The following is a 56,066-nucleotide window of genomic DNA, read 5'->3' as shown; positions in this document are numbered from 1 at the left end:
ACCAGCCTGCGCAACGCGGCCCGCCGAGGGGCCTCGATCATCTCGTTCAATCCGTTCCGCGAGCGGGCGCTGGAGCGCTTCCAGGCGCCGCAGAGCCCGGTTGAGATGATCACGCTGTCGTCGACGACGATCAGCTCGAAGCTTTTCCAGGTGCGTGTCGGTGGCGACGTCGCCGTCCTCAAGGGGATCATGAAGCTCCTCGTCGAAGCGGACGAGGCTGCCCGTGCGGCCGAGCAGCCCGAGATCCTGGACTGGGATTTCATTCGCGGGCACACCGCCGGCATCGAAGCGCTGATCGGCGATCTCAAGCGAACGCAATGGCCCGACATCGAACGCCAGTCCGGCCTAACGCGCGAGGACCTGGAATATGCCGCCGGCGCCTATATGAAGGCGGAGCGCGCCATCCTTGTCTACGGCATGGGCATTACCCAGCACCAGCGTGGTGCGCACAACGTGCAGCAGATCGCCAACCTTGCGCTCTTGCGCGGCAATGTAGGACGCGACGGCGCCGGCGTTTGTCCGGTTCGCGGTCATTCCAACGTGCAGGGCGACCGAACCGTGGGGATCACGGAGATCCCCAAGGCGGATTTTCTCGAGCGCCTCGAGCACCGCTTCGGCTTCAAACCGCCGAGCGCGCCGGGACACAACGTCGTGACGGCGTTGGAGGCGATGATCCGCGGTGAGGTGAAGGTCTTTTTCGCGATGGGCGGCAACTTTGCCGCGGCCATACCCGACTGGCAGGCGACGCAGGCCGCGCTGCGCAAACTCGATCTGACCGTCCACGTCTCCACCAAGCTCAACCGCAGCCATCTGATCCATGGCCGCGCCGCCCTGATCCTGCCGTGCCTCGGGCGAACCGAGATCGACATTCAGGAATCGGGGCCGCAGTCGATCACGGTCGAGGATTCGATGTCGATGGTCCACGCCTCGGGCGGTCGCAACAAGCCGGCATCGGAGCATCTTCTCAGCGAGGTCGCGATCATCGCAGGCCTCGCCAAGGCGACGCTCGGCGAGCGCACGGTGGTCGATTGGGACGGCTTTGTGGGCGACTACGATCGCATCCGGGATGCGATCGAGGCCGTCTTCCCTATCTTCGAGAGCTACAATGCCCGTATCCGCATTCCCGGCGGCTTCCATCTGACCTCGACCGCGCGGGAGCGCATCTGGGCAACGCCGTCCGGCAAGGCCAATTTCCTGGTGTTTGACGGCTGCGGCGAGGACCCACCGCAGGCCGATCCGGATTTCCTGTGGCTCAGCACGATACGCAGCCACGACCAGTACAACACGACGCTCTACTCGCTGTCGGACCGCTATCGCGGCGTCTTCGGCCAGCGCGACGTGGTCTTCCTCAACGAATATGAACTGAAGAAGCGCGGGCTCGCGGACGGCGATCGCGTCGACCTGATCACGGAGTCGACCGACGGCGCCGAGCGTATCGTGCGCAACTTCCGCGTGGTTGCGTATTCGTTTCCGACCGGCTGCTGTGCCGCGTACTATCCGGAGACCAATCCGCTGGTGCCGCTCTATGCCCGTGATCCCCTCAGCTTCACGCCGTCATTCAAGGGCATCCCGATCCGCCTGGTGCGCTCTACCGCCCCGGCGCAATAGAGCAGGCGGGGTCAGGCGTCGGCGTCCCGACCGGATGGCGGCGATGACGCCGGCGTCGCGATCGGCAGCGTAAACCAGAACCGGGCGCCGCGATCGGCGCCAAGGCCTTCGGCGCCAAGGCCTTCGGCGTCGATGCGGCCGCCATGCGCTTCGACGATGGACCTGCAGATCGGCAGTCCCATGCCCATGCCGGACTCCTTGGTCGTGAAAAAGCTTTCGAACAGCCGGCCGGCATGTTCGGCGGAGATGCCGGGACCGTTGTCCTCCACGGAGCAGCACAGGGTCGTCGCGTCCTGCGCGGCGGTGGTGATGACGATCCTGCCATGGTCGCGTCCCGCCTGCGTCATCGCCTGCACGGCGTTGATGGCCAGATTGACGATCACCTGCTGGAGCTGGGTGCGGTCGCCGAGCACGAGTGCAGATTCCGCGTCGGGCCGGTGCAGGATCGTTACGCCGCGGGATTCCATCTCGTGGCGCAGGAACAGAAGCGCCTCGCGAATGACATCGTCAAGCGACAGAACGGCGCGCTCCGGCGCCTTGCGCGAAGCCATCCCATGAACACGCGCCACGATGTCCGCGGCCCGCCTCGTATCCGTGGCCATATTTTCGATTGTACTGCGGACCTCGGCCATATCGGGAATCGGCCTGTTCAGCCAGCGCAGACCGGCAGCGGCGTTGGTCGCGATGGCGGCCAAAGGCTGGTTGACTTCGTGCGCGATGGAGGCGGTGAGCTCGCCGAGCATCGAGACGCGTGCCGCATGCGCGAACTCCGCCTGCACCTGCCGAAGCCTCTCCTGGGCGCGGACGCGTTGCGAGATGTCGATCGTGGCGACCAGGCTTATTTCGAGATCATTGATTGGGCCGACGCGGGCCGTTGTGAACAGAACGTCGACGACGCGGCCGTCCCAGGTCACCATCTTGGTCTCTTCCTCGAAGTTCGTTTCACCGCGAAAGCGGGACTCCATGGCCCGCCGAAACGTATCCGGGCGTGCCTTCCAGGTGTCGGACATGGAACGCCCGACATAGCCGTCGACGCCTCCTCCGAACATCTGGATGGCTCGTTCGTTGGCTTCCTGAAACGAGAGCGCGTCCATGCAGGTCCGGAGAAAGTCGGGATGGCTGTCGAAATGGCTGCCGAGGTCCTTGATGCCCTCGGCTCGCAGTTTTCGGAACAGCACCACCAATCTGCTGGCGTCGAGCTGACGGAGGGCGATCGGCATGCGACCGAACAGGTGGCGGTACCGCTGCTCGCTCCGCTCCAGCTCGGTGTGGTCCTTCTTCTGGGCCGTGATATCCATGACCGCGCCGATGAACCGAAATTGTCCGCGATCTTCCGACATTCCACGGGCGACCACGCGAATGTGCCTGATCGAGCCATCGCTCAGGATCAGCCGATGCTCCAGGGAAAAGTCGTTCCTGTCGTTCGCGGCGCGATCGAGCGCCTCGCGTACGGCATTGAGATCGTCGGGATGCGTACGCTTCAGGATAGTGTCGAGCGACGGCGGTAAGGTTGGCTCGAGATCGAAGATCCTGAACGTCTCTTCGGACCAGAACAGCTCGCCGCTGGCGACGTTCCAGCCAAAGCTGCCGGTGTGGCTGAGCTTCTGGGCCTCGGCGAGATGGGCGACCTGACGCCGCCGCAAGACGTCCTCTCGCTCGAGCCGGTGCTGCCGCCTGACCAAGCCGGCGATCGCAAGCAACGACAACACGACAATGACGACCAGCAGGGCGAGGGCGCTAGTGGTGAGGTCGATCCCGAGCAGGAAGCAAGCGAATGACAACACGCCGAGCGCAACGCCTCCCAGGACCCAAAGGACGGGATGAGCGTAGCGCGAATGGTCGGGCCACGATGCGCGACAGTCCGTCCTCGTGTGGCGGGCCGTCGCGGGTTCCTTGCCTTCGTGAGCGAGTCCGGGCTGGGCCAGCAGATTGAAGAGGTCCAAGAGATACTCGCCGGGCATGAGACCAATTCCCGAGCCCGGATGTCCGGACGCGGGATGCAAGCCATGTACCGCACCGTGAAAAACCGGTCTTTTGCGTTTTCGCGGACCCTTTGTCAAAACGCACGGCGTCACCATGCGAGCCTGCGCGCAGATCCGGGATGTTGCCGCGGGAAGGATTCCGCAACGTTAAGCCAACGCCGCGGTGGGCCTCGTCACCCCGAAACGCCTCTCGAACTCGGCGACATCGACAACGCCGCGCCGATGGGTCCCGTCGCCGATCTTGCGGCCGCCGTCCCAGGCCTCGACTTCGAACAGGACGCTCCTGGCTTCGACGGCGACGACCCGTGCGACCGCGCGCACGGTGCGGCCTACCGGCGTCGCCGCCAGATGACGGACGTCGACCATCATCCCGACGCTGACATAGCCAGTCGGCAGGGACGGCTGGATCGCCCATCCCGCCGCCATCTCCATGTGCAGGATCATCATCGGCGTGCCGTAGACTTCAGGCATTCCCGGGACCACGTGGCCGACCGTCATCTCCGCCGTGACGGTCACCAGCTTTTCCGCCGTCATGCCGACGCTCACCTGATCAAGCGGACTCATGGCCCAATCCGGCATCTGCTTCACTCGTGGAGGGGGCGGGTGTCTCGACCGCATGTGGCTTGCGGTTGGTGAACCAATTGCCGAGCCGGTCGAGATAGAGATAGACCACGGGCGTGGTATAGAGCGTCAGGATCTGCGAGAGCATCAAGCCGCCGACGATCGTGTAGCCGAGCGGCTGGCGCAGTTCGGCGCCGGTGCCGTTGCCGAGCATCAGAGGCACACCGCCGAGCAGCGCGGCCATGGTCGTCATCAGGATCGGACGAAAGCGGAGCGTGCAGGCCTGGTAGATCGCTTCCTCAGGGCTCAGCCCTTGATTGCGCTCCACCTCCAGGGCGAAGTCGACCAGCATGATGCCATTCTTCTTGACGATGCCGATCAGCAGGATGATGCCGATGATGGCGATGACGCTGAGATCCATGTGGACTGCCAGCAGCAGCAGCAGCGCGCCGATGCCGGCTGAAGGCAGCGTCGACAGGATCGTGATCGGATGGATCAGGCTCTCATAGAGGACGCCGAGGATGATGTAGATCACGATCAGCGCCGCCCCGATCAGCAACGGCGTGCCGGACAGGGACGACTGGAAGGCTTGCGCGTTGCCCTGGAACGAGGTCGACAGCGAGGCGGGCTTGCCGGTGTCCTTCTCGATCTTCTGGATCGCCGTCACCGCATCGCCCAGCGCTACGCCCGGTCGCAGGTTGAACGAGATCGTCACCGAGGGAAACAGGCCCTGGTGATTGATCAGAATCGGCGCCGGCATGATGACGCTGTGGACCAGCGTGCTCAGAGGGACCTGTTGGCCGGTGGCCGAGTTCAGGTAGATATCCTTGAGCGCGTCAGGCCCATACTGGAAGGCTGGATCGACCTCCATGACCACGTGGTATTGGTTCAGCGAGGTGAACATGGTGGAGACGATGCGCTGACCGAAGGCGTCGTCGAGGGTGTTGTCGATCGTCGTGGGCAGGATGCCGAAGCTCGAGGCGACTTCGCGATTGACGGTGACCTGCAGCCTCGGGCCGGCATTGGCCTGGTCGCTCGCGACGTCGGCGACGACGTCGAGCGCGCGGATCTTCTCCAGGAAGATCGCCGACCAGTGGTTGAGTTCGTTGGAATCGGCGTCCGTCAGCGTGTACTGATACTGCGTCTTCGACAGGCGCGCGCCGATCGTGATGTCCTGGGCCGACTGCATGTAAAGCTTGATGCCCTGGATATGGGCGAGCTGGGGTTCCAGCCGCGCGATCACCTGGTCGGCGCTGGCCTTGCGTTCGGGCTTCGGCTTCAGGACGATGAAGATGCGCCCCTGGTTGAGGGTCGCGGTCGGGCCGCCCGGACCGATATAGCTCGCCACCGACTGGATCGCCGGATCCTTTGACAGGATGTCGACGACCGCCTGCTGGCGTTCGGACATGGCGGGGAAGGAGATGTCCTGGGCAGCCTCGGTGATGCCGACGATCTGTCCGGTATCCTGTTGCGGGAAGAAGCCTTTCGGGATGATCACGTAGAGATAGCCGGTCAGCGCGATGGTCGAGAGCATCACGAGCAGCGTCACGAAGCGATGGCGCAGCACGACGCGCAGGCCGCGCGCGTACAGCGCAAGCAGGCCATCGAAGCCGCGCTCGAACAGGAGATAGAGCCGGCCATGCTTCCTGCGCGATTCGTCCTTCAGGAGGCGCGCGCACATCATCGGCGTCAAGGTGAGCGAGATCACCAGCGACAGCAGCAGCGATGCGGTGATCGTGACGGCGAACTCCTGGAACAGCTTTCCGACGTAGCCGCCCATCAGGAACAGCGGGATGAACACCGCGATCAGCGACAGGGTGATGGAGACGATCGTGAAGCCGATTTCGCTGGAGCCTTTGAGCGCAGCCTCCATGGGCGTCATGCCCTGCTCGAGATGGCGCACGATGTTCTCGATGACCACCACGGCGTCGTCGACCACGAATCCCACCGCGATCGACAGCGCCATCAGCGAGAGGTTGTCGAGACTGTAGCCGAGTACGTAGAGGACCGCGAAGGTGCCGATCAGCGCCAGCGGAACCGTGATCGCCGGGATGATGGTGGCCCAGAAATTCCTCAGGAATAGGAATATGACCATCACCACCAAGGCAACGGTCAACAGCAGCGTGAATTGCACATCGGTAACCGCGGCGCGAATCGTGGCGGTGCGGTCGGCGGCGATCGTCACCTTGATCGCCGGCGGAACGGAGGCCTGCAGCTGCGGCAGCAGTTTCTTGATGCGATCGACGGTTTCGATGACGTTGGCGCCGGGGACGCGCTGGACGGCGAGGATGACGGCGGGGTCCTTGCCGTACCAGCCGGCCAGCAGATCGTTTTCGGGCCCCTCGATCGCCGAGCCGATGTCGCGCAGCCGCACCGGCGAGCCGTTGCGATAGGCGATGATGAGGGCTTCATAGGCGGAGGGCTTCAGCAACTGGTCGTTGGTATTGAGCGTATAAGTGACGCGCGGGCTGTTGAGCGTGCCCTTGGGCAGGTCGACATTGGCGCCGGCGATCACGGTGCGGACGTCTTCGAGGCCGATGCCGCGGGCGGCGAGCGCCTGCGGATTGACGCGGATGCGGATGGCGGGCTTCTGCTGGCCGCCGATCCCGACGAGGCCCACGCCCGGCACCTGGGAAATCTTGGGCAGCAGGATGTTTTCCGCGTAGGCATCGACCGTGGTCTGCGGCATCGACTCTGACGTCAGCGCGATCAGCATGATCGGCGTTTCCGCCGGATTCACCTTCCTGATCGTCGGCGGGTAGGGGATGTTCTGCGGCAGGTACGGGCTCGCGGCATTGATCGCGGAGAGCACGTCGACCGCCGCGCTGTCCACCGTGCGCGACAGCTCGAACTGAACCGTGAGCTGGGCGACGCCGAGTGCGCTGGACGAGGTGAGCTGCGTGACGCCGGGGATCTGGCTGAGCTGCTGTTCGAGTGGCGTCGCGACCGACGAGGCGATGGTTCCGGGGTCGGCGCCGGGCAGTTGCGCCGAGATCTGGATCGTCGGGTAGTTGACGTTCGGCAGCGCGCCGACCGGCAACAGGGGGTAGGCCGCGAGGCCGCACAGCAGCAGGCCCGCCATCAGCAGAGCGGTTGCAATCGGCCGCAGGATGAAGGGCGCGGACAAGTTCATGGGAGCGCGTCCTGCACGGAGCTTTGCAGGTCGGCTTCGCGCGCGGCCTTGCCGTGCAGTTCCCGAACCTGGCTTCCTTCCGTCAGCCGATACTGACCGTCGACGACGACGGTATCGCCTGATTTCAGTCCCTGGTCGATCAGGGCCTGCCCCTCGCTGATCTGCGCGACGTGAACAGGACGCAAGGAAGCGGTCTGGTTGGGAGCGACGACATAGACATAGGTGCCGTTCGGGCCCTGCTGGACTGCGGAGCCGGCGACCGTCAGCGCATCCTTCTGAATCTTCAGCAGCAGCCGGGCATTCACCAGCTGTCCCGGCCACAGCCGGTGCTCGTGATTGGCGAATGTGGCCTTGAGCTGGACGGTGCCGGTCGTCCCTGCGATCTCGTTGTTGACGAGCAGCAGCGTGCCTTCGCCGAGCTTCATCTTGTTGTCCTGGCTGTAGGCGATGACCTTCAACTGGCCTTTTGCTTCGTGTTCCTGGATCACGGGCAGATCCGTCTGCGGAAGGGTGAACAGCAGCGAAATCGGCTCGATCTGGGTGACGACGACGAGACCGTTCGGGTCGGTCGGATGAATCACGTTGCCGACATCGATCTGGCGGACGCCGGTGATGCCGGGAATGGCCGATGTCAGGCGCGTGTAGCTGAGTTGGACGTTGGCCTCGTCGATCTGCGCCTGGTCCGCTTTCACGGCGGCCTTGAGTTGGGCCACCTGCGCGGTCTGCGTCTCGATCAGCTGCGGGGTCGCATAACCCTTGTCACCGAGTTTACTGTAGCGGGAGAGATTGGCTTCGGCATTGGTGAGTTGGGCCTGATCTCGGTCGCGATTGGCCGTCAATTGCTCGATCTGGGCCTCGTAGGGACGCGGGTCGATCTGGGCGAGCAGATCTCCGGCCTTGACGGTCTGTCCCTCAGTGAAGGCGATCTTGACGATCTGTCCCTGAATCTGGCTGCGCACGACATCGGTGTTGTAGGCGATCACGGTGCCGATGCCGCGCAGATAGATCGGAACGTCCTTGCCGGTGACGGCGGCGGTGACCACCGGTACGGCCGCGGGCACTGGCGCGGCGGCGACGACCGGCTTCCGGTCCGCGGCGAAGAACCAGAGGCCGGCTCCGACGAGAATCGCGGCGAGAGCGACAAGCGCGATGGCGAGATTTCGTTTCATGAGATCGTCCTGGATGTCAGGGATTGCTTGAGCCGCTGATCGAAGTCGTGCTGTCGGTTGCGGCAGGGCCTTGCACCGGAACGGACGGACTGATTCCGGCGCCGCCGAGCTCGGTGGCTCCGAGCGGTATCCCGACGCGTCCGACCGTCGATGCTGAAGGCAGCGGAGGCGCCGCCGTGATGCTGCCGTTGCACGTGACGGATGAGCCCCCGGACAGTCCGCCGCCGTCGAACAAGGCTCCGGACGAGGCGGTATTGCCGGATCCGGCACAACCCGCCGTGCTTTGCGCCGGATTGAGCGGCGAAATGCCGGGTGTTGCGATCTCGGTCGATCCCAGCGGAACGCCGACGGGCCGCGTGGATTGCGGGTTGAGCGGCGACGTCGCCAGCATGCCGGTGGAAGGCTGCATTCCCGGCATGGTCGTTTGAGCGGACGTCGCAGCCGGGACGAGCCACAGCATGCCGGCCGTGAGTGCCACGGCGGGCTGTATCAGGGTGAACCGGTGCGATCCGGATCTTCCCGAGCCGACGTCGTTCGATGGGTGCTGCTCTCGCATGGAAAATGCTCCGGCTGAATGCTGTCGAGCACTAGAGAGGTGCGGAACGGCGGGGTATTTCCAGAACGCACGTCCCGCTACCCGGCAGCACGACGACAACGGGCATTCGACGCATCGTAAGTGGGCCGTCTTCGTTCGGCCGCGTCGCCGAGTTGCCTCGCCGATGACAGCGCCGCTGGCCGGCTTTGGCTTCGGCTCGCTTTCGCTATTTCAGAATGGCCCGCACATGCGCGAGTTCCCGGCTGCATGTGCCTGTGTCGCCGTTTTGTTCGGCGGTACGCGCGCGATCAAGCGAATCCAGCGCGTCCGTGAAAACCGCTCCGCGGCCGCCTTCGGCCTCTGCAATCGAGCGAGGCGTCGGTTGATGACTGCGCAGCGCGCTGAGGCTTTCCCGCTGCCAGCCGTGGGCGCCAGCGTCTTTTTCGATGGCCTGATCCAGCTGGATCTGGGTTTGCGCGATGTCATCCTTACAAGTGCCTGCACGCGCGGGCGAAGCTGCGCACAACAGGATGAGAAGCGCGATCTGGAGATTTGCCGTGGATGTCATGTGTCCGATCCCATGCATGGAGTTCAATCAGCATCAGATGCGACCTCTTGAATGACAAAGTCGATCGTTCGTCTTTCGCGTATGAACGCCGGCCGTTCACAGTAATGAGAGGTCTGTACGCCTGACATATGCGCTGCGCTTTGAAGTGCGCGCCCTAGCTAGGCAGTGTCCCGAAGATGCGCGAGGAGCCGCTGTCTCGATCGGCATGTCCCGACGTGCGAAGTGGCAAGGGCCGTTGTTTGCCGAAATACGCGGGCAAGCGTCGACACTACTGTCGCACCATTCCAACCCGGAGTGATCCCGACATGAAACACCTCAACGCTGGCCTCGCCTTCGCTGCCACTCTCTCCCTGTTCGCGACCGTCGCCCCGGCGCGCGCTGAACCCCCGAAGAACATCGTCCTGGTGCACGGCGCCTGGGTCGATGCGTCCGGCTGGAAGCCGGTCTACGAGATCCTGGTCAAGGAAGGCTTCCGCGTCAGCATGCTGCAGGAGCCCGAGACGTCGTTTGGCGATGATGTCACGGCGGCGAAGCGGCTGCTCGATCTCCAGAATGGCCCGACGCTTCTGGTCGGCCACAGCTATGGCGGCTCGATCATCACCGAGGCGGGTGTTCATCCCAACGTGGTCGGCCTGGTCTACGTCGCGGCGCATGCGCCCGACGTCGGAGAGGACGAAGCGGCGCTGGGCAAGAAGACGCCGAGCGTACTTGGAAAGACCGAAGGCGCCATCAAGGTCACGCCCGACAAATTCACCTATCTCGATCCTGTGCAATTCCCCAAGCTGTTCGCCCCCGATCTGCCGCGCGAGCAGGCGGAGTTCGAATCACGCTCCCAGGTTCTGGCCGCGACGCAGGTGTTCAGCACGCCGCTGACGGCGGCTGCGTGGAAGACCAAACCGAGCTGGGGCATCGTTGCCGGCAACGACCAGATCATCAATCCGGATCTCGAGCGCTGGTATTACGAGCGCGCCAAGAGCCACACCACCGTGATCCCGGGTGCAAGCCACTCGGTCTACGAGTCGCATCCGAAGGAAGTGGCGGAGATCATCACCCGTGCCGCTCGCAGCATCGATCAACCGGCCACCCGCTGACGCGTTTTGCCGGTCCTGACGCACGGCCGGCAGAAGGAAGGGCGGCGGGAGAGACAGCACTCCCGCCGGCCCGACTGCCCCTCCGGAGAATTCCATGAGCATGATCGAGACGACCGGCACGATCCTGGACTGGGACGTGACGACGGTGAAGCGGGCTGGACTGAGCCGCGATCTGCCCTCCGGCAATCCGGACCTGATGTGGGTCGCGAATTCGTCGACGCTGATCTACGGCGAGCGGGATGCCATCCTCGTCGACACGTTCCTGACCGCCGGGCAGTCGAAGACGTTGCTGGATTGGGTCGTGTCGCGGGAGCGAAATCTGACCGCGATCTACGTCACGCATGGCCACGGTGATCATTTCTTCGGCCTCGCGCCGCTGCTCGATCGCTTTCCGCGGGCAAGCGCCGTTGCCGTTCCCGAGGTTGTCGACGAGATGAAGACGCAGCTTTCGCCGGCATCGCTCGACGGTTTCTGGCGCAAGCGCTTTCCGGGCGAGATCGCACAGCGCTTGGTCGCTGCAGAGCCTCTCGAAGGCGAGCTCACGCTCGAGGGACACAAGCTCGTCGTCATCGACATGGGACCAACCGACACGGCGCGCTCCACCGCCCTTCATGTCCCGTCTCTCGATCTGATCGTCGCCGGCGACACCGTGTACAACGGCATTCATCCTTATCTCGATCTCGCCGAAACCGACACGCAGAGCCGGCTCGAATGGATCGCCGCGCTCGATCGGCTCGAAGCGTTGAAGCCGCGCTTCGTGGTGGCCGGACACAAGAAGCCGGAGAACGATGACGATCCGCGCAACATCGCGGAGACCCGGCAATATCTGCTCGATTTCAACCGCCTCGACCAGGCGACGATTTCTCCGCGCGAGCTCTACGAGGCGATGCTCGCGCTTCATCCCGACCGTGCCAATCCGGGATCGCTCTGCAGCGGAGCCAACGCCGCAAAGGGGCCAAGGTCATGACGAGCTGGCAGAACAACCGCGCCGCGCGCGATGCCCGCATTGCGGCCGGTGCCGGCCTGGCCCACGGCAAGGTCGTGGAAGCATCCGACGCAACGCGCCTGCTGGAGGCCGTGATCCGGCCGGGCGACCGGGTTTGCCTCGAAGGCGACAACCAGAAGCAGGCGGATCTCTTGAGCCGCGCGCTGCTGGCGGTCGATCTGTCCAAGGTCAACGATCTGCACATGGTGCAGTCGGGCGTCGTTCTGCCCGAACATCTGGACCTGTTCGACCGCGGGGTCGCGAAGCGGCTCGACTATGCCTATTCCGGGCCGCAATCGGCGCGCATCGCGCGCATGCTGTTCGGCGGCAAGATCGAGCTGGGAGCAATTCACACCTATCTCGAACTGTTCGCGCGCTACTTCATCGATCTCACCCCGCACGTCGCCCTGATCGCCGCCGTCAGCGCCGACCGTGACGGCAACCTCTACACCGGCCCGAACACCGAGGACACGCCCACCGTGGTGGAGGCAACGGCGTTCAAGGACGGCGTCGTGATCGCCCAGGTCAACGAGATCGTCGAGACGGTTCCGCGGGTCGATATCCCGGCGGACCGCGTCCATTTCGTCGTCAAGTCCGACAAGCCGTTCTTCGTCGAGCCACTATTCACGCGCGATCCCGCGGCGATCACCGAGGGGCAGATCCTGACCGCGATGCTCGCGATCAAGGGCATCTACGGGCCCTATGGCGTGCAGCGGATCAATCACGGGATCGGCTTCAGCACGGCCGCGATCGAGCTCCTGCTGCCGACGTTCGGCGAGAGGCTGGGCCTGAAGGGCAGGATCGCAACCCACTTCGCCTTGAATCCGCATCCCGCGCTCATTCCCGCGATCGAGTCCGGTTGGGTCCGGCAAATCCACTCGTTCGGCTCGGAGGTCGGGATGGACGAGTACATCCGGGCGCGATCCGACATCTATTTCACCGGTCCCGACGGCTCGCTGCGCTCCAACCGCGCCTTTTGTCAGACCGCCGGGCTCTATGCCTGCGACATGTTCATCGGCTCCACGCTGCAGATCGATCTCCAGGGAAATTCCTCGACCATCACCACCTCGCGCATCGCCGGGTTCGGCGGCGCGCCGAACATGGGCGCGGATGCACGCGGGCGCAGGCATCCGAGCGAGCCCTGGCTGAAGGCCGGAGCGGAGGCCGATCCGGACAGCCCGGCGCCGTTGCGCCGGGGCCGCAAGCTGGTGGTGCAGATTGGCGAGACCTTCGGCGACAAGAACGTCCCGTTGTTCGTCGACAAGCTCGATGCGATCGAGCTCGCCGAGAAGCTCAACCTCGAGCTCGCGCCGGTGATGATCTACGGCGACGACGTCACGCACATCGTTACCGAGGAGGGCGTGGCAAACCTCCTGTTGTGCCGTACGGCGCAAGAACGCGAGCAGGCGATCCGCGGCGTCGCCGGATACACCGATGTCGGTCGCGGGCGGGATCGCAGCATGGTCGCGCAGCTGCGCGAGCGCGGCGTGATCCGGCGGCCGGAAGATATCGGCATCAATCCGCTCGATGCGGATCGCAACATGCTGGCGGCGCGCTCGATCAAGGATCTCGTGCGCTGGTCGGGCGGGCTCTACGCGCCACCGTCGAAATTCAGGAACTGGTGAGGACAGGCCATGGAAGATCTCAGCTTTCATCACCCGGTTCGCGAGCGTGCGGGCGGTATCAGGCAGAGCGCGATCGTGGGCGTGGTCGCCTCGGGCAATCTGGAAGTCCTGGTCGAGCGCGTCCTGCCGGATGCGGAATGCGCGGTGGAGATCAAAACCGCGGCGATGGGCTTCGGCGAAGTCTGGAGCGCCGTCATTGGAGATTTCGTCGAGCGCTATTCGCCTGGCGGGCTGAAATTCTCCATCAATGACGGCGGCGCGCGCCCCGACACGGTCTCGCTTCGGCTGGCGCAGGCGGTGCGATTGATCGCGGGGAGCGAGCAATGACCGCGCCGCTCCCGCACATCGCCCCGGCCGAACGAGCCCGCAGCACGAGCTTCAACGAGGCATCGGCGCGGACGAGGCTTGATCTGCTGCTTGATGCCGGCAGCCTGGTCGAGTTCATCGGGCCGGAACAGCGCGAGGTCAGTCCGCATCTGGAGATATTCGGCCTTCCCGAGCAGTTCGATGACGGCATCGTCGTCGGCCATGGCCGGCTCGGCGGCGCGCCGGTATTCGTCGCCGCGCAGGAAGGACGTTTCATGGGCGGCGCCTTCGGCGAGGTGCACGGCGCCAAACTGCTGGGTCTGCTCCGCGCAGCGCGCGAGATCGGATCGATCCCCGTTCTGATCCTGCTCGATACCGGCGGCGTCCGTCTGCAGGAGGCCAATGCCGGTGAGCTCGCCATCGCCGAGATCATGCGTGCGGTGATGGAGGCGCGCAGTGCTGGCGTGAAGGTCATCGGCCTGATCGGCGGGCGTTCCGGCTGCTATGGCGGCGGCGGTCTGATCGCAGGCTGTTGCTCCGCGCTCGCCGTGTCGGAGGCGGGACGGATCGCGGTTTCGGGCCCCGAGGTGATCGAGACCAATCGCGGCGTCGAGGAGTTCGACTCCCGTGACCGTGCCCTGGTCTGGCGCACCATGGGCGGCAAGCACCGGCGGCTGCTCGGCGCAACCGACGTCTTCGCCGATGACACCGTGCAGGATTTTCGCGAGGCCGCACTCGAGCTGATCGGGTTGATTGGCCCCTTCGGCCTCGACCAGCTCAGGGCGGAGCAGGGACGTCTCGCCGACAGGTTGCGCCGCTTCGGCGCTTGCCAGGACGCCGTCGATATCTGGACCGTGGAAGGTGTTGCGCATGCGGAAACGGTTCCGGAATTGCCGGCCGACCAGTTCATTGCGCTCGCTAGCAGGATCGGGAGGAGCAGTCGTGACGCTCGATGACATTCTCGCCTCGCTGTTTCCCGACGGCCATGAGGTCAGGAACGACAATGGCGTCATTGCCGGCGCCGCGACGCTGCGGTCCGGTGGCAGGATACTCGTGATTGGTGTTGCGGATCGGACTGCGCTCGGCGTCGACGAGGCGATCAGACTTTCCGCGCATGTCCTGGAGTCGATCGACCGGGGGAGCGGACCGATCCTGGTGCTCGTCGACAGCGACAGCCAGCGCATGAGCAAGCGTGACGAGCTGCTCGGGCTCAACGAATTCCTCGCGCATCTGGCGAAAGTGCTGATCCACGCGGACATGCACGGCCGCCCGACCATCGGTCTTCTCTACGGCCACTCGGCGGCGGGGGCCCTGCTTGCGACGGGCCTTGCGACGCGCGTGCTGGTCGGATTGCCCGGCGCCTCTCCCGCGGTGATGGATCTGCCGTCGATGGCGAAGGTCACCAAATTGTCGATGACCGCTCTTGAGGAGAAAGCCAAATCGACGCCGGTTTTCGCGCCGGGGCTCTCCAATCTCGAGCAGATGGGTGCCGTTCATATGACATGGAGCGACGCCACCTCACTCGCAGACCAGCTGGAGGCGCTGCTCGCCGACATGCCGGCTGCGCGGGATCGAAGAGATGCGCTCGGCAAGGAGCGCGGTGGCCGGCCGAAGGCCGCCGATATCGCGGAGCGCGTTCGTGACCTTGCCCTGCAAACCCGCTGAACCGCCGGTCGGTCGCCACGACCTCGTCTTTGTCAGCCCGCAGGGTTGGCGCGCGATGATCGGGATGCGCGGCGATCTCGCAGCCGACCCGCTGGTTTCGCGTTGGTCCGAAATGGGATGGCCGACGATCAGGCGGCGCGCTCTGCCTAGCGAAGCGACCGGCCTTGCACTCGGCCTGCCGTTGCCGCCCTCCGCCGGCAAGAAACGGCTGTCGTTTCTCGCGGATATCGACCACGTCACCTCGGTCGCGAGGCCGCCCGCGCTGCGGCAGGTGCGCGGCTCGGCGCCGCGCAACTGGTGGCCGACGCTCGATCGGCTCGACGGGCTCGCGCTTCGTCATTCGGTGGACGTGCGCGTGTTCGGCAGCCTCGCATGGCAATCGCTGACCGGGCTCGATTACGTGACCGCTCGTTCCGACCTCGATATCCTGTTCGCGTTCCCCCGCGAAACCGATCTGGATCGGCTCGCCGCCGACGTGGCTGCGATCGAGACCGATGCGCCGATGCGGCTCGATGGTGAATTGATGCGCGCGGATGGTGCAGCGGTGAACTGGCGCGAATTCCATGCCGGCACGGACCAGCTTCTGGTCAAGACCATCGGGTGCGTGGCCCTGCTCGACAGGGATCGATTCATTTCGGGAGCGATGGGATCATGACCACAGCGGCCGCGCGAAGTATCGAACCGCTTGTTTCCAGCCGGAGGCAGATGCCGTCCGGTATCTGGGCCATCGGCGGCTTCGCTGCCGATTGCCTCGCCATGGAGCTGGAAACCTGGCCCAAGCCGGGGCTCGTGAGCCATGTCGACAATGGCAGTCACGTCGACATGGATGCCGGCACGTTTCGTCGCAGCGCTGCGGCCATCAGGCCTTACCTTCAAAGCCTTGCCGAAGCGGGCGCGCTCGGTTGCGGCATGGGAGTGCTGCGGGTCATCGGCCTGGAGGCCGAACGGGCGATGCTCGAGGCGACCGCGGGCGTCAATACGCATCGCGGCGCGATCTTCGGTCTTGGCCTGTTGTGCGCGGCGGCCGGTGCGAGGGCCGGCGGGCTGGTCGATTCGGCACTTCCGCTCGGCGACGTCGTGGCACGCCTCTGGGGCGCCAGCATACTCGACGGTCCGGTGTTGCTGCACAGCCATGGCAGCGCTGCTCGCCGCCGCTTTCGCGCAGGCGGAGCCCGTATCGAGGCGGCGAGCGGGTTTCCCAGCGTCTACCGGATCGGCTTGCCGGCCCTGAGGAGAACAATGCCTGCCACGCCCGAGGATGCGGAAGCGGCTCGGGTCGAAGCGTGCTTTGCCCTGATTGCGTCAGTGGAAGACACGAATCTGCTGCATCGTGGCGGGCTCGAGGGGCTTCGCTTTGCGCGTCGCGCGGCACGTCGCTTCATCGATGCCGGCGGCGTGCGCGCTCCCGGCTGGCGCGTCAGCGCGCGATGGATCCATGAAAGCTTCGTCGCGCGTCGTCTCAGTCCCGGTGGCTCGGCTGACCTGCTTGCGATGTCGCTCTTCGTCGATGCCCACGACGCGCCGGGGCCATGATGTCCAATGCAATCCTGATGGCGCTGGTGCCGGTGTTCTTTGTCCTGCTGCTGGGATACGCCGCCGGAAGGTTTCATGTCGTCGACAATCTCCATGTCGATGCTCTCAACGCACTCGTGATGGATTTCGCCGTGCCGGCGTCGCTGTTCGCCGCGACCGCCTCGGCGTCGCGCAGCGAGATGATCGAGCAGGTTCCGCTGTTTCTGGTGCTCGGCATAACGATGTCGTTGCTCTATGCCGCCTGGTATCTTGCCGCGCGCAGGTTGTTCAAGGTGTCGCGGCCCGATGCGTCGATTCAGGCACTCACGGTTGGCTTTCCAAATCTTGCCGGCGTCGGTCTTCCAATCCTGACATCCGTCGCGGGACAGGCGGGCGCCGTTCCGGTCGCCGTCGCATTGGCAACCGGTTCGGTCCTCATCAGCCCGGTGACCCTGATCATGGCGGAAATGGACGCCGCCAGGTCCCGTGGCGGGGAAATGGCGGCGCGGCAGATGCTGACGGCAGTGGGGCGCGCGATCACCAAGCCGGTCGTGCTCGCGCCCGTGTTCGGCATCCTGTTTTCGGTGTCGGATCTGAGCCTCGACGCGCTCGCTCATGCCTGCCTCGCGCTGATCGGGAGTTCGGCCGCCGGCGTCGCGCTGTTCCTGACCGGAGCCATCCTGTCGGCACAGTCGTTCCGCCTGAACTGGAAGATCGCGGCCGCAACCGTGGCCGCGGACGTGGTTCGGCCGCTCGCAGCCGTTACAATCACTCACGTCTTTCCAATCGCTCCCGACACAGCGAGGACGGCCATTCTCCTCGCCGCGGTGCCTTCCGGCTTTTTCGGCATCCTGTTTGCGGTCAACTACCGGCTGGACTCCGCAGCGGTCGGCTCGATGGTCATTTCGAGCACCGGATTCAGCGTCGCGACCATGGCGGTCGCGATCGCCGTGCTCTTTCCGCACTAGGCGGCGATCATGACACTTGCGATCCTGTGCTCGGGACAAGGCGGACAGCATCGGGACATGTTCGCCCTGACGGGCGATGCGCCGGAAGCGACGCACCTGTTTGCACACGCGGCAACGTTGCTGGGCGGCAGGGATCCGCGCGATTTCGTGCGCAGCGAATCTGACGAGGCTCTGCATCGCAACCGGTCCGGCCAGATTCTATGCACGTTGCAGGCACTGGCCGCCGCTGCCGGGCTCGAGGACATCATTCCACATGGCGCCATCATCGCAGGCTATAGCGTCGGTGAGGTGGCGGCATGGGGCGTGGGAGATCTGTTCGAACCGGTCCTCACGCTCGACCTCGCAGTGCGCCGCGCGGAAGCAATGGACGCCGCCACCTGCGCCGGTGACGGGCTGATCTTTGTCCGCGGTCTTTCACATGACGATATTAAGCGCCTTTGCGAGCGCCACGGTGCGGCGATCGCCATCGTCAATCCAGGCGATGCCTTCGTGATCGGCGGTGGCCGGGCGGCATTGAACGGAATTGCCGGAGAGGCGAGGGCGATGCGTGCCACAAGGATCGTCGATCTGCCGGTTCGGGTTGCCTCCCACACCGGACGGCTCGCCGAGGCGTCGGTCGTGTTTCGCGAAGTCTTGCGGTTGGCGCCGGTGGCGTTCCCGTCGGCCGCCGGTGCGCGCATCCTGAGCGGCATCGATGGCGGTTCGGTCGTCTCCGCCGAGACGGGCCACGACAAGCTCGCCGCGCAGATCTCGCAAACCGTGCAGTGGGGAAATTGCCTGCAAAGCTGTCTCGAAGCGGGTGCCACGGCATTTCTCGAATTTGGACCTGGACATGCACTGAGCCGGATGGTTGCGAGCATCGAGCCCGGCCTTCCGGTGCGGTCGCTGGACGATTTCAGGAGTCTTCAGGGCGTGCGCAACTGGCTTGCGCGGCATCTCAGCGACTGAAATGGCGACAGCATCGTTCCGGAATCGGACGGACGGCGCGCTCCGGATCGACGTGCGGCGAGGCAAAAAAAAGGGGCCGTCCTTGTGGGAAGGACGGCCCAATGCTCGCATGCCTGGGAGGAGAAGGCTCGAGCCGTGACTTGGGGTCTCAGTCACTAACACTGCCAGCATCGCCGATCCGGCGTGCAAAGTATTTCACGTCCCCACGCTGTTTCTCATTTCGCATGATTCACGAAGGTCCGCCGGCAGGACATGAGACACCGGCTCGCGTGACGGAACCGGGTCGCATTCAGCGAGCCTGGGTGACGCCAATGCGTTCCGGCTGGTGCATCGCCAACGTGCCGGCGTGTCGCCTGTCAGACGTTTGAAGACCGTCGAGAAATGCGCCTGCGTGCAGAAACCGACGGCCAGCGCCGCCTCGACCAGCGGCGTCTCGGTATTCGACAGGAGAGATTTTGCATGTTCGATGCGCTGTTGCAGGAGATACTCGCGCGGCCGGTATCCAGTCGCGGCGCGAAACTGCGCTGCGAAGTGCATCCGGGACAATCCCGCGACGCCGGCGAGGTCGGATAGGCTGATGGAGTGGTCGAAGCGCGCCCTGACATACTCCTCGACGCGTCGGAGCCGCCATTTCGGCAAGGCGTTGACTTTCGTACGCGGGGGCTCGCGCCGAGCGACGTGCATCACCAGCGTCTGGGCGATGCAGCACGCAAATTCGCGATCGGCCGAATGGCCTTGTTCGGTCAGCGCCTTTGCGAGCTGCTCGGCGAACGGGTCGCGCAACAGAAGGAGATCGTTCAGGCATTCGGGCGCGAGCGGCTCCGTTCCCTGCTGTGGAGATGGAAAGCAATTAGCCGAGATGTGGAAGTGCAGGAAATCGCACGGCGCAAGAAACTGCGCGCGGAGCGGCTTCGACGGCGCGCCGACATAGAGCGTGCCTGCCGGCATGGCGCCGTCGAAAATGGTCTGACTGCCTCTGGTCAGCTTGAGACGTGTGCTCTTCAGGGCGATCGAGAAGAAGTACCGGTCGGGAGGCGTCGTTGCATCCTCGCGCCTGACGGCCGTCTGGGCATAGGTAAAGCGCGAGATCGTGATGTCCTCGCGCGCGACGCCCGCGCGTTGCTCGGGCTGGCGCCATTTTCGTTCGTGGGGGAATGCGCGTGCCCCCTGAGAGAAATCCGGTTCGCGGGCGCCGGGTTGATGTGTCAATCGGGCGCCGGCCGCTTGCATATCGGTGAGCATCGTTCGTCCCGTCTTTTGGATTCCGCTGCCGCCGTGACGGCTGCTGAATGCCATTGGTTGACGCTCGAACGATATGTCTGATGCCGCCACAAGGCCCGTTAGCGTTGCTGAAATCGTGTTAGATTTTGCGAAAGCTGCAGGTGCGTCGGAACGTCGCGAAATTCCGAATTAAGCAAGAAGAATCAAAGGCCTGCGCTGTGAGTTCCGATGTTGCGGCGCGATGCAGCTCTCTTCAGGTCGGGCGATCTGACCGGATTCAGGGAAGGCGTGGCGAGGCATCGATGCCGGGGGTGAGTCCGGGCGCGATCTTCTCCGCCGGCGGAATTGCGGGCACCCGCGCGTAGGGAAGCGCCGTCACCTCGGGAGGCTGCTGGGATGGGGATTGGAGGCAGTTGGGGCGCGGCGGATCTCCTGCGCCGAACACATCAAACATTGGGTCCACGAAGGTCGTGCGGAGCCGATGAGGCCAGGTCTGGCGATCGACCGCATTGGGCTGCCGGATCGTCACCGTGGCCGTCATGCCGGAGACCAACGGCACGCCCGGCGGCACCGTGTCGATGGCGACCCGAACCGGTATGCGCTGTGCAAGCCGCACCCAGGTGTAGATCGGGTCCACGTTGGGCAGACCTTGCGTGCCCGCCGCGGCGTTTGACGGGCTGATGCCGCGGGTCACGGTTTTCACATGTCCCAGGATCGGCTTGGAGTAACCGATGAGCTGTGCCTCGACGCGATCGCCGACGCAGACATGCGCCATCTTGGTTTCCTCGAAATAACCGTCGATCCAGAAGCTGTTGGAATCGATGATGGAGACGTTGGTGACGCCGGTCAGCGCATAGTCGCCGACGCGTAGCAGGAGATTGGTGACATAGCCGTCGACGGGGCTGAGCACATTGGTGCGCTTCAAGTTCAATTCCGCCTGTGCAAGCTGGTGAGCGGCCGCTGCGTAGGCGGCCTTCGCCTGCGAGGCGTTGCCGGCGAAGATCTGCTGCTCCTCTGGCGTCGTCGCGAGGTCGGACAGACGCCGGCGCCGGTCGGACTCGGCCTGCTTCACCTCCAGGTCCGCCGCCCGCTGGTCGACGAGGGCCTTGCCGATGCGGACGGCTACGTCGAAGTCGAAGGGATCGATGACGTAAAGCACGTCACCCTTGTGGACGAACTGGTTGTCGGCCACCCGCAGCTCCACGATTTTGCCTGCGATCTGCGGCGCGACATTGGCGACCTGCACGCGCACGCTGCCATTGCGCGTCCAGGGCGCGGTGACATAGTGCTGCCAGGTTGCAACCGATATCAGGATGGCGACCAGGGCGATGGCAAGGGTGGCAAAATGCTTGCCGACGCCGGCCATGGAACGCCCGGCGGCCTTGCGCAGCGAGCGCGTCAATAGCGTCGCCTGACGGGAAGCTTCGCCATCGTTCGCGGCGCGGTCGCTGGTCGCGTGCGCCGCGGCCTCCGTCGGGCTGGAACACGCGACGGCGTCGGCTGCGTCCGCCCATGCTTCGGCTGAAGATTCGGGGTGGGGCGGAAAGGCCGCATCTCGAGGCAGAGCCGCGTCCATGACTTTCTCCCTAGCAAAAGAGCGCGAGCAGGCCGAAGATCGACACGTAGAGGCAGAGCTCGGCCAGCGACGGGTTGCTGAAGATTCTTGTAAATCCCACGAAGCGCAGCACCGGGCGGAGCAGCAGGAATGCGAGCAGCGCCGTGGCCGCATAGGACACGATCGGGGCGATCAGCACGCCGCCCACGACGAGTTCACGATAAGTATTCGTCACGGATGCGTCCCCTGGCCGGAACCGGCGAAACTCCGCCATGGTTCGAGGACGATGCTGGCCGGAACGAGCGCGGCGAGCACCGGCTCGACGGACAGGTTGCTTTGGGCAGCCGTCTGGCGCAGCGCCTCGGCGGCAGTCAGGATTGCGCCTCCATCGCGTAGGGTGAGCGCGGCTCGCGCGGCGCGCACCGCGTTGCCGAGTGAGGTCTCGGCCAGGCGGTCCAGTTCGGCATGGCACCGTCGCAGCACCACGGCCTCGTCGAAGCAGCGCAGCGCTTCCGCGACGACCCGAGGGGGAGGTGCCGTGGCGCCGTTCGTCGTCAGGATCTGCTCGATCCGGGCGGCATCGCGAAACGCGGCTTCCTCCGGCGCGAGATGCCGGGCTCGCCCGGAATCGAGGCGGCTCAGCTCGCGATGGGCCTCGTCCAGCAGCAGCCGGATCCTTCGTTCGCCGGACAAGGACGGCAGCAGGAGCTGCGCCGCGAAGACCAGAACCGAGGAAAGCTGGGCAAACAGACACGTCACAAGGAATACGTCGGGGTCGTAGCTCTGCGGATTGCTCGGTGCGAGAATGACAAGCGTGAACACGAGGGAGAGCCGGCCGAGCGGCGGCAGGACGCCGCTCGGCCGCGTGATCAGCAGCGCTGCGCCGATCACGAGAGGCGCAAGGCCGATCGCCAGCAGTTGGAACTCGGATACGCCGTTGAAGACGAGGTATTTCAGGACGCCGGCGAGCAGGCATGCGATCGGCATGGCAAAAACCGCCAGTGTCGTGAAGGCGCGCGGATCCGGAGCCGTCGCGCTGAGGCCGATGATCACTGCGGCAAGCGAGAGGCAGAGCGCGGTGGTCGGCCATCCCGCCATCACGAAGATGATTGCAATGAGGATGAAGTGGATCGCGGCCCTGACGCCGGCTGCCGCTGCAATGCGAGGCGAGCGGTAAAGCGGCGCGCGCCATTGCCGGAGTGGATGGTTTCCGGCCCGCAGCGCCTCGAGGCTGTCGCGCACGTCTGCATTCCTGCGGATGATCTGATCGCGCAGATGGGTCCGGCAGATCGCGATCAGGCCGGAGGCGTCGGGGTTTCGGTCGTCCCGGGACGTCGCGGATGCGGCCGGCAGCGCGGCAAGCGTACGGGCGTGCGCGAGCTCGCTCACGAGGCCCACCATCGCGGAGCGTGCGGCTGCGGTTCTGGCCGGGCCGCTGATCGACTCCGTGACGAGGCTCGCGATCTCCGGATGCAGGGCCGCGACATCGCGCAACATGTCCGCAGCAGCGGTCGCGGATGAAGCTTCACCGCGGACGGCGCGTTGCGCGAACTCCGTGACCCGGCGATGCAGTGTTTCGAGACGGCTCGCCAGAACCGGATGATAGTCAGGCGCGGCGAGCACCTCGTTGACCAGAGCGACTGCGAGGACGCCGATGGCGATGGCGGCGCCCCGGGCGACGCCGGTCGGAAACACCTGCAACGGGCTGTCGATCTGCTGAATGGCAATCAGGGCAACGGTGATGCAGCTGAGAGCCGCCGCATAAGCGCGATTGCCGTCCAGCATCCCGGCGACGTAGACGCAAAGTCCGACCCAGATCCCCAACACTGCGGGCAGAAGCGCGCCGGTTTGGGAAAAGGTGCCGGCGATGGCGATCGATGCGATCACGCCGATGGCGGTTGCGAGCAGCCGATAGCCCGCCTTTTCCATGCCCTGCGCGCGCGTGGGCAGCGCCAGGATTGCCACGGTGACGGCTGCCGACGAGGGGGATTCGAGTTCGAGCCAGAAGCTCACATAGAGTGCGAGGAGCATTGCCAGCAGGACGCGCAGCGCGAATGCCCAGGAACTCACCGGAAAGCCGGCGAAGACCCGCGGGCGGATGTCGTCGGCAGCGCTGGTGGCGTCCCCTGGCAATTATGCTCCCTCCATGCGCGGCAAAGCGTGCGGCCTGCCGGCGTCGCGAAATCAAAGGGGAGCATGAGCTGTGCCGGCGGTATTTTCGGTCCATCAACCTGCTTTCGGGAACGCACGCCGGGAAGGCGCAGTTTGCCCGAGCCGGGGGCCCGACTATTGCGGCGCGTGGCCCGCCAGGGCCTCTTCGAGGCGGCGGATGATCTCGTCGCCGCTGGACGGCTTGCCGAGATAGCAATGCGCGCCAGCCGCCATGACGCGCTGGCGCACGGGTTCGCTGGGGAAAGCGGTCATGAAAATGATCGGGAAATGGCGGCCGGAGGCAACCAGGCGCGCCTGCAATTCATCGCCGGTAATGACCGGCATCTGAACGTCGGCGATCATGCAGGCCGGATCTTCTCCCGCCGGTTCCCGCAGGAAGGCGACGCCGGACTCGTAGGCGTGGGCTTCATAGCCGAGCGAACGCACGAGGCTCGCCAGCGACGCGCGCACGCCTTCGTCGTCGTCCACGATCGCAATCACCGGGGTTTTGGCCATTGGCACACATCCTGACCGCTGTGTTCCGCAGGGAGGATATCTCCCATTGGGCGGCCGATGGGGCCTTATGCACCGTGCGGCAGTCCCGCCGGAATTATACTCAGGTTTGGTCCGTAGTCTTTCGGTTCTGGGAAATCCCGAGCGCTTCGGCCTTGCGAACGAGGTCGGCCAGCGAGCGGACCTCCATCTTGCGCATGACGTTGCCGCGGTGGATCTTGACGGTGATCTCGCTGAGGCCGATCAGGCCTGCCACCTGCTTGTTCATCAAGCCGGCGGTCACATGGCCCATCACCTCGCGCTCGCGCGCCGTCAGGCTCTCATATTGGATGCGGATATCCTCCTTCGTCGCGGCTTCCGCGCGGCGCTGCGCATCGCGCTCGAGCGCTGCCGTCACGGCGTCGAGCATGTCCTGATCGCGAAACGGCTTGGACAGGAAATCCACGGCGCCAGCCTTCATGGCGCGCACCGACATTGGAATGTCCCCATGACCGGTCATGAAGATGATCGGATATCTGATGCCCTGGCGGGTCAGTTGCCCCTGGAGATCGAGGCCGCTCACGCCCGGGAGCCGGACGTCCAGCACGATGCAGGCCGGTTTGTCGGGCATGACGCCGCCAAGCAGCTCGGCCGGTGAGCCGAACAGGCGTGTCTCGAGGCCGACGGATCGGAACAGGCTGTCGAGCGAGGCACGAATGCTCGCGTCGTCATCAACGATGATGACGACTGCACTGGAGGATTGGGCCGGCGGTTGCACTTGGTTTGGTCGTGTCATGGCAAGGCGTGTTCTTGGCTAAATGGCAGTGTCAGGTGGAATGTCGCGCCCGAGCCCGGAGAGCTCTCCACGGACAATCGGCCGCCGTGAGCTTCCACCGTCGTTCGGCAGATCGCAAGTCCCATGCCCATGCCGCCTCCCTTGGTGGTGAAGAACGGATCAAACAGGTGCGGCAGGTCGTCAGGCTGGATGCCCGGGCCGCTGTCCTCGACCGTGATGGCGAGATTTTCACCATCGACGGTTCCGGCGCGCAACGTGACGGTGCGGGAACCCGGCCGGCCTGACATGGCCTGGCCGGCATTGATCAGAAGATTGACCAGGACCTGCTGAAGCTGGATCCGGTCGCCGCGAACCGGCGGCAGGCCATGCTCCGTCTTGACGATGAGGGTGACGTCGTCCTTGACGAGCTCGCGCGCGACCAGGAGGGTCGCTTCCTCGATGATCTCGTCGATCTGCAGCAGATCCTGCTGGGTAGGGGCCTTCTTCAGGAAAGTCCGGATGCGGGTCACGATCTCGCTGGCGCGGCGGCCCTGAGCAACGACGTGACCGATCGTCGTCGCAACTTCCTTGAGATCGGGCACGTCGCGGCGCAGCCACCGCAAGCCGGCCTCGCCGCTGGTGACGATCGCTGCCAGAGGCTGATTCACCTCGTGGGCAATGGACGCGCTGAGCTCGCCGAGGGTGGCGACGCGCGCGGCATGCGCCAGCTCCGCCTGCGCCGCGAGCAGCGCATCCTGTGCCTGCTTGCGTTCGGTGATGTCGATGACGAAGGCGAGCACGTTGCGATCTCCGTCGGGCTCAGCCGGAAAGGTGATCGTAAACAGGACGGGAACCTTGCGTCCGTCGAGGCTCACGAGATCGGTCTCGCCTTCGTGGAACCGCTCTCCTTCCGCGAATGCGACCAGCGCGCCGAGGAAACTGCGGTCGTTCTCCCCCAGAAGCCTGTCCACGTTCGCGATGAAGGCCGCAGAGCCGCTTGCTCCCGCCATCTTCTGGAGGGCCGGATTGACGTCGGAGATTCTGGTGAGCTGGCGGGCATGCCGCACGAATTCAGGATTTCGTGCAAGGTAGTCCCGCAACGTGGCGCCTCCGGTCTCCAGCGAATTCAGCGCGGTCCGCACTGCGCTCCAATCCTCCTCGACGACGCCGACCCGGCTTGCGTCGAACATCCGGCGGTATCGCTGCTCGCTCTGCACCAGCGCGTTATGTGCCGCGACGCGGTCCGTGACGTCGGTGTGGGTTTCAAGGACTCCAACGGGTTTGCCGAGATGGTCGTGCTGGAGCGCCCATCTTGCATCGACGGTGAGTGCGCCGCCGGCCTTCGTCCGCTGCTCCAGCCTGCCTTCCCATCGGCCGATGTCGAGCAGGCCGGCCTCGATGGCCTCTCGCCGGTCGGGATATTTGGTTCTCAGCAGCGCGTCGGCGAGTTGCCCGACCGCCTCGTCGGCCGACCAGCCGTAGGCCTGTTCCGCGGCCCTGTTCCAGAAACTGATCACGCCGCCGCGATCCCTGACGAAGATCATGTCATGCGAGAGATTGAGCAGGCGCGCCTGCGCCGCGAGGCGCTTCGTCGCCGCCTGATTCTGGAGCGCCAGCAAGGTCGTGATTCCGATGGCTGCGAGGCTCACCAGCGCACGAAGGGCAGGCGAGGCGATCGCCTCCAGATCGTGCGACAGTAGATAGGCGGTTATGGTCAGGACGCTGCAGCCGACAGCGGCGGCGATGATGTCGTTAAGCCGGTGCGTCCTCGCCGCGAGCAGGATCGCAACCACGTAGAGAACCGCGACCGCGCCCTCGAGCGGCGTCAGCACATCGACCAGGAAAACCGCGAAAGCGAGGACGGCAGACCAGAAGCGCAAGCCGGCGCGGCTCATCGATGAACCCGTGGCCCGATCAAGACTGGTCATCGTCGCTGGTGGTCGCTCTGCTCATTTTCGGTCACGTTGATGCCGCGATTTGATCGGGCCGACAACATGCGGCAACATGATTTTCGTGCTCTCTTGAAAGACGTTGCCGCGGTTTGATCCCGCGCGCGTGCCGATGAGGCACATTCCCCGGCAAAAACGGGGTTTTGCGTGAGTTTCCGACCATTGGCGAGCGCGTCAACTTACCGCAGGGCGAGATCAGTTCCGCCATCGCGGCGAACGGGACGCCCGTGCGGCCGGCGACGCCGCGGTCATACCTAGGTATGACGCGATCAACCCGAGAACCTATCCGGTGCACCCGCGCGTAGAATGGAGCGCGGGGACCGCCGAACTACTCTGCTCCCACATTCGGACGAGCCATTGGGTCTCGCCGGATCGAAAATGGGACAAGGAGTTCGACGATGTCGCTACAGATGTCACACCCGCTAGGCGCGAAGGATCATGTCGTCGGCTCGATCGGCGTCTCCGCCATCGATGGTTGCCAGTCCGGGCTTGCGGAACGTCCGGATCGCGCCGGCGAAAAGGCGATGACGCTGTCCCTCGTTCACCTCGATGTTGCCCTGGCCATCGAGACGCCCCCGCCGGGCGTGCGGAGATGCGCCGGCGACGGGCCCAGCTTCAGGGTATCGGCGAAACGCCTCGCGCGTGCCTCGGTCGAGACCGATCGGGAGGCCGGTGCAGGCGAGTTCCCGGACCCGGTGATGCGAAGCCTCTCCGATGCGCTCGCGGCAACCGAAGCGGCCCATCATCCTCACTCCGCCATCCTTGCGGACGCCTTGCGTCTTGCCATCCTGACCCGCAGAGCCAGCCGGCCGACGGCCGTCGCGCGCAACGAGACCGATCAGGCCGACGAGCGGTGCCGGTCTGTGCGGTCGTTACAGAAATGGCGCCTCAAGCGCGTGCTGCAATATGTCGACGAGAATTTGGCTGGCAAGATCACCTTGCAGCATCTGGCGGCGGTCGCCGGCCTCAGCCGCATGCACTTTGCCGCGCAGTTCCGCGCGGCCGTCGGCATGCGGCCACACGACTTTCTGCTGAAGCGGCGGATCGAACGCGCCCAGGAACTGCTGAGGCGCGCCGACGTCTCGCTGGTCGACGTTGCCTTGACCGTCGGATTCCAGACCCAGGCGCATTTCACGACGGTATTCAAGCGTTTCGCCGGCGATACGCCTTATCAATGGAGGAGCGCCTACCTTGCGCAAATCCTGCCGCTGCCTCGCGCCGAAGTTGGGCCGTCATGAGCAGTGTTGGCATTGAGGCCCTGATGCTGCCGCTGGCCGGCATTCACCTGGCGATGACGCAGCATGAAGTCACGGGCGTGCTGGAGATCGCCCGTGCTCTCGGCAACTCCTATCGCCTGGCATCGTCAGATCCGGGATCCGGCGCTCTCTATGGCCGGTTCATTTTCGATTTCTGCCGAACCATCGTCACGGTTATCGCGCGATAGCCTCGAGCCCTTTACAAGCGGGGCAGGTCAAGCGTTAACACTGCGATGGCAAACCGCAGAGCGAGAGTCATGAGAGCCTACAAAGTCGTCGACGCCTTCTCCTCCAAACCCTTCCTGGGAAACCCCGTCGCAGTCGTCCTTGATGCTGAGGGGCTGGCGACGGCCGAAATGCAGGCAATTGCCCGCTGGACGAACCTGTCGGAAACGACATTTCTCTTGCCGCCCACGAGTTCCGAGGCGGACTACCGCCTGCGCATTTTTACCCCCCGCAGCGAACTGCCGTTTGCCGGGCATCCGACGCTCGGCAGCGCCCATGCGGTGTTGGAGGCGGGCCGCGTGATGCCCCGGGGCGGTCGTCTCGTCCAGGAATGCGGTGTCGGGCTGGTGCGGATTGCCGTGGAGGGCGACGGCGCGGAGCGGCGTCTGACGCTTGCGTTGCCGCCGGCGAAGGTCACGGCTCTTTCAGCCGCAGACGTCGACGAATTGGAGGCAGTCATCGGGCATCGGATCGTTCGCGAGGTGGCTCCAGCGATCGTGGATGTCGGGGCCGTCTGGGTCGTCGCGCAACTTGCCGACGCGGACAGTGTGCTCGCGCTGACCCCGGACTTCCGGCGCTCGGCTGCCTTCGAGAAGCGGCTCGGTGTGACCGGGCTCTCGCTTTTTGGCCGTCACGCTGATGGCGAGGCGGCTATCGAGGTGCGTTCTTTTGCACCATCATGCGGCGTCGAGGAGGACCCGGTATGCGGCAGTGGAAACGGTGCCATCGCCGTGTTCCATCGCGACCGCGGTCTCCTCAAGGCCGGGACGAGCTACACGGCGGCGCAGGGGCGCTGCGTCGGGCGCGATGGCCGCATCGCCTTGGCGATCGAGGCAGACGGCGAGATCAGCGTTGGCGGCGCTTGCGTTACGTGCGTGGATGGCAGGATTGCCGATTAAGCCACAGGTCGATGGTCGATCATGCCGCGCTTCGGCTGCGGTATGCATATTGAGTCAGACCCGTTAACGCACCGCGACCGCGACGGCAGACAAGGCTGCCGGAAGGGACCAGGCCCAGTCTCCCAGCACTGAAACAGCCGCCGCGGCGGCGACACAGCCGAAGATGAAGCCGAGCAAACGATGGAGCGAGCGACCCAGCGGCGTTGAATCATGCGGCAGCAGAGGGGTGCGTGGAGCGAGCAGGTCCATCGCCGACAAGACGGCATTGGCCAGATTGCCGGTCATCACCGCGGTCGAGATCGCGCCCGGCAGAGCGAGGCGAAGGAGCGCGTACTGGCAGGCCATGGCCGACACGGCGATCATCGCGGCCGCGCCGGCCCGGGATCCAGCCGCATCGGCAGACGGCCTTGTGATGACGCTGAAGATCAACAACGCGGCCAGCACGAGGAACTGAACCCGAAGCAACAGTCGCGCCAGGCTCGAACCGTGCCGGCCGGAAGCTTGGGCGATCAGCCAGACGGTCGCCAAGGTCAACATGAAAACGGGAATCGCCAACAGCTGTGCCCAATGAAACGAGCCGCCATCGACGGCAACGACGGCGGCCAGCACGATGTTGCCGGTCACGTGAGCCGTGAAGATATGACCCAGCGTGAAGAAGCCGGTGAAGTCGACCATTCCGGCGATGACGCTGAGCAACGGTGGCAGTCGCGCCTCCAGGCGCGACAGCTCCGTTGCGTCATCCGCTGAATCCGCGGACCTTTGCAGCATGAGGAGGTCTCTGGCGAGCAGGGACATCTTTGGCTACTCCGATGCTGGCCGTTCGCATGGGCCGCTCACTGACCGCCGGCTACTGTGCCGTCCATCCGCCATCGACCGCGATCGCGGTGCCCGTGATCTGGTCCGCCGCGGGCGAGCACAGGAAGGCCACGGTGCCTCCAAGCTGCTCCGGAGAGACGAACTCGGACGACGGTTGTTTCTCGCCCAGGAGTGTCGTGGCGGCGTCCTTTTGGCTGATGTTCTTCTGTGCGGCGATGTCGCTGATCTGCTTTTCGACCAAGGGCGTCCGCACCCAGCCGGGACAGACTGCGTTGCAGGTCACGCCGCTGCCGGCGGTCTCCAGGCCAACCACCTTGGTCAGGCCGATCAACCCGTGCTTGGCGGCGACGTAGGCGGCCTTGTGTGTCGATGCGACGAGGCCGTGGGTGGAGGCGATGTTGACGATCCGGCCCCAGCGCTGCTTCTTCATCTGGGGCACTGCTGCCGCGATGCCGTGAAACGCGGCCGACAGGTTGATGTCCAGGATCGCATGCCACTTGGCCGACGGAAATTCTTCCACCGGCGCGGTGAACTGGATGCCGGCATTGTTCACGAGGATATCGAGGCGTCCGAACGTCTCGATTGTCGCGGCGATCAATCGGCGCACGGCATCGCCCTTCGACATATCGGCGCCGTCGTAGACCACGCGCACGCCGTGCTCGCGCTCGATCCCGCTGCGGATGGCTTCGATCTCGCCGGGGTCGCCGAAGCCGTTCAACACGAGGTTGACGCGGAGCCTGGCCAACTCTCTGGCGATTCCGAGCCCGATACCGCTGGTCGATCCGGTGACGACAGCGACCTTATCCTTCAACATGGCAGTTCCTTTCGACGTCAGGTGGGGTGGGGGACTAGTGGGTGCCGCCGGCCTCGATCTGGCCGGGCTTCTTCAGCATCATGGAGGCGGCGAGTGCGACGATCAGCGCGACACCGAGCAGGTAGAACATGTCGCCGAAAGCCAGGATGAAGGCCTGCTTCTGCACGATCTTGCCAATCGCGACATAGGCGCGGTGGGTGGCGTCGATGCGATCGGTCACGCCGTGGTTCATGAAATACTGCGTCAGCTTCTCGAGCCTGGCTTGCGTGGCCTGCTCCAGCAGCGAGACCGACTGCGTCAGCACGTTGGAGTGATATTGCTCGCGCTTGGTGAGCAGCGTCTGCAGCAGCGCGATGCCGACGGCGCCGCCGAGGTTGCGCATCATGTTGAACAGGCCCGAGGCCGAACCCGCGTTCTCCGCCTCGATGCCCGATGTCGCGACAGCCGACAGCGGAGCGAACACCAGTGCCTGACCGAAGGCGCGGACGACGTTCGGCCAGAAGAGCTGGTCGGTGGCGTAGTCGTTGGTCATCGAGATGTTCATGAAGTTGGAGGCTGCGAACAGCGCAAAGCCGACACCGATGATGAGCCGCGCGTCGAAGCGCCGTAACAGCTGCGGCACCAGCGGGATCAGCAACAGCTGCGGCAGCCCGGTCCACGCTAGCACCATGCCGATCTGCTCGGCGTTGTAGCCCCGGATGCGCGATAGATAGACGGGCAGGATGAAGACCGAGCCGTAGAGCGCGATGCCGAGCAGGAAATTGGCGAGGATACCGAAGCCGAAATTGCGACGCGCCAGGAGGCGGAGGTTCAGCAGCGGCTTCCGTTCCGCCAGCTCGATCCACAGGAAGGCCGACAGCGCGATCGCCGCGACAATCGACAGCTTGACGATGAACGGCGAGCCGAACCAGTCGTCCTTGTTGCCTTCCTCGAGCACGGTCTGCAGCGCGGCGAGGCCGATCGCCATGGTGGCGATCCCGGCCCAATCGCCCTCGCGCAGCAGCGACAGCTTCATCGGCTGCGACTCGAGCGAGACGAACAGCAAGCCGATCATGACCGCGCCCGGCACCAGGTTGACATAGAAGATGTACCGCCAGCCCCAGTTCTCGGTGAGATAGCCGCCGATGGTCGGCCCGATCGCGGGCGCAAAGGTCGCGGAGATCGCAAACAGCGCCAGCCCGATCGGCTGCTTCGCCTTTGGCAGCAGCGTGATGATGAGCGTGAACGCCATCGGGATCAGCACGCCACCGGTAAAGCCCTGCACGGCGCGCAACACGATCATCTGCGACAGGTCTTGCGCCAGCGCGCAGGCCGCCGAGAACACCAGGAACAACGTCGCATTGGTCAGGAGATAGATGCGGATCGAGAACGCCTGCGCGAGCCAGCCGGACAGCGGGATCACCACGATCTCGGCGATCAGGTAGGAGGTCGAGATCCAGCCGCCGTCATCGATACCGGCCCCGATCGCGCCCTGGATGTCAGCGAGCGAAGCGTTGACGATCTGGATGTTGAGCACCGCCATGAAGGCGCCGAGCGTGGCGCCGGCGATGGCGATCCAGGTCTTGGCGGAGACCGCCGGGGCCGGTGTGGTGACGGGCCGCTCGCCTTCGCCGGCGGGCACGGCATCGATGGCCGGTTGCAGTGTGGTCATGGTTGTCTGCTCGTCGCTTGCGAGAGAAGCATGGCCTGAACGGACTGTCCGCGAGGAGACAACCGCCAGGGACGCGTGTTCATTCAACTGCGAGGCTCGGGGCGGCGCGATGCGAGGCGCTTCTTGTTTTCGCGTTCGGCGATCGCCGCCGATTTGGTATTGATGGTCGGCTCGGTCGACATGCCGGGACGGAGCAGGCCGGTCAGGCTGCGGTCGTCGAGGACGATTTTCACCGGCATGCGCTGTACGATCTTGGTGAAGTTGCCGGTCGCGTTGTCGGGCGGCAGCAGCGCAAACTCCAGGCCGCTTGCAGGGGACAGGCTGTCGACATGGCCGTGCAGTCTGGTGCCGCGGAAGCTGTCGATGGTCAGCTCGACGGGCTGGCCGCCGCGCACATGGGTGAGCTGGGTTTCCTTGAAATTGGCGACGATGTACACGGCATCGAGCGGGACGACGGCCATCAGCTGCGTACCGGCCTGGACGAACTGCCCGACCCGGAGCGAGCGCGCACCGACGGTGCCGTCGACCGGCGCGATGATGCCGGTGTAGGAGAGGTTCAATGCCGCCTGCTGCTCGACCGCGCGGGCGCGGTCGCGCTGCGCGACTGCCCTGGCGCGTTCGGTGGAGAGCACGTCGACCTTGCGCTCGGCCGCGAGCAGGCCCGACTTGGCGTGCTGCAATTGCGCGGCGGCGGCGCGCAGTGCCGCATCGGTCTGCTGCGCGCGCTGCACCGTGCCGGAGCCCGTCTTCATCAGCCCGTCGTATCGGACCTGCTCTTCCTGCGCGAACTTCAGATTGGCCGTGGCGGCAGCGACATCGGCCGTGCCTTGCTCGATGATCGGCTGCTGCAGGGCAAGCTGTGCATCGAGATTGCGGACAGTGGCGTCGGATGCGGCGACGTCGGCGCCGGCCTGGTCGAGCGCGGCGCGGAAATCGCGATCGTCGATCTTTGCCAGCAACTGGCCGGCCTTCACCGTTTCGTTGTCGCCGACCAGGACCTGCGCAATATAGCCCGACACTTTCGGTGAGATGATCGTGGAATCCGCCTTCACATAGGCGTCGTCCGTGGTCTCCAGATAGCGGCCGATGGTGAGATAGTGGTGGCCAAACTCGGCTGCGGCGACGACGCCCAGGGCCAGTGCCAAGGCGAGGGCGGCCCGCTTGATCGCCTGCCCGGATGGCCGAAGGTTGGCTTTGGCGCCCTGCTCGGGAGCATAGGAAATGGAAGACATGGTATTCTCCGAAACGAGGTGGGCGGTGAGATTCAGTCGCGGCGATGGACGTCGTGGGTGACGATGCCGAGCTCGGGAGCCGGCGGGTCCAGGCGGCGCGGATCGGCCAGCGTGCGGCGGATATCGTCCAGTCCGCTCTGCCAGTGAGCGCGCATCGCGCTCAGCCCGAACTCGTAATCCCTCGAATGGCCCTCGTGGATCTTGGTCTGATAGATCAGGTGCACGATGTTGTAGCAACGGTGGCGCGCCATCTCGGCGATAGCGCGGATCTCGGGATCGTGCCTGGCGGCGTCCGGCAATTTCGCGATCGTGCGCTGCAAGGCCTGACGCATCTTCTGCATCCGCAGTACCTGGTCGGTCACGGCGCGTGTGCGGCTCGAATACTGGATGTCCTTCTGCCGGCTCGACACTTCCATCATGTCGTGGGGAACGTGGCCCTTGGCCGACCAGAGATCGATCTGGAACGTCAGCGTGTCACACGGCTCGCCGGACAGCACGCGAGATAAAGGCGTGTTCGAAACCACGCCGCCATCCCAATAGTGCTCGCCTTCGATCTCGACGGCGGGGAAGCCCGGCGGCAACGCACCCGATGCCATGAAATGCTTCGGTCCCAGCCGGCGCTCGGCGGTGTCGAAATAGGTCAGGTTGCCGGTGCGGACGTTGACCGCGCCGACGCTGACGCGCACGTCGCCCGAGTTCAGCCGGTCGAAGTCGACGAGCCGTTCCAGCGTCCGGTGCAGGGGGGCCGTATCGTAAAAGCTGGTCGCGGAGTCGCCCGAGAACGGTGACCAGAGCGGGGAGGGGAAGCGTGGCTTGAAGAAGCCCGGCTGGCCCTGGATCAAGGCCCGCGCCGCCGCCATCGCGTTGCGTACCGAGTTGATGTCGAACGCAAAGGGCAGGGCGTTGGCGAGCCCTTCGCCGGCGGGCCACTCTATCGAAAAGGCGCAGATGGTTTCCCAGAACTCGCGCAACCGTCCAACACGCTCGCCTTCGGGCGAGCCCGCGATGATCGCGGCGTTGAGCGCGCCGATCGAGATGCCGGCCAGCCAGTTCGGCCGGATGCCGGCCTCGTGCAGGCCTTCATAGACTCCGGCCTGATAGGCGCCGAGTGCGCCGCCGCCTTGCAGCACCAGGGCGACGACATCGTAGGGCAGCGAATTGCTCCGCTGCGGCACAGGATTGGTTTGCTCGCGCATCACGTTCAGCATTTTGAGGACTCCCGATGGTACGGATGATGTCGATCAGCCGGCATTCGCGTCGACCAGGGTTTCGGAGGATCCGCGCCGCCGCACGATTTCGCCCGGGGCCAGATAGTCGTGGACCACGGTGCCGAGCCCGAGCGTCAGGTCGGCAACGATATGCTTCGCCGAGAGCACCTGGAGGACCGGCAGCTCGGCGACGGGAGCGAGGGCGTGCGAGTACAGGTCGAGCGCAGCCGGCCCAGTCCAGGCGCCCTTCACGGTGATGTCCTCGAGATGGAAGCGCACCAGCTCGCAGATGCGCGGCGTGCCGTCGACATGCGGAATGATCTTGAGCAGGAAATTCGGTGCGGCGAGCTTTTTTGCTTCGGCCGCGGCGTCGAGGGCCCGGTGCTTGTAGCCCATCGTGCCGGTCGCGATGCGGACCGAGCCGTAGTTCAAGGTGCCGACCAGCGTGTCGGTCTCGACCTCAAGCTTCGGCTGCGCCAGCTTCTTGGGAAAGCCCCAGAGCTCGCGCCCGCCCGCAATTGGCGGATGATCGTTGAGGAACATCTGGTGGACGAAGCTGCCGGCCTTGCCCTGAAAGGACACCGGAACGACCTGCCCACTTTCGGTGTAGTCGCCAAATCCGGTCGAGTCCGGCATTCGGATGAACTCATAGTTCACTACGGGTTCGGTGATTTCGAGTGGTGCCGGCACGATCCGGCGCAGTGCCTCGGGATCTGTCCGGTACTGGATGATGAAGTATTCGCGATTGATGAAGCGATAGGGGCCGGGCGGGAAAGCCGGGCTGGTCAGCGGCATGGCGAACGCGCTCGCGCGCACGGTCTCGTGTTTCATCATGGTTGGCTCCGGTTGGTATGGGGTGATCGGGCCGGGCCCGCGCACGGTCGGCGCGGCCCGGTTTCGCGCGAGGCAGCTAGACTTCGCCGACGTGCTCCGGATCGGCCGAGGCCAGCGCGGCCGCACGTTCCGGTCGGGGCGGATAGATCCAGACCGTATTGATCTGCTGCTTGGTCCGCTTCGCCTCGTCGCCGACGAGCTCGAGCTTCCGATCCCAGCCTCGCGTGAAGATGGCGCCGGCTTCTCCCAGATCGAGGCATGTGGCGTAGGCCTTCTGGTGATAAGGCCTGGTCGCGACACCTAAAAGTTCGGCAGCGGCATTGTTGCCGGCAAACGCGCCCATTCGCGTGGCATGCTGGCACGACATCAACGCGTGGTTGCCGACGTCATCACACGCTGCTTTGGCCGCATCGCCGGTGGCAAAGACGCCGGCTACACCAGGCACGCGCAAGTCGCGGTCGACAAGGAGGCGGCCCAGATTGTCGCGCTCGGCCGGGATCTGCGCGGTCAGAGGAGCGGCGCGCATGCCGGCAGCCCAGATCACGGTCTCCGCTTCGATGTGTTCGCCGCTGGAAAGCGTGACGCCAGACTTGTCGAGCGACGCGACGCCGGTGCCGAGGCGGGTCTCCACGCCAAGCTTGCGCAGCGCATCCTCAATGACGGGGCGGGAATCTGCGCCCATATCGTGAGCGATCGTGCTGTTGCGATCGACGATGACGACGCGTGCCTTGGCGTTCTTGCCGAGGACCGCGCGCAGCCGCGCCGGCATCTCCGTCGCCGTCTCGATACCGGTGAATCCGCCGCCGGCCACGACGACCGTATCGCGTCCGTTCCTTGCAGGCCGATCGGCCAGATCATGGAGATGCCGCTCCAGCGCAATCGCATCGTCGAGCTTGTCGACGCTGAAAGCGTGTTCGACGATGCCGGGGATGTTCGGTCGGAAAAGCCGGCTGCCGGTGGCAACGACCAGCCGATCGTAGGAGAGAGGCTGCTTCGTGCCTTTGGCCGTGACGAGCTCGATCACACGAGACTTGGTATCAATGGTCCCGGCGCTGCCTCGCACGTAGACGACGTCGATGGCCTTCAACACGTCTTGCAGAGGTGCCGTCAGGGTTTCCGGCTTGCTTTCGTAGAGGCGGGGCCGGACCACGAGCGTCGGCTCCGGTGCAACCAGCGCGATCTCGAGTTGTTCGGGCGAAGCGCCCTGAATGTCCCGCAGGCGCGCGGCGGAAAGTGCGGCGTACATGCCGGCAAAGCCGGCGCCGATAATGACGAGTCGCATTTGATGATCTCCTGTGGATTGAGCTTTTCGGGCATGGGCGCGTCATCGCCGCCGCCACTCTCGTGGCGGATCGTCGAGACCGATGACGCGAAGACGTGAAGTGAGATCGCGAATTCTCAGGGAGAGGGGCAGCCTGGCATCGAAGCCATCGGCGGCGGCCGGCGGTGACGAAAGAAAATTGGCTCAATGGCGTTCGGACGCCAGTCGGCGTACGGAAGCTGGCCGCCATCCCTGTCGAAGATGGACATCACCGAACTTGCGTTGTGTATGGACTGCGCCGGTATTTCCACTTCCTCGCCGGTTGCCGAGGTGAAGCGAACGGCCAATGAAAGTCCGTACATGATGGCACTTGCGGCCATCCTTCGTCGCGGCACGAGTTTGACCGGACTAACGAAGTTCTTCCAGGTCATTGTTCGTCTCCGTCTATTGGATCGAGGGCACCCTGATCATTTAGCGGAGCGGACCTGCAGTTGCGCCAGAGCGATTGCTCTGCCTGCAGAGTGATTGCTGCTTAGCGCATGCGACGTCGCCAATCGCTCGGCGTTTCTCCCGTCAATCGCCTGAATGCGGCGGCAAAGGCGGTTTGAGAGGCATAGCCAAGCTCAGCCGCCACCGTGGCGATTGGGATTTCGGTGTCGCGCAGCGTGTTCATGGCCTGCTCGAGCCGGTGCTGGCGCAGCCAGCTATGCGGCGAAAGACCGGTGCTTTCCTTGAAAGCACGACAGAAGTGGAAGCGCGACAGGCCGGCGTCCGAAGCGAGCGCCGCAAGAGAGACGTCGGAATCGCTGTCCGAACGCAAGCGTTCGATCGCGCGTCGCAGAGCTTGGGGAGCCAGCCCGCCTATGATCGGCTCGATGGCGGTCGGCTCGCCGATGTGCGCGGCCAGGATGCGCGTGGCGATGATATCGGTCAGTCGCTGCCTGAAGAGTGCATCCAGAACCGCGTTGCCCTCCAACACATCCGCCCCGCTCATCAGCAGTCCAGATGTGACAGGGTCGAGATGCCCGGTTCGCTCCAGAAGATCACGGGGAATGGGCGCGTCGGCTTCGCGGGCGACGCGTTCGAGCGTTGCGTGCGGAAGATACAGCTGGACGACATCGACAGGACCGGGAATATCCCATCTGGCGCTCGAACCAGCCGGAATGATCGTCACGACTCCGGAGCGGGCCGTTCCGATTGCAACCGATTTTCCGGCGCGTCGCTCCAGGCGCTGAACGCCTGTGGGGTACGTCATGATGACGTGGTCGGTCATGGGCTCGACGACGTCGTGCAGAGCGCCGTGCTTCCAATGCGCGATGCCGCCATTGGAGGGGTCCGAAGCCATCTGGAGCGGCGCGGTCTTCAGGATGCGCGCCATCTCCACATCGGCAGGCCGCCGCTCGACGTTCGGCGAGTCGCTGTGGCGCGCACCGGGTGCGGCAAGCAGAGCCCCCAAAGGATCGTGCAGGATTGGCTTGTCCATGGAGTTAGTCTCGCGTTCGGAAGGCACTTCGGGACCGGCGGAGCGATTGCTACTAACGCACGCGTCGTCGCCAATCGCTCGGCGTTTCGCCGTTCAATCGCTTGAACGCCGCGGCGAAGGCCGTTTGCGAGGCATAACCAAGCTCTGCCGCAACCAGGGCGATCGATGCGTCGGTATCGCGGAGCAGGTTCATGGCTTGCTCGAGCCGGTATTGGCGCAGCCAGGCGTGAGGCGAGAGCCCGGTGCTTTCCTTGAATGCGCGGCAGAAGTGGAAACGCGACAGGCCGGCATCGGAGGCGAGGGCATCGAGGGAGACGTCGGTATCGCTGTCCGAGCGCAAGCGTTCGATGGCACGGGCCAGCACCTTGGGCGAAAGCCCACCGATGGTCGGCTGGAATGTGGCTTGCGAGCCGGTATGGGCAGCCAGGAGACGCATCGACAAGAGGTCGATCAACTGATGCCTGAACAGCGTGTCCAGGGCCCCATTGCCCTCCAGCGTGTTGACCGCGCTCAGGATCAATCGGGACGTGATGGGATCAGGATGCGCCGTTCGCTCCAGGAGATCGCTCGATGTGCCGCTCGCGGCTTCGTCGGCGACGCGTTTCAGCGTTGCGTGAGGAAGATAGAGCTGAACGACGTCGACAGGCTTCGGAATATCCCATCGGGAGCTCGATCCTTCGGGAATGATGATCACGACCCCGCGGCGAAACGTTCCAATCGCAACGGACCGTCCTGACCGCCGCTCCATGTGCTGCATCGCGCCGTTGTAGGCCATGATGACGTGGTGGCTCATGGGCTCGACGACGTCGTGCAAGGGTTCGTGTTTCCAGTGGGCGATCCCGGCACCGGAGGAGTCCAATGCCACGCGAAATGGTTCGGTGTGGAGCACACGCGCCATCTCGGCATCAGCGGCACGCCGCCCGGTCGACGACGACTGGCCTTGGCTTGGCTCGGATGCGGCCGGAGGATTTTCACGCGCAGAATTGTGCGAGATCGGTTTGCTCATTGGACGTGCTCGTCTCAGGGGCCTTGCACTCGCGGCTGAGCGCGATTTGCGCGCCCGGCGTGAAGCCATCGCTTCTTTTGCACCCGTACGGGTGCCGCAGCGCGCGGCGAGCGCTCGGTGTGGTTTTCTAGGCACGTGGGACTACGGGGTCTTTCCTGAAACCGCGGTGCTTGTCCTGATTCTGCTCAAAGCGCTCGGACGCGAGATCTTGTGATCGGCGATCCCTGGACGACTGCGGAGAATCAAGCTCATGATTTAGGCATTAGATATTGAAATCGCTTCTGAAAATGGCTTTGCCACAATCGGCCGCGGCGCCCCGTCGCAATCGCAAATCACGCCGCAACGCGACTGGACCGCCGTACTCCGAAGCGGATAATGCTACCGACCTCCAGGGCGACGGCAGTCAGATGGGTTGCCTGGTCAGAATTCCACGGATGGGTCGATCGAATGGCACTGGCTGGCACCTTCGGACAGAGGGTCAAGCGGCAGTTGAGCCTGGCGGATGCACCGCCTTCGCTGATCACGCGGTCGCGGCGAGGCGTCGACGTTGCGGTCACCGAAACCCTGAACAGTGAGCCGGTAGAGGGTCTTTCCGGCTCGCTTGCCGACGACGCCTATCTCGTCAGCCTGAAGCTGCAGGATTATCCTGACTGCGAGCTCTGGGAGCACGGCAAGTGCTTTACGAAGACGGATGTCAGAGCCGGTACGACCTATCTGTACGATCTCCGGCACGATCCGCGCTTCGTCATCGACAAGCCGTTCCATTCCGTCCATTTCTATCTTCCCCGTCTGATGCTCGACGGAATCGCGCGAGAAGCCCGCACGCCGCCCATTGGCGACCTCGCGTGCCGGTATGGTTTCGGCCATGACGACGAGATCATGCGCCATGTCGGCGCCCTGATGTTGGAAGGACTGCGTCGTCCGGCAGAGGCCAACCAGCTCTTCATCGACCACATGATGCTCGCGTTCACGGCCCACATTGCCCAGACCTATGGCGGATGGCAGCGCGTCGCGGATGCGGCCCGGGGCGGTCTTTCCCCATGGCAGGTGAGGCGAGCCTGCGAAAGGCTCGACTCGGATCTCGGCGGGACGCTTTCACTGCAACAGATCGCGGCCGAGTTTGGTCTCTCGGTTAGCCATTTTTCCCGCGCGTTTCGAATCTCGACCGGCCTCCCGCCTCATCAGTGGCTGCTCCGCCAGCGTGTGAAGGCGGCAAAGCAGTTGATGACCCTGCGCGACGTGCCGCTGTCCGAGATTGCGATCTCGGTCGGGTTCGCCAATCAAAGCCATTTGACGAAGGTGTTCTCGGCGCAGGTGGGCGTCAGCCCGGCGGCATGGCGCCGCGAAGCGCTTGGCATCAGGGACAGCGAGACGTGATCGTCCGATCAGCGGCGCTGCGCCAGTGAATTGGCGTAGGCGGCGCGTCGCGCCACGAAGATCTCATCCGGCGGATAACCGATGCCCTCCGCAAGATTTGCCGGATCGAAGCCGGAAGTATCGCACGTCTCGTCCGCTTCGATCGCGGTGATCACGATCGTTCCGAGCCGTACGGCTTCCCGGCTGTCCTCATCCGGCCACCGGATCGTGACGTCCTGCGTCGGGTCATCGGGACGACCGAGCAGCGCCATCAGGCTGAACCGGATATCGCGCGTCGCGATCCTTCCTTTGAGATCGTCGTGCAGGACGTCGGCGGACGTCGTCTTGGCCTTACCCCTGATCGCGGCAAGCTCGCTACCGACCGGGACGACCTTGAATTTGATGAACTGCGTCTCGCCCCTCGAATTCGTTGCGGGGAAGGCGTGGACGGCCCAGTAGGTCGTGCTGGCAAAGCTCGGGGGAGGCGGATGCGCGGCGATGTAGTTCGCCTGACGCAGCGTTTCGGGATTGGCGGTGGAGAAGGCCTTGATCCTCTCCAGGTCCGGCCTGCCGTCGCGACCGGGCATGCGCGAGGTGAGGAATGCCAGCATTTGATCGAGCGTCCTCGCATAATGAACCGGAGCGCTCTGTGTGAGGATGTCGGAGCGGTGCTCGTCGTTGCCGAGCCTGAAGCTGAAGCCGCGCAGCGTGAGATCCCTGGTCTCGGATTCGCGAGGACCGCCGTCCACCGAGAAGCGCGCCAGCACGCGCGATGGTCTTGTGAAGCTGCGCGACTTCGTGACCTCGTCGGCCCGATCCGAAGGGATGTAGGTCCCCCGGACGCAGCGGCCCTTGGCAAAGCTCGCGCGTGCGTTGGGTGGATTGCCCAGAACGGCTTTCTGAGCCTCGACAATGGAGGCGGGGGTGGCGGTGCCGCTCGGGAACAGGGACATGGCTTGGTCTTGGATTTGCTACCCCAACCCTTAGCGGTGGGGCTGCTTTCCCGCTCCAGAGCGATTGCTGTGGTTGCAGCGCGATTGCTGTCATCTTGCGCGGTCCAGGGCACTCAACGCGGCGTCGGTGGATCGTTTACGATAAAATACCTCAGTAAAATGAGCGGCTTGAGTTGAAGTCTTCCCACGGCCCATCATGGATCGGGGCGGGCGCTCAAAGGCGGCGTGTGCACGGGCAGCAAAGTCCATTGAAAGCACGGCCGGCCGTTCTTCGGAGTGATCTGCTGAGGCGTGGGCAACCTCAGAGGGGCCGTGCCAGCCGTCCTGCACCAACGAGACGTGCCTGGGACTGCAATCCGAGCCTGAGCCCGCGCCGGCGATTGACAGCTAATTATTACATGTCTAAAAATATGCAAATTCATATAATTCGTGAGATGCCTGAATGGACACGCATCCGCTCAAGCTCAAGGTCAGATCGTATGCCGCGGAGACGCCGTTCATACGGAGCCTTGTGTTTGGCGTGGAGGACGGTGTCGCGCCGCGATGGCAGGCGGGCGCCCATATCCGCGTGGCGCTCCCGAATGGAGGCGACCGGCCGTACTCGCTGATGGCTTTGCCGGGCCTTCCCGAAGGTATGCTGGCGCTTGGGGTGCTGCGCGAGGAGGCTTCGACCGGTGGCTCGCAGTTCATGCACGCGCTGAAGATCGGCGATGTCGTGAAGGCAACGGCGCCGGTCAACAATTTTCATCTGCATGAGGGAGCGGCGCCCGCGCTGCTGTTCGCCGGCGGCATCGGTGTCACGCCGATCCTGTCGATGGCGGCGAATCTCGCGGCCCGAGGAAGCCCGTATCGCTTGCACTATGCGGGCCGCACGCAAGGCCTGCTCGCGTTCCTGCCGCACCTGCAGGAGATATGCGCCAAGGGCCTGTCCATCCACTACGACAGCGACGAGTCCCGCCTGGACATTGCAGCGGCGCTCGGCGCTGCCGCCGCAAACGCCCACATTTACGCCTGCGGTCCGGCCGGCATGATTGAAGCGGTGAAGGCGGCTGCGCTCGGCAGGGACATTCCGGCAGACCGCATCCACTACGAGCTCTTCAAGGCCGAGCAATCGTCCTCGGCCGACTTGCCGTTCGAGGTCGAGCTCAAATCGACCGGGCAGGTCGTCAGCGTCGCGGCCGGTCAGACCATCATCCAGGCGCTGGAGGCCGCTGGTCTCGACGTGCTCTACGACTGCCAGCGCGGCGATTGCGGCATCTGCCAGTGCGGCGTGATCGAAGGGGTACCCGACCATCGCGACATCATCCTCAGCGACGACGAGAGGGCGTCCAACAAGGTCATGCAGATCTGCGTGTCACGCGCGAAGTCGGAACGTTTGGTGCTGGATCTCTAGGGGAGGCGAGGGACGTCATGGCGAAATACGGACAGAACGCCGACGCGATCGCGGCGCTGGTGCGCGAGGCCGAGGTGCACCGCGACGTCTATGTCGACCCCGAGATCTTCGAGCTCGAGATGGAGCACCTGTTCCCGAACAGCTGGATCTATGTCGGGCACGCGAGCCAGTTGGGAAAGCCCGGCGATTTCATTACCGCCAATATCGGCCGTCAGCCGGTGCTGGCGAGCCGCCACACCGACGGCTCCATCCACGTCTTTTACAACCGCTGTCCGCACAAGGGCGTGAAGATCGCCTCCGAGCCCTGCGGCAACACCGGAAAGTTCTTCCGCTGCCCCTATCACGCCTGGTCGTTCAAGACCGACGGCTCGCTGCTCGCGATCCCTCTGAAAAAGGGCTACGAGGGCACCGGCTTTGGCGACACGCAAGCGAATGAGGGATTGTCGAAGGTCAGGAACGTCGTGATCTATCGCGATTTCATCTTCGCCCGCCTGAGCGATGACGGCGTGTCCTTCGAGGATTATTTCGGCGAGAGCCTTTCGACCATCGACAACATGGTCGACCGCTCGCCGGAGGGGAAGCTCGCAGTCCAGGCGACGCCGATCCGCTACATGCACACCTGCAATTGGAAGATGCTGGTCGAGAACCAGACCGACACCTGCCATCCGATGGTGGCGCATGAGAGCTCGGCCGGCACCGCGGTCAAGGTCTGGAAGCGCGAGCAGGGCGATTCCACGGAGACACCGATGGCGGTGCAGCTCTATGGTCCCTTCATGAGCCCGTACGAGTTCTACGAGCAGAGCGGCATCAGGATCTGGCCGAACGGCCATGGCCATACCGGCGTCGCCAACTCCATCCATTCCAACTATTCGGACATCGAAGGCTATCTCGGCCAGATGGTCGCGGCCTATGGCGAGGAGCGGGCGCACGAGATCCTCGGCGAGGTCAGGCACAACACCGTGTATTTCCCGAACATCATGGTCAAGGGCGCCGTGCAGATCCTGCGCAATTTCATCCCGATCGCGGTCGACAGGACGCTGGTCGAGAGCTGGGTCTATCGCCTGGTCGGCGCGCCGGACAAGCTCTACGAGCGGGCGCTGATGTACAACCGCTTCATCAATGCGCCGACCTCGATCGTCGGACACGATGATCTCGAAATGTACGAGCGGGCGCAGGAAGGACTGAAGTCCAACGGCAATCAATGGGTCAATCTGCGGCGCCTTTACGAGAACCATGAAGAGCAGGACGTCACGGCCGTGATCAACGGCACGTCCGAGCGACAGATGCGAAACCAGTTCCACGCCTGGTCGAAATTCATGACCATGGACATGGACAAGCGTGTCGAGGCCGCGGAATGATCGACGAGAAGGCCATCACGGACTTGATCTATCTGGAAGCCGAGCTGCTCGACACGATGCAATGGCAGGCCTGGCTCGATCTGTTTCACCCCGAAGGGCGCTACTGGATGCCGCTCGAATGGCAGCAGCAGGATCCGGTGCTCCAGCCCTCGTTGATGTACGAGGATCTGCTGCTCTTGAAGGTGCGGGTCGAGCGGCTCGCCGGCGAGCGGACCTTCAGCCAGAAGCCGAAGAGCCGTTGCCATCATCTTCTCCAGGCACCGCGGATCGTGGCGTGCGACCCGGCTGCGGGCGTCTACAAGGCGCGGACGTCCTATATCTATACCGAGACCCGCGGTGATCTGCTGGAGCGCTATTCGGGATGGGCGTCGCACGAATTCGTAGAGGTCGGCGATGCCCTGAAGATCAAGCTCAAGCGGGTCGATCTCGTCAATTTCGACGCGCCGTTCGGCAACATCCAGCTTTTCATGTGAGTACGCCTTGACCGCTGCGACCACAGTCTACGCCCGCTTTCGCGAGACCGCCCTTCGCCGGGAGGAGGCAGGCTTCCTCAACGTGCTGCCGGAGACCGCCGATATCTATGGCATCGCGGCAGGCGAGATTTCCTACCGCGCCATGCTCGACCGGGTCGAGCGCTGGCGCTCGGCTTTTGCAAGCCGGGGCTATGGCGAAGGCCAGAGGGTCGGGCTGCTGCTCCAGAACAGGCCGGCGTTCGTCGAGCTGTGGTTCGCGCTGAACGGGCTCGGCGTGTCCGTCGTACCGATCAATCCCGATTTGCGGATCAGCGAGCTCGAATACATCATTGCGCATTCCGAGATGAATGCGGCGTTCGTCCTCGCCGAGCGGCGCGACGAGGTCGAGACCGCGGCGCGCCAGGCCGGCCGGCCGATCCCGGTCGTGACCGATCAGGACGACGTTCCCGTACCTTTCGGAGATGCGCGGCCTTCGACCGCCGGAAGCGACGCGAGCGAATGCGCGCTGCTTTATACGTCTGGAACCACGGGACAGCCCAAGGGCTGCGTGCTCACCAACACATATTTCCTGCATTCCGGAAACTGGTATCGCGATGTCGGCGGGCTGATCGATCTCAAGCCGGACTGTGAGCGCATGATCACGCCGCTGCCGCTGTTTCACATGAACGCGATGGCGGTGTCGCTGATGGCGATGTTATCCGTCGGCGGCAGCCTCACCATGCTCGATCGCTTCCATCCGCGTACCTGGTGGGCGTCCGTCCGCGACAGCCGCGCGACCTGTCTGCACTATCTCGGCGTGATGCCCTCGATGCTGATGAGTGCACCGCCATCGGAGCAGGACCGCGCGCACAGCGTACGCTTCGGCTTCGGCGCCGGCGTCGACAAGCTTCTGCATGCGCCGTTCGAGGAGCGCTTCGGCTTTCCGCTGCTGGAGGCCTGGGCGATGACCGAGACGGGAAGCGGCGGCGTCATCGCCGCCAATGTCGAGCCGCGCAAGATCGGCACGAGCTGTTTCGGACGCCCGGCCCCCGAGGTCGACGTTCGTATCGTCGGCGACAGCGGCAACGACGCGCCGGTCGGGACGCCGGGCGAGCTCCTGGTGCGGCGGGCAGGTGCGGACCCGCGTTACGGTTTCTTCCGCGAGTACCTGAAGAACGAGGCCGCCACCGCCGAGGCGTGGGACGGCGGGTGGCTGCACACCGGCGATATCGTGTCGCGCGATGCGGACGGCGACCTCCATTTCGTCGACCGCAAGAAGAACGTGATCCGCCGTTCCGGCGAGAACATTGCCGCAGTCGAGGTCGAGTCCGTCCTCAATCGCCATCCCGCGATCCGGCAGGCTGCGGTTGCCGCGACGCCCGATCAGGTGCGCGGCGACGAGGTTGCGGCGGTCATCATCGCCGAGGAGGCCGGTGCGGACCGCGCGCTCGCCGAGGAGATCGTGCGCTGGAGTCTGGAGCAGATGGCCTATTACAAGGCGCCGGGCTGGATCTGTTTCGTCGACAGCCTGCCGTTGACCGCGACCGAGAAGATTCAGCGCGGCGGCCTGAAGGATTTCGTCGCCAGGCTGATGCGCGACGGTGCGTTCTTCGACCTTCGCGACCTCAAGCGGCGACAGGTTTGATCATGAGCGAGATCCGCACCACACTCATCACCGGCGGCAATTCGGGGATCGGCGAGGCGCTGGCGAAAAAGCTCGTCGAGAGCGGGCAGCGCGTGGTCTCGGTCGGGCTGGAGAAGCCGGACTGGACGCATGATCTGCTCGCGGCCTATCGCGCTGATCTCTCCGATATCGAGGAGACGCGCGCGATCGCGCAGGAGATCTGCCGCGATCACGCCGTTGATCGCCTCGTGCACAATGCCGGCGTGATCCTGCCGAACCTGCTGCCCGATGCTAAGCCGGAAGACATTTTGATGCTGGCGCAACTGCATCTGGGCGCGCCGATGCTGCTGACCCAGGCGGCGCTGGAGGGGATGCGTGCGCGCCGCTTCGGCCGCATCGTGTTCGTCAGCTCGCGGGCCGCGATGGGCGCAGCGACGCGGTCGGCCTATTCGGCGACCAAGGCCGGCGTGCACGGCATGGCGCGCACCTGGGCGCTGGAGCTCGCCGCGAGCGGCATCACCGTGAATGTTGTCGCGCCAGGGCCGATCCTGACCGACAATTTCTGGGGCATCATTCCCAAGGGCTCCGAGCAGCAGGAGCGGATGGCGCGCAACGTGCCGGTCGGGCGGCTCGGCTCGCGCGAGGATGTCGCGCACGCCATCAGTTTCTTCCTCGACGAGCGCTCGGACTTCGTCACCGGCCAGGTGCTCTATGTCTGCGGCGGCACCAGCCTCGTCGGCCTTGGCCCGTAGAGCATGATCCGGACCCGGAGGGCCGCGTTAGCGCAAAGTGTGAAGCGGTTTTCCGAAAAGATCATGCTCCAATAAACAAGATCAGATCTGGTTCTGGCGGATGTTCTCGACCATCTTGGCCAGCACGCGCGCGCAGACCTCGATGTCGTCGGGCTCGATGCCTTCGATCAGCTTGTCGTAGTTGCTCGCCATGATCGGCCAGATCTTGCGCAGCAGCGCCTCGCCGTCCGGGGTCAGACCCACGACGCGGCGGCGCTGGTCTTCCTCTGCGATCTCGCGCTTGACGAGGCCCGATGACACCATGGACTCGACCATGCGGCTCGCCGTCGACTGCTCGGTTACCGCGAGAACGGCGACCTCGTTGACGGTGAGGGTCTTGTAGATGAACAGGACCGATAGCGTCCGGAACACGACATTGTTGATGCCGTGGTCGCTCAGGTCGCGGTTCTGATCGAGATTCCAGCGATTGGCGAGCCGGTTGAACAGATACGGGATGTAGGTTTGCAGCTGGTCCCGCGTCCTCGGCGGACCCGACTTCCATCTGCTCTTGGATTCTCTGGCCATTATCTCTTGCGACTTTGCTTCTTGCTCTCGGTATGAAGTTTTGAAGAAAGGGATTTCAGTACGGACAGCGCACCGTCCAGCTCCCGGGCCGAAACATTCTCGAGCCGTTTGCCGAGATGCTTCTTGTGGACGTCGGCTGCCTTCCTGAACAACGCCTCGCCCTTCGGCGTCAGGCGCACGATGAAGGAGCGCCGGTCCTCGCTCGACATTTCCCTGCTGATGAGGTTGTCGGCGAGAAGACGCTGCACCAGCCCCGAGACGTTGCCGCCGGTGACTTTTAGATTTTGCGACAGCTGCCCGAGCGCGAGGCCATCGCTGTAGCGATCGAGCTGGGCCAGCACGTCGAATTTTGCGAGCGACACGCCGAACTCGGCGTTCAGCATCGAATTCAGCGACGCGAACAGCTCGCCATGCAGCGACAGCAATTGAAGCCAGAGCCGGGTTTCGATCTGCCCAGGGACGGGAACAATGTTCTCTTTGAGTGCTGCCGGCATTGCATGACCATCGAGTACAAGATGTCTCGTCGATTGGAGGGATTATCGCGGGTCTTTCGCTCCGATTAACAATTTGAGAATCGTAGTCAAGTCGCCTGATCCTGACGTCTTGGGGGGCGAACGGCAATCCACTCCCGCGTTCCCCTCCGATGGAATCATGCAAAAGTCTTGATGGTCTGGATCACGCCGTCGAGCTCCTTGCCGGCGCTGTCCTTCAGCGCGGCCTCGCGCAGGCGGCGTGCCCAATCGGCGGCATCCTCGCGTCGTTCGACCAGCTTGATCGCCGCCAGCGTCCTGTCGAATTTCGACAGCCCGCGGCTGTGGGTATCGGAATAGCCTTTCACGAGGCGTCGGCATTGCAGGATCTCGACACCGAGCTGGTAGTTGGCGGCGACCGCATCGGTTGCCGCCTTGAGCCATCCGTCCCGATGCGCGGTCTCGACGGCGTGACGCAGCGAGCGGCGTCGCAGGCCGCGTAGTCCGGCCACGACGTAGAGCGTCAGGAACCAGGGCAGCGAGTAAGTCCGCACCCGGCGTCCCCGGTTGACGCGGCGATCGAGCCAGCCGAGCAGGCGCGGCCGCGCGCCGAGCCAGCGGCTGAAGCCCGCGGGCAGCACGCCCATGACGTCCTCCATGCGCGGATGCATGAACTCGGTGGTCTGGAGCACCTGTCCCTCGGACATCTCGAGCTCGCTCTCGATGCGCGCGCGGCGACCAGCGCGCGTCTTCAGGTCGGCCACGCGGATGACGTCGTCATAGCTCATGGCGTTGGCGAGGTACTTTGCCGCGGTCTCCGTGAAGGCATAGGCGTGCGCACCACCGCCGGCGCTTCGGTCGGCCGCGTGCAACGTCTTGAGAATGTCGAGATACTCGGCGCCATAGGCGACGTCCTGGAAGTCGACGACCTTCCTCAAGCCAACGCGCGCCATGGTGAGCGCAGGCTCGGGCAGCTCCTGCTTCAGTCTTGCGATCAGCCCGGCAAGATCTGGATCGGGCGTTGCGGGAGAGGGGACGTGATCGGCCTGCTTTGATGGCGCTGGTGCCGCGACCTCGGGTGCGCCGGTCTTGACCCGGTCAAAGGCGGCCTCAAACGTCTCGACGCTGGCCTTCGCACCTCTGCCGCCGGCACGGATGACGTCGAGATAGCTGTCGCGGCTGAACGGCAGCACAGCGGCCGCCGCGAGCGCACCGAACATCGCGGCCGAGATGACGCTGCCATGCGCGATCGCCAGCGCGTTCAGATCGAAGATGATCTCGGTCTTGGCGGCAACCCCGATGGCGCCAGTGACGGCGGCGCCGTCGGCGATGCCGTTGCCCGGTGCAATCTTCTCGCCGATCGCAAACGACCGGTGGTTGGATGCGATCAACGTGGTGCGATCCGGCGTCACGAGGCCGCGCAGGATCGATCGGCCGGCCTCCATGAACTCCGCCGCCATCACCACGTCGACGTCGCCGGGCGTCGGCATCAACGACAGGATCGGCTTGCGGCCGTCGAGCGGCGGCATCGCCTCGATATAGTAGATCGTGGCGCCGGTGCGCTGCGCTACGCCGGGCACCGAGGTCGATTGCGCGACCCAGCCATGGTTCTCGGCCAACTGAACGATCCAGTCGGTCAGCACGCCGCCACCCTGGCCACCCATCGCGACGATCGCAATCGAGATCGGCCGCTCGGTTGCCTCGCCGGCGGCGGGGAGGGCCAGCCGGACCGTCTCGTCTCTCATGCCAATGCCTCGAGCGCCGGACGCCGGCGATCACGCCGCCGTTGCAACCAGCCGATCACGGCCATCGCGACCTTGGATTTGAACCTGTCCCAGCCGGTCGGATTGTGAATGACGTCCGCGCGATAGAACGAGGGGCAGAGCACGGCGGCCTCGGAGACCTCGCCGCAATTGCCGCAACCGACGCAGGAATTGTCGATCGCCGCAACCGGATCGTCGCGCAAGGGATCGTCAAGCTGCTTCACCGAAAGCGACGGGCAGCCCGAGAGCCGGATGCAGGCATGGTCGCCGGTGCAGACGTCCTCGTCGACACCGAAGCGCTCCTTGACGGTGCGCAACCCGTCCTTGATGGCCTGGTTGATCTGCGGCTTCACGCGGCGCTGCTTGTTCAGCATGCACTCGGAGGACGCGACGATGACCTTGGGGCCTTCCTCCTTGGTCGTCAGCGCTTCCTTCAGCGTGTCGCGCATCTTGCCGACGTCATAGGTGCGGTCGAGCTGGCGCACCCACTGGCCGCCGATGCCCTTCACGGCCTTGACGATCGAATTGTTGGTGTCTCGCCGCTTGTTGGTCGCGCGCGACGACAGGATGTCCTGACCGCCGGTCGCCGACGTGTAGAAATTGTCGACGATGACGAACACGCCGTCGTGCTTGTTGAACACGGCATTGCCGATGCCGCTGGTCAGTCCGTTGTGCCAGAAGCCGCCGTCGCCCATCACCGCGATCGAGCGTTTGTCGGCCTTGACGTTGAAGGCCGAGGTCGAGGCCGGGCCGAGGCCGAAGCCCATGGTGGTCGCGCCGATATTGAAGGGCGGCAGGATCGAGAACAGATGGCAGCCGATGTCGGCCGAGACATGATGCTGGCCGAGCTCTTCCTCGACGAGCTTCATGGCGGCGAAGATCGGCCGCTCCGGGCAGCCGGTGCAGAGCCCGGGCGGGCGTGCCGGCACAACCTGCTTCAGCTTCTCGACCGCGGGGTGATTGAGCACGGGAACGGCGTCCGGCGCCGGCGGCCGGTTGCCGAGCAGCCGCGGCTCGGTCTTCTCCAGGAAGTCCCTGACGCCGCCGAGCAGAACCTGCGCGGTGTAGTCGCCGCCCATCGGCAACACGTCCTTGCCATGGATGCGCGCCTGGATGTCCCTGCGGCGCAGCACGGTGTTGATCGCCTGCTCCAGATATTCCGGCTGGCCTTCCTCGACGATCAGGACGGCGTCCTTGTCGACGCAGAACTCCGCGACCTCGGTGTCGATCACGGGGTAGGTGACGTTCATGACGTAGAGCGGAACCTGTGTGTTGCCGTAGGCATCCGACAGCCCGAGATATTGCAGCGCGCGGATCACGTTGTTGTACATGCCGCCCTGCATGATGATGCCGACCTTGCCCTGCTTCGGCCCCATCCATTCGTTCAGCTTGTGGTCCCGGATGAAGCCGATCGCCGCGGGCATCCGCGTCTTGATCTTCTCCTGCTCATGCTCATAGGCCGCAGGCGGCAGCACGATGCGGTTGACGTCGCGCCTGGGGTTGTTGAGCGCGTCCTTGATGGTGTGCGCCGGCTTGACGTTGTCCTTGCAGGCGAAGCTGCCGTGCATGTGACAGGCGCGGACGCGGACCTCGAGCATCACGGGCGTGTTCGAGAATTCGGAGAGCTCAAAACCCTTCTCGATCAGATTGACGATGCATTCATGATCGGGGCGGGGATCGAGCAGCCACATCTGCGATTTCATCGCGAAGGCGTGCGTCCGCTCCTGCATGATGGAGGAGCCTTCGCCATAGTCCTCGCCGACGATGATCATGGTGCCGCCGGTGACGCCGCCCGAGGCGAGGTTGGCGAGCGCGTCGGAGGCGACGTTGGTGCCGACCGTCGACTTCCACGCCACCGCGCCGCGCAGGGGATACATCACCGAGGCCGACAGCATCGCCGCCGCGGCCGCTTCGTTGGCGGAGCTCTGGAACACGACGCCGAGATCGTCGAGCACGTCCTTGGCGTCGGCGAGCACGTCCATCAGGTGCGAGATCGGCGAGCCCTGGTAGCCGCCGACATAGGCGACGCCGGATTGCAGCAGCGCCTTGGTGATGGCGAGGATGCCTTCGCCGCGGAACGTATCGCCATCGCCGAGCCGGAGATCCTCGACTTCGCGAGCAAAAGACCGTTCAGCCATTGCACCCTCCAGAAATATGCGATAGCATACGTTTACATGTGAAGTAAGTCAACGCCGCCCCATGCTATCACGCTTGCGGACCTCTGCTCCGGCAAGGCGGTCATGAGCCAGCGACAGGGTAGGGCCAATGCTGAAGCTGCCTCGCTTTAGAGCCGCCGCCGTCCAGGCTTCACCTGTCTATCTCAACCCGGGCGCGACAGCCGACAAGGCGGCTTCACTGGTCCGTGAAGCCGCAGCGAATGGCGCGAAGCTCGTCGCGTTCCCCGAAGTGTTCGTTCCCGGCTATCCCTACTGGAACTGGATCACCGATCCCGTCACGGGCAGCGCATGGTTCGAGAAGCTCGCCAAGGCATCGGTGCTGGTGCCGGGTCCGGAGGTCGATGTCGTCAGGAAGGCCGCGCGCGATACCGGCTGCCACGTCGTGCTCGGCGTGAACGAGCGCAGCCCGGTGTCGCTGGGCGCGATCTACAATACCCTGGTTTTCATCGGGCCGGACGGCGCGGTGCTTGGCAAGCACCGCAAGCTGGTGCCGACCTGGGCGGAGAAGCTGACCTGGACCGGCGGTGACGGATCGAGCCTGCGCGTCTATGATACCGAGATCGGGCGTCTCGGCGGACTCGCCTGCGGCGAGAACACCAACACGCTCGCGCGCTTTGCGCTGTTGGGTCAGGGTGAGCTCGTGCATGTCGCCAGCTACATCTCGCTTCCGGTCGCGCCCCCCGACTACGACATGGCGGAGGCGATCAAGTTGCGCGCGATCGCCCATTCCTTTGAGGGCAAGATTTTTACGATCGTCTCCTGCTCGACCGTGTCGGAGGAGATCATCACGGCGATGGAAACGGTCGTCCCCGACGCGCGTGCGCGCCTGCAGCGCAAGTCGAGCGCGTTCTCCGGCATCATCGGACCCGATGGCCGCGTGGTCGGCGATCCCCTGATCGACGACGAGGGCATCGTGTACGCCGACATCGATCTCGACCGCTGCATCCAACCGAAGCAGATGCATGACATCGTCGGGCACTACAACCGGTTCGATATTTTCGATTTGCGGGTCAACCGCCGTCCTCTGGCGCCGCTGGGCCTCGCAGACGGTGAGGGCGATGACGCGGGGCAGGGCTTCACGCCGATCCCGCTGAGATCGGAATAATGGTTGGGCGCGTCGATAGAGCGGCGCGACGAGACAGGACTTGGAGGACAGGATGCGCGAGAACGTGATCGGCCGGGCCAATGTCGAGGACACCCCCGAGCTCAAGGCCTATTACAAGGACCTCGAAAAGTACGAAGCCGGCGCGCTGTGGACGGTCGCCAACAAGATCGAGCCGTGGGCGCCGCAATCGGCCTCCGTTCCCGTGCTCTGGCGCTACAACGATCTGCGCGAGCACGTGCTGCGCTCGGTCGAGCTGGTCTCGCCGGAGAAGGCGGGGCGGCGGGTGATCTATCTCAACAATCCCGGCCGCCGCGATGTGTCGGCGGCGGTCGGCTGGCTCTATTCGGGATTGCAGGTGATGCATCCCGGCGAGGTCGCAACCGCGCACGCGCACTCGGCTTCAGCCCTGCGCTTTATCATGGAAGGTTCGGGCGCCTACACCATCGTCGATGGGCACAAGATGACGCTGGGGGCGCGGGATTTCGTGCTCACGCCGAACGGAACCTGGCACGAGCATGGCGTCGAAGCCAACGGCTCGGTGTGCATCTGGCAGGACGGTTTGGACATCCCGCTCGTCAACGCGCTGGAGGCGAATTTTTTTGCGGTCCATCCCAAGGTGCAACAGGAAGAATCCGGCTATCCCGTGGACGACATGACCAAGACCTGGGGCAATCCCGGGCTTCGGCCGGCGGATTCGAAATGGTCGAAGGGCTATTCCCCGATGTTCAAATACGAGTGGGAGCCGACCTACGAGTCCTTGCGCAAATATGCCGCTGCGACCGACGGTTCGCCCTATGACGGCATTCTCATGAACTACGTCAATCCGATCTCCGGCGGACACGTGATGCAGACGATCGGCGCGAGCATGCAGCTGCTGCGGCCGGGCGAGAAGACGAAGTCGCATCGGCACACCGGCAGCTTCATTTACCAGGTCGCCAAGGGGCGCGGTTATTCGATCATCGCCGGCCAGCGTTTCGAGTGGCAGGAACGCGACATCTTCTGCGTTCCCTCCTGGGCCTGGCACGAGCACGGCAATGCTTCGGGAAGCGAGGACGCCTGCCTGTTCTGCTTCAACGATCTGCCCGTCATCGAGAGTCTCGGCTTCTACCGGGAAGAGGCCTATGGCGACAACGCCGGCCATCAGCCAGTTGCCGCCTGACGTCCCCGCACAGAATTCAACCGAAAGAGCCGGATAAAGCTGCATGCGCCTTGTTACCTACACCTTGGGCTCCAGTGGTGCCCGCCTCGGGGTCCTCGTTGACGGATTGGTCGTGGACGTCGAGCACCTCGGTGCGTCGCATGGCTTTGCATGGCCGAGCGACATGCTGTCGTTCATCGACAACAGCGTGACGCTGCTGCCGGCGCTGAAGGAGCGTCTGGACGATGCGGATGGACGCTTGCCGGCCGGCTCCGCCGTTCCGCTCGAGGACGTGAAGCTGCAGGCCCCGATCCCGCGGCCCCGCAAGAACATTTTTGGCATCGGGCTGAACTACCGTGCGCATGTGGCGGAGTCCGCCAAGAGCCTGGATACCGACAAGGACCTGCCGAAGCAGCCGGTCGTGTTCTCCAAGCCGCCGACGTCGGTGATCGGCCCCGGCGGCGCGATCCAGCACAATGCGAAGATGACGCAGCAGCTCGACTGGGAGGTCGAGCTCGCCGTCATCATCGGCAAGACCGCAACCCGCATCGCGACCGACAAGGCGATGGACCACGTCTTCGGCTATTCGGTGATGATCGACATTTCCGCGCGCGACAATCGCCGCGCCGGCCAGTGGATCTTCTCCAAGGGCATGGACACCTACGCGCCGTTCGGCCCCTGCATCGTGACCGCGGACGAAATTCCCGACCCGCATGACCTGCGGCTGTGGCTGACCAAGAACGGGGTCATGAAGCAGGACTCCAATACCAAATACATGATCTTCGACATCCCGGTTTTGATTTCCGACATTTCGTCGGGCATGACACTCGAACCGGGCGACATCATCGCGACGGGAACGCCGGAAGGCGTCGGCGCCGGCGGGACTCCCCAGGAATGGCTGTGGCCGGGTGACGTGGTGGAAGCGGGGGTCGACGGGGTCGGTGTCATCAGGCATCCGGTCGTCGCGATCTGATGACGACGTTCTCGTTCGATCGCGAGCTCAGATTCGGAGACTGCGATCCTTCTGGGATCGCGTACTTCCCGTCTTACCTGAACATCCTCAATGGGGTCGTCGAAGACTTCTGGGCGAGAATTGGATTTCCATGGCCGGAGCTGATCACGGTCCGGAAGATCGGGACACCCACGGTGCATCTGTCCTGCGACTTTTCCCGGCCGTCGATGTTCGGCGATCGCCTGACGTTCAACTTGCATATCAGCCGGGTCGGCGGATCGTCGCTCCATCTGGAGCATGTCGTCTCCGGCGCGAACGGCATGCGCTGGCGCGCGCGCCAGATCCTGGCCGCGACGTCGCTGGTGGATCACCATGCGATCCCGTGGCCGGATGACATTCGCGCCGCGCTGATGGCGCATGTGAGCGTGGGCGAGGGCACCGAGGCAACGCCCGCATGATCTCGCTCTTCATGACATTCTCCGATCCGGCAGGCGAACGACGAATTCATCCCGACGAGGTTGACGC

The 56,066-nt window shown here is 64.6% G+C and carries 53 protein-coding genes (2 of these 53 cut by a window edge); 26 read left to right on the top strand and 27 right to left on the bottom strand.

Going from position 1 to position 56,066, the window contains the following annotated elements:
* Nucleotides 1-1,608, top strand: the 3' portion of a protein-coding gene (locus AB7531_RS29645) for an FdhF/YdeP family oxidoreductase (protein ID WP_063984284.1). It extends 684 nt beyond the left edge of the window; only the last 1,608 of its 2,292 coding nucleotides appear in the window; its start codon lies beyond the left edge, outside the window; the stop codon is at nucleotides 1,606-1,608.
* Between the two features lie 11 nt (nucleotides 1,609-1,619).
* Here AB7531_RS29645 and AB7531_RS29640 read toward each other — a convergent pair whose 3' ends face one another.
* The 4 genes from AB7531_RS29640 to AB7531_RS29625 form a co-directional block, all read right to left on the bottom strand.
* Entirely contained in the window at nucleotides 1,620-3,392 is a 1,773-nt protein-coding gene (locus tag AB7531_RS29640) for a PAS domain-containing sensor histidine kinase (protein ID WP_245328457.1), read from the bottom strand.
* Nucleotides 3,393-3,737: 345 nt separating this feature from the next.
* Nucleotides 3,738-4,154: a thioesterase family protein gene (locus AB7531_RS29635; protein ID WP_063984283.1), complete on the bottom strand. Its 417-nt coding sequence runs from the start codon at nucleotides 4,152-4,154 to the stop codon at nucleotides 3,738-3,740.
* Complete coding sequence (locus AB7531_RS29630) at nucleotides 4,141-7,284, bottom strand: efflux RND transporter permease subunit (protein WP_063984282.1); 3,144 nt, start codon at nucleotides 7,282-7,284, stop codon at nucleotides 4,141-4,143. Before AB7531_RS29630 ends, AB7531_RS29635 begins: the two co-directional genes overlap by 14 nt.
* A complete protein-coding gene (locus tag AB7531_RS29625) occupies nucleotides 7,281-8,453 on the bottom strand; it encodes an efflux RND transporter periplasmic adaptor subunit (RefSeq protein WP_063984281.1) in 1,173 nt (390 codons plus the stop codon). The genes AB7531_RS29630 and AB7531_RS29625 overlap by 4 nt, the downstream gene beginning before the upstream one ends.
* A 23-nt stretch (nucleotides 8,454-8,476) precedes the next feature.
* On the opposite strand from AB7531_RS29625, the gene AB7531_RS29620 reads away from it, so the two are divergent.
* Nucleotides 8,477-8,881: a hypothetical protein gene (locus AB7531_RS29620; RefSeq protein WP_063984280.1), complete on the top strand. Its 405-nt coding sequence runs from the start codon at nucleotides 8,477-8,479 to the stop codon at nucleotides 8,879-8,881.
* A gap of 333 nt (nucleotides 8,882-9,214) precedes the next feature.
* Here AB7531_RS29620 and AB7531_RS29615 read toward each other — a convergent pair whose 3' ends face one another.
* Entirely contained in the window at nucleotides 9,215-9,556 is a 342-nt protein-coding gene (locus AB7531_RS29615) for a hypothetical protein (RefSeq protein WP_063984279.1), read from the bottom strand.
* A 305-nt stretch (nucleotides 9,557-9,861) separates the two neighbouring features.
* Here AB7531_RS29615 and AB7531_RS29610 point away from each other — a divergent pair, with 305 nt between their 5' ends.
* The 10 genes from AB7531_RS29610 (at nucleotide 9,862) to AB7531_RS29565 (ending at nucleotide 18,656) form a co-directional block, all read left to right on the top strand.
* Complete coding sequence (locus AB7531_RS29610; RefSeq protein WP_063984278.1) at nucleotides 9,862-10,647, top strand: alpha/beta hydrolase; 786 nt, start codon at nucleotides 9,862-9,864, stop codon at nucleotides 10,645-10,647.
* 94 nt (nucleotides 10,648-10,741) lie between these two features.
* Nucleotides 10,742-11,614: an MBL fold metallo-hydrolase gene (locus tag AB7531_RS29605; RefSeq protein ID WP_063984277.1), complete on the top strand. Its 873-nt coding sequence runs from the start codon at nucleotides 10,742-10,744 to the stop codon at nucleotides 11,612-11,614.
* On the top strand, nucleotides 11,611-13,257 hold the full coding sequence (mdcA, locus tag AB7531_RS29600; RefSeq protein ID WP_063984276.1) for a malonate decarboxylase subunit alpha: 1,647 nt from the start codon (nucleotides 11,611-11,613) through the stop codon (nucleotides 13,255-13,257). The genes AB7531_RS29605 and mdcA overlap by 4 nt, the downstream gene beginning before the upstream one ends.
* A 9-nt stretch (nucleotides 13,258-13,266) precedes the next feature.
* Nucleotides 13,267-13,584 (top strand): malonate decarboxylase acyl carrier protein, encoded by a 318-nt coding sequence (mdcC, locus tag AB7531_RS29595; protein ID WP_063984275.1) that lies wholly within the window; start codon nucleotides 13,267-13,269, stop codon nucleotides 13,582-13,584.
* Nucleotides 13,581-14,519, top strand: a complete 939-nt coding sequence (locus AB7531_RS29590; RefSeq protein WP_063984274.1) for a biotin-independent malonate decarboxylase subunit beta — start codon at nucleotides 13,581-13,583, stop codon at nucleotides 14,517-14,519. The genes mdcC and AB7531_RS29590 overlap by 4 nt, the downstream gene beginning before the upstream one ends.
* A complete protein-coding gene (mdcE, locus tag AB7531_RS29585) occupies nucleotides 14,506-15,228 on the top strand; it encodes a biotin-independent malonate decarboxylase subunit gamma (protein WP_063984273.1) in 723 nt (240 codons plus the stop codon). Before AB7531_RS29590 ends, mdcE begins: the two co-directional genes overlap by 14 nt.
* Nucleotides 15,203-15,883, top strand: a complete 681-nt coding sequence (gene mdcG / locus AB7531_RS29580) for a malonate decarboxylase holo-[acyl-carrier-protein] synthase (protein WP_063984272.1) — start codon at nucleotides 15,203-15,205, stop codon at nucleotides 15,881-15,883. Before mdcE ends, mdcG begins: the two co-directional genes overlap by 26 nt.
* Nucleotides 15,880-16,761 (top strand): triphosphoribosyl-dephospho-CoA synthase MdcB, encoded by an 882-nt coding sequence (gene mdcB, locus AB7531_RS29575; RefSeq protein WP_063984271.1) that lies wholly within the window; start codon nucleotides 15,880-15,882, stop codon nucleotides 16,759-16,761. Before mdcG ends, mdcB begins: the two co-directional genes overlap by 4 nt.
* The gene (locus AB7531_RS29570; protein ID WP_441280205.1) at nucleotides 16,758-17,708 is read left to right on the top strand and encodes an AEC family transporter; all 951 of its coding nucleotides are present in this window, start codon (nucleotides 16,758-16,760) and stop codon (nucleotides 17,706-17,708) included. The genes mdcB and AB7531_RS29570 overlap by 4 nt, the downstream gene beginning before the upstream one ends.
* A gap of 9 nt (nucleotides 17,709-17,717) precedes the next feature.
* Entirely contained in the window at nucleotides 17,718-18,656 is a 939-nt protein-coding gene (locus AB7531_RS29565) for a hypothetical protein (protein WP_063984269.1), read from the top strand.
* 195 nt (nucleotides 18,657-18,851) lie between these two features.
* On the opposite strand, the gene AB7531_RS29560 is transcribed toward AB7531_RS29565, so the two are convergent.
* The 7 genes from AB7531_RS29560 to AB7531_RS29530 form a co-directional block, all read right to left on the bottom strand.
* Nucleotides 18,852-19,898 (bottom strand): helix-turn-helix domain-containing protein, encoded by a 1,047-nt coding sequence (locus tag AB7531_RS29560; protein WP_063986513.1) that lies wholly within the window; start codon nucleotides 19,896-19,898, stop codon nucleotides 18,852-18,854.
* A gap of 256 nt (nucleotides 19,899-20,154) precedes the next feature.
* Entirely contained in the window at nucleotides 20,155-21,453 is a 1,299-nt protein-coding gene (locus AB7531_RS29555; RefSeq protein ID WP_063984268.1) for a biotin/lipoyl-binding protein, read from the bottom strand.
* A gap of 10 nt (nucleotides 21,454-21,463) precedes the next feature.
* Nucleotides 21,464-21,667, bottom strand: coding sequence for a DUF1656 domain-containing protein (locus AB7531_RS29550; protein WP_028155834.1), 204 nt, complete (start codon nucleotides 21,665-21,667; stop codon nucleotides 21,464-21,466).
* A complete protein-coding gene (locus AB7531_RS29545; protein ID WP_063984267.1) occupies nucleotides 21,664-23,565 on the bottom strand; it encodes an FUSC family protein in 1,902 nt (633 codons plus the stop codon). The genes AB7531_RS29550 and AB7531_RS29545 overlap by 4 nt, the downstream gene beginning before the upstream one ends.
* 153 nt (nucleotides 23,566-23,718) lie before the next feature.
* Nucleotides 23,719-24,099 carry a response regulator transcription factor gene (locus tag AB7531_RS29540; RefSeq protein ID WP_038955794.1) on the bottom strand — a complete coding sequence of 127 codons (381 nt, stop codon included), beginning with the start codon at nucleotides 24,097-24,099 and terminating at the stop codon, nucleotides 23,719-23,721.
* A 100-nt stretch (nucleotides 24,100-24,199) separates the two neighbouring features.
* Nucleotides 24,200-24,871, bottom strand: a complete 672-nt coding sequence (locus AB7531_RS29535; RefSeq protein ID WP_063984266.1) for a response regulator transcription factor — start codon at nucleotides 24,869-24,871, stop codon at nucleotides 24,200-24,202.
* Nucleotides 24,868-26,745 carry a PAS domain-containing sensor histidine kinase gene (locus tag AB7531_RS29530; RefSeq protein ID WP_231144517.1) on the bottom strand — a complete coding sequence of 626 codons (1,878 nt, stop codon included), beginning with the start codon at nucleotides 26,743-26,745 and terminating at the stop codon, nucleotides 24,868-24,870. The genes AB7531_RS29535 and AB7531_RS29530 overlap by 4 nt, the downstream gene beginning before the upstream one ends.
* A gap of 452 nt (nucleotides 26,746-27,197) precedes the next feature.
* Here AB7531_RS29530 and AB7531_RS29525 point away from each other — a divergent pair, with 452 nt between their 5' ends.
* The 3 genes from AB7531_RS29525 to AB7531_RS29515 all read left to right on the top strand — a co-directional run bounded on the left by AB7531_RS29525 (nucleotide 27,198) and on the right by AB7531_RS29515 (nucleotide 29,179).
* Complete coding sequence (locus AB7531_RS29525) at nucleotides 27,198-28,037, top strand: helix-turn-helix domain-containing protein (RefSeq protein ID WP_063984264.1); 840 nt, start codon at nucleotides 27,198-27,200, stop codon at nucleotides 28,035-28,037.
* Nucleotides 28,034-28,243, top strand: a complete 210-nt coding sequence (locus AB7531_RS29520; RefSeq protein ID WP_063984263.1) for a hypothetical protein — start codon at nucleotides 28,034-28,036, stop codon at nucleotides 28,241-28,243. Before AB7531_RS29525 ends, AB7531_RS29520 begins: the two co-directional genes overlap by 4 nt.
* Before the next feature lie 69 nt (nucleotides 28,244-28,312).
* A complete protein-coding gene (locus AB7531_RS29515; RefSeq protein ID WP_063984262.1) occupies nucleotides 28,313-29,179 on the top strand; it encodes a PhzF family phenazine biosynthesis protein in 867 nt (288 codons plus the stop codon).
* 63 nt (nucleotides 29,180-29,242) lie between these two features.
* On the opposite strand, the gene AB7531_RS29510 is transcribed toward AB7531_RS29515, so the two are convergent.
* The 10 genes from AB7531_RS29510 to AB7531_RS29465 all read right to left on the bottom strand — a co-directional run bounded on the left by AB7531_RS29510 (nucleotide 29,243) and on the right by AB7531_RS29465 (nucleotide 39,484).
* Complete coding sequence (locus AB7531_RS29510; protein WP_063984261.1) at nucleotides 29,243-29,947, bottom strand: YoaK family protein; 705 nt, start codon at nucleotides 29,945-29,947, stop codon at nucleotides 29,243-29,245.
* A 79-nt stretch (nucleotides 29,948-30,026) separates the two neighbouring features.
* Nucleotides 30,027-30,809: a 3-hydroxybutyrate dehydrogenase gene (locus AB7531_RS29505; protein ID WP_063984260.1), complete on the bottom strand. Its 783-nt coding sequence runs from the start codon at nucleotides 30,807-30,809 to the stop codon at nucleotides 30,027-30,029.
* Nucleotides 30,810-30,843: 34 nt separating this feature from the next.
* Nucleotides 30,844-32,460, bottom strand: coding sequence for an MDR family MFS transporter (locus AB7531_RS29500; RefSeq protein ID WP_063984259.1), 1,617 nt, complete (start codon nucleotides 32,458-32,460; stop codon nucleotides 30,844-30,846).
* 83 nt (nucleotides 32,461-32,543) lie between these two features.
* Nucleotides 32,544-33,692, bottom strand: coding sequence for an HlyD family secretion protein (locus AB7531_RS29495; RefSeq protein WP_063984258.1), 1,149 nt, complete (start codon nucleotides 33,690-33,692; stop codon nucleotides 32,544-32,546).
* A 32-nt stretch (nucleotides 33,693-33,724) separates the two neighbouring features.
* Nucleotides 33,725-34,900 carry a patatin-like phospholipase family protein gene (locus AB7531_RS29490; protein ID WP_354095260.1) on the bottom strand — a complete coding sequence of 392 codons (1,176 nt, stop codon included), beginning with the start codon at nucleotides 34,898-34,900 and terminating at the stop codon, nucleotides 33,725-33,727.
* Between the two features lie 33 nt (nucleotides 34,901-34,933).
* On the bottom strand, nucleotides 34,934-35,731 hold the full coding sequence (locus tag AB7531_RS29485) for an acetoacetate decarboxylase (protein WP_063986512.1): 798 nt from the start codon (nucleotides 35,729-35,731) through the stop codon (nucleotides 34,934-34,936).
* Nucleotides 35,732-35,810: 79 nt separating this feature from the next.
* Nucleotides 35,811-37,016 (bottom strand): NAD(P)/FAD-dependent oxidoreductase, encoded by a 1,206-nt coding sequence (locus AB7531_RS29480; RefSeq protein ID WP_063984256.1) that lies wholly within the window; start codon nucleotides 37,014-37,016, stop codon nucleotides 35,811-35,813.
* Between the two features lie 116 nt (nucleotides 37,017-37,132).
* Nucleotides 37,133-37,426, bottom strand: coding sequence for a hypothetical protein (locus tag AB7531_RS29475; RefSeq protein WP_084795220.1), 294 nt, complete (start codon nucleotides 37,424-37,426; stop codon nucleotides 37,133-37,135).
* A 101-nt stretch (nucleotides 37,427-37,527) separates the two neighbouring features.
* A complete protein-coding gene (locus AB7531_RS29470; RefSeq protein ID WP_063984255.1) occupies nucleotides 37,528-38,478 on the bottom strand; it encodes a helix-turn-helix transcriptional regulator in 951 nt (316 codons plus the stop codon).
* Between the two features lie 52 nt (nucleotides 38,479-38,530).
* Nucleotides 38,531-39,484: a helix-turn-helix domain-containing protein gene (locus tag AB7531_RS29465; protein ID WP_084795218.1), complete on the bottom strand. Its 954-nt coding sequence runs from the start codon at nucleotides 39,482-39,484 to the stop codon at nucleotides 38,531-38,533.
* Between the two features lie 447 nt (nucleotides 39,485-39,931).
* Between AB7531_RS29465 and AB7531_RS29460 the strand changes: the two genes are divergently transcribed.
* Nucleotides 39,932-40,861 (top strand): helix-turn-helix domain-containing protein, encoded by a 930-nt coding sequence (locus tag AB7531_RS29460; RefSeq protein ID WP_063984252.1) that lies wholly within the window; start codon nucleotides 39,932-39,934, stop codon nucleotides 40,859-40,861.
* Nucleotides 40,862-40,869: 8 nt separating this feature from the next.
* Here the strand turns inward: AB7531_RS29460 and AB7531_RS29455 are convergent, their stop codons facing one another.
* A complete protein-coding gene (locus AB7531_RS29455; protein ID WP_063984251.1) occupies nucleotides 40,870-41,793 on the bottom strand; it encodes a catalase in 924 nt (307 codons plus the stop codon).
* Between the two features lie 442 nt (nucleotides 41,794-42,235).
* Here AB7531_RS29455 and AB7531_RS29450 point away from each other — a divergent pair, with 442 nt between their 5' ends.
* The 5 genes from AB7531_RS29450 to AB7531_RS29430 are packed head-to-tail and all read left to right on the top strand — an operon-like array spanning nucleotide 42,236 to nucleotide 47,372.
* Nucleotides 42,236-43,186, top strand: a complete 951-nt coding sequence (locus tag AB7531_RS29450; protein WP_063984250.1) for a PDR/VanB family oxidoreductase — start codon at nucleotides 42,236-42,238, stop codon at nucleotides 43,184-43,186.
* A gap of 17 nt (nucleotides 43,187-43,203) precedes the next feature.
* A complete protein-coding gene (locus AB7531_RS29445; RefSeq protein ID WP_063984249.1) occupies nucleotides 43,204-44,544 on the top strand; it encodes a Rieske 2Fe-2S domain-containing protein in 1,341 nt (446 codons plus the stop codon).
* Nucleotides 44,541-45,017 (top strand): aromatic-ring-hydroxylating dioxygenase subunit beta, encoded by a 477-nt coding sequence (locus AB7531_RS29440; RefSeq protein WP_028153091.1) that lies wholly within the window; start codon nucleotides 44,541-44,543, stop codon nucleotides 45,015-45,017. Before AB7531_RS29445 ends, AB7531_RS29440 begins: the two co-directional genes overlap by 4 nt.
* Before the next feature lie 7 nt (nucleotides 45,018-45,024).
* A complete protein-coding gene (locus tag AB7531_RS29435; protein ID WP_063984248.1) occupies nucleotides 45,025-46,641 on the top strand; it encodes an ATP-dependent acyl-CoA ligase in 1,617 nt (538 codons plus the stop codon).
* 2 nt (nucleotides 46,642-46,643) lie between these two features.
* Nucleotides 46,644-47,372 (top strand): SDR family NAD(P)-dependent oxidoreductase, encoded by a 729-nt coding sequence (locus AB7531_RS29430; protein ID WP_028155855.1) that lies wholly within the window; start codon nucleotides 46,644-46,646, stop codon nucleotides 47,370-47,372.
* Nucleotides 47,373-47,453: 81 nt separating this feature from the next.
* Here the strand turns inward: AB7531_RS29430 and AB7531_RS29425 are convergent, their stop codons facing one another.
* From AB7531_RS29425 to AB7531_RS29410, 4 genes are all read right to left on the bottom strand, one after another.
* Entirely contained in the window at nucleotides 47,454-47,936 is a 483-nt protein-coding gene (locus AB7531_RS29425) for a MarR family winged helix-turn-helix transcriptional regulator (protein WP_063984247.1), read from the bottom strand.
* Complete coding sequence (locus tag AB7531_RS29420; protein WP_063984246.1) at nucleotides 47,936-48,430, bottom strand: MarR family winged helix-turn-helix transcriptional regulator; 495 nt, start codon at nucleotides 48,428-48,430, stop codon at nucleotides 47,936-47,938. The genes AB7531_RS29425 and AB7531_RS29420 overlap by 1 nt, the downstream gene beginning before the upstream one ends.
* A gap of 155 nt (nucleotides 48,431-48,585) precedes the next feature.
* Complete coding sequence (locus AB7531_RS29415; RefSeq protein ID WP_441280204.1) at nucleotides 48,586-50,151, bottom strand: indolepyruvate oxidoreductase subunit beta family protein; 1,566 nt, start codon at nucleotides 50,149-50,151, stop codon at nucleotides 48,586-48,588.
* Nucleotides 50,148-52,307, bottom strand: a complete 2,160-nt coding sequence (locus tag AB7531_RS29410) for an indolepyruvate ferredoxin oxidoreductase subunit alpha (protein WP_231144520.1) — start codon at nucleotides 52,305-52,307, stop codon at nucleotides 50,148-50,150. Before AB7531_RS29410 ends, AB7531_RS29415 begins: the two co-directional genes overlap by 4 nt.
* Nucleotides 52,308-52,434: 127 nt before the next feature.
* Between AB7531_RS29410 and AB7531_RS29405 the strand changes: the two genes are divergently transcribed.
* The 5 genes in view from AB7531_RS29405 to AB7531_RS29385 are tightly spaced (at most 52 nt apart) and all read left to right on the top strand, a layout consistent with a single transcriptional unit that may run on beyond the window.
* Nucleotides 52,435-53,451: a carbon-nitrogen hydrolase family protein gene (locus AB7531_RS29405; RefSeq protein WP_063984243.1), complete on the top strand. Its 1,017-nt coding sequence runs from the start codon at nucleotides 52,435-52,437 to the stop codon at nucleotides 53,449-53,451.
* A 52-nt stretch (nucleotides 53,452-53,503) separates the two neighbouring features.
* Nucleotides 53,504-54,610 (top strand): cupin domain-containing protein, encoded by a 1,107-nt coding sequence (locus AB7531_RS29400; RefSeq protein WP_063984242.1) that lies wholly within the window; start codon nucleotides 53,504-53,506, stop codon nucleotides 54,608-54,610.
* Nucleotides 54,611-54,653: 43 nt separating this feature from the next.
* Entirely contained in the window at nucleotides 54,654-55,562 is a 909-nt protein-coding gene (locus AB7531_RS29395; protein ID WP_441280203.1) for a fumarylacetoacetate hydrolase family protein, read from the top strand.
* Nucleotides 55,562-55,999, top strand: a complete 438-nt coding sequence (locus AB7531_RS29390) for an acyl-CoA thioesterase (protein ID WP_231144522.1) — start codon at nucleotides 55,562-55,564, stop codon at nucleotides 55,997-55,999. Before AB7531_RS29395 ends, AB7531_RS29390 begins: the two co-directional genes overlap by 1 nt.
* Nucleotides 55,996-56,066 carry the 5' end (the start) of a hypothetical protein gene (locus tag AB7531_RS29385; RefSeq protein WP_063984239.1) on the top strand. It continues 637 nt past the right edge of the window, so 71 of the gene's 708 nt are visible here — the first part of the coding sequence; its start codon is at nucleotides 55,996-55,998; its stop codon lies beyond the right edge, outside the window. The genes AB7531_RS29390 and AB7531_RS29385 overlap by 4 nt, the downstream gene beginning before the upstream one ends.

Origin of the sequence: Bradyrhizobium sp. 63_E2_N1_3, assembly GCF_052076005.1 — a bacterium.
Classification (GTDB): Bacteria; Pseudomonadota; Alphaproteobacteria; order Rhizobiales; family Xanthobacteraceae; genus Bradyrhizobium; species Bradyrhizobium barranii.
Note: the sequence above shows the minus strand (reverse complement) of the source record. Positions and strands in the feature narration are given on the sequence as shown.

What these genes read in the sequence shown, in the direction of transcription:
- AB7531_RS29635 (WP_063984283.1), bottom strand. Translation starts at nt 4,154, where the DNA reads ATGAGTCCGCTTGATCAGGTGAGCGTCGGCATGACGGCGGAAAAGCTG.
- AB7531_RS29630 (WP_063984282.1), bottom strand. Translation starts at nt 7,284, where the DNA reads ATGAACTTGTCCGCGCCCTTCATCCTGCGGCCGATTGCAACCGCTCTG.
- AB7531_RS29625 (WP_063984281.1), bottom strand. Translation starts at nt 8,453, where the DNA reads ATGAAACGAAATCTCGCCATCGCGCTTGTCGCTCTCGCCGCGATTCTC.
- AB7531_RS29615 (WP_063984279.1), bottom strand. Translation starts at nt 9,556, where the DNA reads ATGACATCCACGGCAAATCTCCAGATCGCGCTTCTCATCCTGTTGTGC.
- AB7531_RS29610 (WP_063984278.1), top strand. Translation starts at nt 9,862, where the DNA reads ATGAAACACCTCAACGCTGGCCTCGCCTTCGCTGCCACTCTCTCCCTG.
- AB7531_RS29605 (WP_063984277.1), top strand. Translation starts at nt 10,742, where the DNA reads ATGAGCATGATCGAGACGACCGGCACGATCCTGGACTGGGACGTGACG.
- mdcA (WP_063984276.1), top strand. Translation starts at nt 11,611, where the DNA reads ATGACGAGCTGGCAGAACAACCGCGCCGCGCGCGATGCCCGCATTGCG.
- mdcC (WP_063984275.1), top strand. Translation starts at nt 13,267, where the DNA reads ATGGAAGATCTCAGCTTTCATCACCCGGTTCGCGAGCGTGCGGGCGGT.
- AB7531_RS29590 (WP_063984274.1), top strand. Translation starts at nt 13,581, where the DNA reads ATGACCGCGCCGCTCCCGCACATCGCCCCGGCCGAACGAGCCCGCAGC.
- mdcB (WP_063984271.1), top strand. Translation starts at nt 15,880, where the DNA reads ATGACCACAGCGGCCGCGCGAAGTATCGAACCGCTTGTTTCCAGCCGG.
- AB7531_RS29570 (WP_441280205.1), top strand. Translation starts at nt 16,758, where the DNA reads ATGATGTCCAATGCAATCCTGATGGCGCTGGTGCCGGTGTTCTTTGTC.
- AB7531_RS29565 (WP_063984269.1), top strand. Translation starts at nt 17,718, where the DNA reads ATGACACTTGCGATCCTGTGCTCGGGACAAGGCGGACAGCATCGGGAC.
- AB7531_RS29560 (WP_063986513.1), bottom strand. Translation starts at nt 19,898, where the DNA reads ATGCTCACCGATATGCAAGCGGCCGGCGCCCGATTGACACATCAACCC.
- AB7531_RS29555 (WP_063984268.1), bottom strand. Translation starts at nt 21,453, where the DNA reads ATGGACGCGGCTCTGCCTCGAGATGCGGCCTTTCCGCCCCACCCCGAA.
- AB7531_RS29540 (WP_038955794.1), bottom strand. Translation starts at nt 24,099, where the DNA reads ATGGCCAAAACCCCGGTGATTGCGATCGTGGACGACGACGAAGGCGTG.
- AB7531_RS29535 (WP_063984266.1), bottom strand. Translation starts at nt 24,871, where the DNA reads ATGACACGACCAAACCAAGTGCAACCGCCGGCCCAATCCTCCAGTGCA.
- AB7531_RS29530 (WP_231144517.1), bottom strand. Translation starts at nt 26,745, where the DNA reads ATGAGCCGCGCCGGCTTGCGCTTCTGGTCTGCCGTCCTCGCTTTCGCG.
- AB7531_RS29525 (WP_063984264.1), top strand. Translation starts at nt 27,198, where the DNA reads ATGTCGCTACAGATGTCACACCCGCTAGGCGCGAAGGATCATGTCGTC.
- AB7531_RS29520 (WP_063984263.1), top strand. Translation starts at nt 28,034, where the DNA reads ATGAGCAGTGTTGGCATTGAGGCCCTGATGCTGCCGCTGGCCGGCATT.
- AB7531_RS29515 (WP_063984262.1), top strand. Translation starts at nt 28,313, where the DNA reads ATGAGAGCCTACAAAGTCGTCGACGCCTTCTCCTCCAAACCCTTCCTG.
- AB7531_RS29510 (WP_063984261.1), bottom strand. Translation starts at nt 29,947, where the DNA reads ATGCTGCAAAGGTCCGCGGATTCAGCGGATGACGCAACGGAGCTGTCG.
- AB7531_RS29505 (WP_063984260.1), bottom strand. Translation starts at nt 30,809, where the DNA reads ATGTTGAAGGATAAGGTCGCTGTCGTCACCGGATCGACCAGCGGTATC.
- AB7531_RS29500 (WP_063984259.1), bottom strand. Translation starts at nt 32,460, where the DNA reads ATGACCACACTGCAACCGGCCATCGATGCCGTGCCCGCCGGCGAAGGC.
- AB7531_RS29495 (WP_063984258.1), bottom strand. Translation starts at nt 33,692, where the DNA reads ATGTCTTCCATTTCCTATGCTCCCGAGCAGGGCGCCAAAGCCAACCTT.
- AB7531_RS29490 (WP_354095260.1), bottom strand. Translation starts at nt 34,900, where the DNA reads ATGCTGAACGTGATGCGCGAGCAAACCAATCCTGTGCCGCAGCGGAGC.
- AB7531_RS29485 (WP_063986512.1), bottom strand. Translation starts at nt 35,731, where the DNA reads ATGAAACACGAGACCGTGCGCGCGAGCGCGTTCGCCATGCCGCTGACC.
- AB7531_RS29480 (WP_063984256.1), bottom strand. Translation starts at nt 37,016, where the DNA reads ATGCGACTCGTCATTATCGGCGCCGGCTTTGCCGGCATGTACGCCGCA.
- AB7531_RS29475 (WP_084795220.1), bottom strand. Translation starts at nt 37,426, where the DNA reads ATGACCTGGAAGAACTTCGTTAGTCCGGTCAAACTCGTGCCGCGACGA.
- AB7531_RS29470 (WP_063984255.1), bottom strand. Translation starts at nt 38,478, where the DNA reads ATGGACAAGCCAATCCTGCACGATCCTTTGGGGGCTCTGCTTGCCGCA.
- AB7531_RS29465 (WP_084795218.1), bottom strand. Translation starts at nt 39,484, where the DNA reads ATGAGCAAACCGATCTCGCACAATTCTGCGCGTGAAAATCCTCCGGCC.
- AB7531_RS29460 (WP_063984252.1), top strand. Translation starts at nt 39,932, where the DNA reads ATGGCACTGGCTGGCACCTTCGGACAGAGGGTCAAGCGGCAGTTGAGC.
- AB7531_RS29455 (WP_063984251.1), bottom strand. Translation starts at nt 41,793, where the DNA reads ATGTCCCTGTTCCCGAGCGGCACCGCCACCCCCGCCTCCATTGTCGAG.
- AB7531_RS29450 (WP_063984250.1), top strand. Translation starts at nt 42,236, where the DNA reads ATGGACACGCATCCGCTCAAGCTCAAGGTCAGATCGTATGCCGCGGAG.
- AB7531_RS29445 (WP_063984249.1), top strand. Translation starts at nt 43,204, where the DNA reads ATGGCGAAATACGGACAGAACGCCGACGCGATCGCGGCGCTGGTGCGC.
- AB7531_RS29440 (WP_028153091.1), top strand. Translation starts at nt 44,541, where the DNA reads ATGATCGACGAGAAGGCCATCACGGACTTGATCTATCTGGAAGCCGAG.
- AB7531_RS29430 (WP_028155855.1), top strand. Translation starts at nt 46,644, where the DNA reads ATGAGCGAGATCCGCACCACACTCATCACCGGCGGCAATTCGGGGATC.
- AB7531_RS29425 (WP_063984247.1), bottom strand. Translation starts at nt 47,936, where the DNA reads ATGGCCAGAGAATCCAAGAGCAGATGGAAGTCGGGTCCGCCGAGGACG.
- AB7531_RS29420 (WP_063984246.1), bottom strand. Translation starts at nt 48,430, where the DNA reads ATGCCGGCAGCACTCAAAGAGAACATTGTTCCCGTCCCTGGGCAGATC.
- AB7531_RS29415 (WP_441280204.1), bottom strand. Translation starts at nt 50,151, where the DNA reads ATGAGAGACGAGACGGTCCGGCTGGCCCTCCCCGCCGCCGGCGAGGCA.
- AB7531_RS29410 (WP_231144520.1), bottom strand. Translation starts at nt 52,307, where the DNA reads ATGGCTGAACGGTCTTTTGCTCGCGAAGTCGAGGATCTCCGGCTCGGC.
- AB7531_RS29405 (WP_063984243.1), top strand. Translation starts at nt 52,435, where the DNA reads ATGCTGAAGCTGCCTCGCTTTAGAGCCGCCGCCGTCCAGGCTTCACCT.
- AB7531_RS29400 (WP_063984242.1), top strand. Translation starts at nt 53,504, where the DNA reads ATGCGCGAGAACGTGATCGGCCGGGCCAATGTCGAGGACACCCCCGAG.
- AB7531_RS29395 (WP_441280203.1), top strand. Translation starts at nt 54,654, where the DNA reads ATGCGCCTTGTTACCTACACCTTGGGCTCCAGTGGTGCCCGCCTCGGG.
- AB7531_RS29390 (WP_231144522.1), top strand. Translation starts at nt 55,562, where the DNA reads ATGACGACGTTCTCGTTCGATCGCGAGCTCAGATTCGGAGACTGCGAT.